Origin of the sequence: Bacillus sp. 22190, from assembly GCF_052045575.1 — a bacterium.
GTDB lineage: Bacteria > Bacillota > Bacilli > Bacillales > Bacillaceae > Bacillus > Bacillus altitudinis.
Genome location: NZ_JBQEPF010000007.1, coordinates 145,126 through 196,811, shown reverse-complemented (window position 1 = coordinate 196,811; position 51,686 = coordinate 145,126). Strand labels below are relative to the sequence as shown.

Annotated in this window: 55 protein-coding genes and 1 riboswitch; of the genes, 43 read left to right on the top strand and 12 right to left on the bottom strand. The window is 38.7% G+C overall.

Annotated elements, in window-relative coordinates; all coding sequences use genetic code 11:
- The coding region (locus ACTJKA_RS12255; protein ID WP_440607782.1) for a transposase at positions 1-793 on the bottom strand (793 nt) is incomplete at its 3' end.
- A gap of 131 nt (positions 794-924) precedes the next feature.
- Positions 925-1,803, bottom strand: coding sequence for a TetR/AcrR family transcriptional regulator (locus ACTJKA_RS12250; protein WP_171465741.1), 879 nt, complete (start codon positions 1,801-1,803; stop codon positions 925-927).
- Between the two features lie 192 nt (positions 1,804-1,995).
- Here ACTJKA_RS12250 and spxO point away from each other — a divergent pair, with 192 nt between their 5' ends.
- Positions 1,996-2,160, top strand: coding sequence for an anti-adapter protein SpxO (gene spxO, locus ACTJKA_RS12245; RefSeq protein WP_096881830.1), 165 nt, complete (start codon positions 1,996-1,998; stop codon positions 2,158-2,160).
- 20 nt (positions 2,161-2,180) lie between these two features.
- On the opposite strand, the gene ACTJKA_RS12240 is transcribed toward spxO, so the two are convergent.
- Both ACTJKA_RS12240 and ACTJKA_RS12235 read right to left on the bottom strand, forming a co-directional pair.
- Entirely contained in the window at positions 2,181-3,512 is a 1,332-nt protein-coding gene (locus ACTJKA_RS12240) for a HAMP domain-containing sensor histidine kinase (protein ID WP_007500323.1), read from the bottom strand.
- A complete protein-coding gene (locus tag ACTJKA_RS12235; protein WP_008347066.1) occupies positions 3,509-4,183 on the bottom strand; it encodes a response regulator transcription factor in 675 nt (224 codons plus the stop codon). Before ACTJKA_RS12235 ends, ACTJKA_RS12240 begins: the two co-directional genes overlap by 4 nt.
- A 337-nt stretch (positions 4,184-4,520) precedes the next feature.
- On the opposite strand from ACTJKA_RS12235, the gene ACTJKA_RS12230 reads away from it, so the two are divergent.
- A complete protein-coding gene (locus ACTJKA_RS12230; RefSeq protein WP_007500327.1) occupies positions 4,521-5,891 on the top strand; it encodes a S1C family serine protease in 1,371 nt (456 codons plus the stop codon).
- Positions 5,892-6,136: 245 nt separating this feature from the next.
- Here ACTJKA_RS12230 and ACTJKA_RS12225 read toward each other — a convergent pair whose 3' ends face one another.
- The gene (locus tag ACTJKA_RS12225; RefSeq protein ID WP_440607781.1) at positions 6,137-6,979 is read right to left on the bottom strand and encodes an oxidoreductase; all 843 of its coding nucleotides are present in this window, start codon (positions 6,977-6,979) and stop codon (positions 6,137-6,139) included.
- A gap of 113 nt (positions 6,980-7,092) precedes the next feature.
- Here ACTJKA_RS12225 and ACTJKA_RS12220 point away from each other — a divergent pair, with 113 nt between their 5' ends.
- From ACTJKA_RS12220 to ACTJKA_RS12210, 3 genes are all read left to right on the top strand, one after another.
- Positions 7,093-7,539: a YusW family protein gene (locus ACTJKA_RS12220; RefSeq protein WP_171465740.1), complete on the top strand. Its 447-nt coding sequence runs from the start codon at positions 7,093-7,095 to the stop codon at positions 7,537-7,539.
- Between the two features lie 145 nt (positions 7,540-7,684).
- Entirely contained in the window at positions 7,685-8,515 is an 831-nt protein-coding gene (locus ACTJKA_RS12215; protein WP_035389352.1) for an ABC transporter ATP-binding protein, read from the top strand.
- A gap of 72 nt (positions 8,516-8,587) precedes the next feature.
- Positions 8,588-8,839, top strand: coding sequence for a YusU family protein (locus tag ACTJKA_RS12210; protein ID WP_008347055.1), 252 nt, complete (start codon positions 8,588-8,590; stop codon positions 8,837-8,839).
- A 232-nt stretch (positions 8,840-9,071) separates the two neighbouring features.
- Here ACTJKA_RS12210 and ACTJKA_RS12205 read toward each other — a convergent pair whose 3' ends face one another.
- From ACTJKA_RS12205 to ACTJKA_RS12195, 3 genes are read right to left on the bottom strand one after another with little or no spacing between them, the layout of a single operon-like run.
- Positions 9,072-9,419, bottom strand: a complete 348-nt coding sequence (locus ACTJKA_RS12205; protein WP_007500333.1) for a spore coat protein — start codon at positions 9,417-9,419, stop codon at positions 9,072-9,074.
- 12 nt (positions 9,420-9,431) lie between these two features.
- Positions 9,432-9,683: a hypothetical protein gene (locus tag ACTJKA_RS12200; protein ID WP_060698253.1), complete on the bottom strand. Its 252-nt coding sequence runs from the start codon at positions 9,681-9,683 to the stop codon at positions 9,432-9,434.
- A gap of 10 nt (positions 9,684-9,693) precedes the next feature.
- On the bottom strand, positions 9,694-9,831 hold the full coding sequence (locus tag ACTJKA_RS12195) for a YuzL family protein (protein ID WP_008347049.1): 138 nt from the start codon (positions 9,829-9,831) through the stop codon (positions 9,694-9,696).
- Between the two features lie 199 nt (positions 9,832-10,030).
- On the opposite strand from ACTJKA_RS12195, the gene ACTJKA_RS12190 reads away from it, so the two are divergent.
- The 19 genes from ACTJKA_RS12190 to sufB all read left to right on the top strand — a co-directional run bounded on the left by ACTJKA_RS12190 (position 10,031) and on the right by sufB (position 26,966).
- Positions 10,031-12,418 (top strand): 3-hydroxyacyl-CoA dehydrogenase NAD-binding domain-containing protein, encoded by a 2,388-nt coding sequence (locus tag ACTJKA_RS12190; RefSeq protein WP_440607780.1) that lies wholly within the window; start codon positions 10,031-10,033, stop codon positions 12,416-12,418.
- Between the two features lie 12 nt (positions 12,419-12,430).
- Positions 12,431-13,606 (top strand): acetyl-CoA C-acetyltransferase, encoded by a 1,176-nt coding sequence (locus ACTJKA_RS12185; protein WP_008347045.1) that lies wholly within the window; start codon positions 12,431-12,433, stop codon positions 13,604-13,606.
- A 15-nt stretch (positions 13,607-13,621) separates the two neighbouring features.
- Entirely contained in the window at positions 13,622-15,403 is a 1,782-nt protein-coding gene (locus ACTJKA_RS12180; RefSeq protein WP_236810064.1) for an acyl-CoA dehydrogenase family protein, read from the top strand.
- Between the two features lie 110 nt (positions 15,404-15,513).
- Positions 15,514-15,870, top strand: a complete 357-nt coding sequence (locus ACTJKA_RS12175; RefSeq protein WP_008356673.1) for an arsenate reductase family protein — start codon at positions 15,514-15,516, stop codon at positions 15,868-15,870.
- Between the two features lie 66 nt (positions 15,871-15,936).
- Positions 15,937-16,320, top strand: a complete 384-nt coding sequence (gene gcvH / locus ACTJKA_RS12170; RefSeq protein ID WP_008347039.1) for a glycine cleavage system protein GcvH — start codon at positions 15,937-15,939, stop codon at positions 16,318-16,320.
- A 44-nt stretch (positions 16,321-16,364) separates the two neighbouring features.
- A complete protein-coding gene (locus tag ACTJKA_RS12165; protein WP_008347037.1) occupies positions 16,365-16,601 on the top strand; it encodes a YusG family protein in 237 nt (78 codons plus the stop codon).
- 131 nt (positions 16,602-16,732) lie between these two features.
- Positions 16,733-17,077 (top strand): toprim domain-containing protein, encoded by a 345-nt coding sequence (locus ACTJKA_RS12160; RefSeq protein WP_008347035.1) that lies wholly within the window; start codon positions 16,733-16,735, stop codon positions 17,075-17,077.
- Between the two features lie 11 nt (positions 17,078-17,088).
- Positions 17,089-17,391 (top strand): thioredoxin family protein, encoded by a 303-nt coding sequence (locus ACTJKA_RS12155; protein WP_007500346.1) that lies wholly within the window; start codon positions 17,089-17,091, stop codon positions 17,389-17,391.
- 120 nt (positions 17,392-17,511) lie between these two features.
- Positions 17,512-17,853 carry an SCP2 sterol-binding domain-containing protein gene (locus ACTJKA_RS12150; protein ID WP_008347033.1) on the top strand — a complete coding sequence of 114 codons (342 nt, stop codon included), beginning with the start codon at positions 17,512-17,514 and terminating at the stop codon, positions 17,851-17,853.
- 102 nt (positions 17,854-17,955) lie between these two features.
- Positions 17,956-18,064: riboswitch (SAM riboswitch) on the top strand.
- 155 nt (positions 18,065-18,219) lie between these two features.
- Entirely contained in the window at positions 18,220-19,245 is a 1,026-nt protein-coding gene (locus ACTJKA_RS12145) for a methionine ABC transporter ATP-binding protein (RefSeq protein WP_017359288.1), read from the top strand.
- Positions 19,238-19,906, top strand: a complete 669-nt coding sequence (locus ACTJKA_RS12140; protein WP_025207943.1) for a methionine ABC transporter permease — start codon at positions 19,238-19,240, stop codon at positions 19,904-19,906. Before ACTJKA_RS12145 ends, ACTJKA_RS12140 begins: the two co-directional genes overlap by 8 nt.
- A gap of 14 nt (positions 19,907-19,920) precedes the next feature.
- Positions 19,921-20,742, top strand: coding sequence for a methionine ABC transporter substrate-binding lipoprotein MetQ (metQ, locus tag ACTJKA_RS12135; protein WP_007500351.1), 822 nt, complete (start codon positions 19,921-19,923; stop codon positions 20,740-20,742).
- A 103-nt stretch (positions 20,743-20,845) separates the two neighbouring features.
- On the top strand, positions 20,846-21,214 hold the full coding sequence (locus ACTJKA_RS12130) for a carboxymuconolactone decarboxylase family protein (protein WP_003212803.1): 369 nt from the start codon (positions 20,846-20,848) through the stop codon (positions 21,212-21,214).
- A gap of 215 nt (positions 21,215-21,429) precedes the next feature.
- On the top strand, positions 21,430-21,567 hold the full coding sequence (locus ACTJKA_RS12125; protein ID WP_008356693.1) for a hypothetical protein: 138 nt from the start codon (positions 21,430-21,432) through the stop codon (positions 21,565-21,567).
- Between the two features lie 210 nt (positions 21,568-21,777).
- The gene (gene sufC / locus ACTJKA_RS12120; protein ID WP_007500355.1) at positions 21,778-22,563 is read left to right on the top strand and encodes a Fe-S cluster assembly ATPase SufC; all 786 of its coding nucleotides are present in this window, start codon (positions 21,778-21,780) and stop codon (positions 22,561-22,563) included.
- 18 nt (positions 22,564-22,581) lie between these two features.
- Entirely contained in the window at positions 22,582-23,895 is a 1,314-nt protein-coding gene (gene sufD / locus ACTJKA_RS12115) for a Fe-S cluster assembly protein SufD (RefSeq protein ID WP_017359290.1), read from the top strand.
- Entirely contained in the window at positions 23,895-25,115 is a 1,221-nt protein-coding gene (locus tag ACTJKA_RS12110; protein WP_007500359.1) for a cysteine desulfurase, read from the top strand. The genes sufD and ACTJKA_RS12110 overlap by 1 nt, the downstream gene beginning before the upstream one ends.
- A complete protein-coding gene (sufU, locus tag ACTJKA_RS12105; protein ID WP_008347017.1) occupies positions 25,105-25,551 on the top strand; it encodes a Fe-S cluster assembly sulfur transfer protein SufU in 447 nt (148 codons plus the stop codon). Before ACTJKA_RS12110 ends, sufU begins: the two co-directional genes overlap by 11 nt.
- Before the next feature lie 17 nt (positions 25,552-25,568).
- Positions 25,569-26,966 (top strand): Fe-S cluster assembly protein SufB, encoded by a 1,398-nt coding sequence (gene sufB, locus ACTJKA_RS12100; protein WP_017368012.1) that lies wholly within the window; start codon positions 25,569-25,571, stop codon positions 26,964-26,966.
- An 88-nt stretch (positions 26,967-27,054) separates the two neighbouring features.
- Here the strand turns inward: sufB and ACTJKA_RS12095 are convergent, their stop codons facing one another.
- Together ACTJKA_RS12095 and ACTJKA_RS12090 are read right to left on the bottom strand one after the other, a co-directional pair.
- Positions 27,055-28,212 (bottom strand): tyrosine-type recombinase/integrase, encoded by a 1,158-nt coding sequence (locus ACTJKA_RS12095; protein ID WP_411231103.1) that lies wholly within the window; start codon positions 28,210-28,212, stop codon positions 27,055-27,057.
- Positions 28,213-28,228: 16 nt separating this feature from the next.
- A complete protein-coding gene (locus ACTJKA_RS12090) occupies positions 28,229-28,612 on the bottom strand; it encodes a helix-turn-helix domain-containing protein (RefSeq protein ID WP_411231105.1) in 384 nt (127 codons plus the stop codon).
- 159 nt (positions 28,613-28,771) lie between these two features.
- Between ACTJKA_RS12090 and ACTJKA_RS12085 the strand changes: the two genes are divergently transcribed.
- From ACTJKA_RS12085 to ACTJKA_RS12015, 15 genes are all read left to right on the top strand, one after another.
- Positions 28,772-29,062 carry a helix-turn-helix domain-containing protein gene (locus ACTJKA_RS12085; RefSeq protein WP_411231107.1) on the top strand — a complete coding sequence of 97 codons (291 nt, stop codon included), beginning with the start codon at positions 28,772-28,774 and terminating at the stop codon, positions 29,060-29,062.
- 30 nt (positions 29,063-29,092) lie between these two features.
- On the top strand, positions 29,093-30,865 hold the full coding sequence (locus ACTJKA_RS12080; RefSeq protein WP_411231109.1) for a DUF5906 domain-containing protein: 1,773 nt from the start codon (positions 29,093-29,095) through the stop codon (positions 30,863-30,865).
- A gap of 508 nt (positions 30,866-31,373) precedes the next feature.
- Positions 31,374-31,640, top strand: a complete 267-nt coding sequence (locus tag ACTJKA_RS12075) for a hypothetical protein (protein WP_411231111.1) — start codon at positions 31,374-31,376, stop codon at positions 31,638-31,640.
- A 20-nt stretch (positions 31,641-31,660) separates the two neighbouring features.
- Positions 31,661-32,308: a head maturation protease, ClpP-related gene (locus ACTJKA_RS12070; protein WP_411231113.1), complete on the top strand. Its 648-nt coding sequence runs from the start codon at positions 31,661-31,663 to the stop codon at positions 32,306-32,308.
- A gap of 2 nt (positions 32,309-32,310) precedes the next feature.
- Positions 32,311-32,874 (top strand): hypothetical protein, encoded by a 564-nt coding sequence (locus ACTJKA_RS12065; protein WP_411231114.1) that lies wholly within the window; start codon positions 32,311-32,313, stop codon positions 32,872-32,874.
- Between the two features lie 361 nt (positions 32,875-33,235).
- Positions 33,236-33,706 carry a hypothetical protein gene (locus tag ACTJKA_RS12060; RefSeq protein ID WP_411231116.1) on the top strand — a complete coding sequence of 157 codons (471 nt, stop codon included), beginning with the start codon at positions 33,236-33,238 and terminating at the stop codon, positions 33,704-33,706.
- Positions 33,706-34,347 carry a hypothetical protein gene (locus ACTJKA_RS12055; protein WP_411231117.1) on the top strand — a complete coding sequence of 214 codons (642 nt, stop codon included), beginning with the start codon at positions 33,706-33,708 and terminating at the stop codon, positions 34,345-34,347. Before ACTJKA_RS12060 ends, ACTJKA_RS12055 begins: the two co-directional genes overlap by 1 nt.
- Positions 34,347-35,282 (top strand): hypothetical protein, encoded by a 936-nt coding sequence (locus ACTJKA_RS12050; RefSeq protein WP_411231118.1) that lies wholly within the window; start codon positions 34,347-34,349, stop codon positions 35,280-35,282. The genes ACTJKA_RS12055 and ACTJKA_RS12050 overlap by 1 nt, the downstream gene beginning before the upstream one ends.
- A gap of 301 nt (positions 35,283-35,583) precedes the next feature.
- A complete protein-coding gene (locus tag ACTJKA_RS12045; protein WP_440607779.1) occupies positions 35,584-38,337 on the top strand; it encodes a type I restriction endonuclease subunit R in 2,754 nt (917 codons plus the stop codon).
- Positions 38,338-38,505: 168 nt separating this feature from the next.
- Positions 38,506-39,096, top strand: a complete 591-nt coding sequence (locus ACTJKA_RS12040; RefSeq protein WP_411231119.1) for a restriction endonuclease subunit S — start codon at positions 38,506-38,508, stop codon at positions 39,094-39,096.
- A 24-nt stretch (positions 39,097-39,120) separates the two neighbouring features.
- Positions 39,121-40,674: a type I restriction-modification system subunit M gene (locus ACTJKA_RS12035; protein ID WP_411231121.1), complete on the top strand. Its 1,554-nt coding sequence runs from the start codon at positions 39,121-39,123 to the stop codon at positions 40,672-40,674.
- Positions 40,675-40,680: 6 nt separating this feature from the next.
- A complete protein-coding gene (locus tag ACTJKA_RS12030; protein ID WP_411231123.1) occupies positions 40,681-41,907 on the top strand; it encodes a restriction endonuclease subunit S in 1,227 nt (408 codons plus the stop codon).
- 697 nt (positions 41,908-42,604) lie between these two features.
- Positions 42,605-43,207, top strand: a complete 603-nt coding sequence (locus tag ACTJKA_RS12025) for a DUF3885 domain-containing protein (RefSeq protein WP_420952006.1) — start codon at positions 42,605-42,607, stop codon at positions 43,205-43,207.
- Positions 43,208-43,353: 146 nt separating this feature from the next.
- Entirely contained in the window at positions 43,354-43,920 is a 567-nt protein-coding gene (locus ACTJKA_RS12020) for a TetR/AcrR family transcriptional regulator (protein ID WP_025207937.1), read from the top strand.
- 58 nt (positions 43,921-43,978) lie between these two features.
- A complete protein-coding gene (locus ACTJKA_RS12015) occupies positions 43,979-45,835 on the top strand; it encodes an alpha/beta fold hydrolase (RefSeq protein ID WP_440607778.1) in 1,857 nt (618 codons plus the stop codon).
- Between the two features lie 77 nt (positions 45,836-45,912).
- On the opposite strand, the gene ACTJKA_RS12010 is transcribed toward ACTJKA_RS12015, so the two are convergent.
- Positions 45,913-46,557 carry an FMN-dependent NADH-azoreductase gene (locus tag ACTJKA_RS12010; RefSeq protein WP_341003880.1) on the bottom strand — a complete coding sequence of 215 codons (645 nt, stop codon included), beginning with the start codon at positions 46,555-46,557 and terminating at the stop codon, positions 45,913-45,915.
- 83 nt (positions 46,558-46,640) lie between these two features.
- Here ACTJKA_RS12010 and ACTJKA_RS12005 point away from each other — a divergent pair, with 83 nt between their 5' ends.
- Positions 46,641-47,579 carry a helix-turn-helix transcriptional regulator gene (locus ACTJKA_RS12005; RefSeq protein ID WP_048002051.1) on the top strand — a complete coding sequence of 313 codons (939 nt, stop codon included), beginning with the start codon at positions 46,641-46,643 and terminating at the stop codon, positions 47,577-47,579.
- Positions 47,580-47,651: 72 nt separating this feature from the next.
- On the opposite strand, the gene ACTJKA_RS12000 is transcribed toward ACTJKA_RS12005, so the two are convergent.
- Positions 47,652-48,857, bottom strand: a complete 1,206-nt coding sequence (locus ACTJKA_RS12000; protein WP_440607777.1) for a DUF418 domain-containing protein — start codon at positions 48,855-48,857, stop codon at positions 47,652-47,654.
- Positions 48,858-49,093: 236 nt separating this feature from the next.
- On the opposite strand from ACTJKA_RS12000, the gene ACTJKA_RS11995 reads away from it, so the two are divergent.
- The 3 genes from ACTJKA_RS11995 to psiE are packed head-to-tail and all read left to right on the top strand — an operon-like array spanning position 49,094 to position 51,550.
- Positions 49,094-49,789: a response regulator transcription factor gene (locus ACTJKA_RS11995; protein ID WP_048003170.1), complete on the top strand. Its 696-nt coding sequence runs from the start codon at positions 49,094-49,096 to the stop codon at positions 49,787-49,789.
- Positions 49,776-51,083 carry a HAMP domain-containing sensor histidine kinase gene (locus tag ACTJKA_RS11990; protein ID WP_224558684.1) on the top strand — a complete coding sequence of 436 codons (1,308 nt, stop codon included), beginning with the start codon at positions 49,776-49,778 and terminating at the stop codon, positions 51,081-51,083. Before ACTJKA_RS11995 ends, ACTJKA_RS11990 begins: the two co-directional genes overlap by 14 nt.
- A 38-nt stretch (positions 51,084-51,121) precedes the next feature.
- Positions 51,122-51,550 carry a phosphate-starvation-inducible protein PsiE gene (gene psiE / locus ACTJKA_RS11985; protein WP_008346998.1) on the top strand — a complete coding sequence of 143 codons (429 nt, stop codon included), beginning with the start codon at positions 51,122-51,124 and terminating at the stop codon, positions 51,548-51,550.
- Positions 51,551-51,686: the final 136 nt, after the last annotated feature.

Below are 51,686 nucleotides of genomic sequence, written 5' to 3'. Positions count from 1 at the left end.
GTGCGATTTGGTGATCCAATCGTTCAAGATACGGAACGGAATCATGGACATTGCCAGGCGTGACATGAGCATCTGTGATGATATTGTACTTCATATCCGTTGTACGGTGGTCTAGGTAGAAAAAGCCTTCTGGTTTGTTTTCACGATAAAGATAGCCACTTTCAGGATCAGTCGTACTTTGACGAATGTCTTTTTCCGTTTTCACCTCCTCTTTTACCTTTAAGGGCTTTTTTCCGTGTGCCACCCGATCTTCTTGGATCGCTTCTTCTAATTCATTTATATAGTTCTGGGTATCTTGTTCAATCGTTTTTCTTGTATATTTATGTTTATTGGCATTGGCTTTAAGATGAGTGGAGTCAGTAAAAAGAACGCGCCCTCCAACCATATCGTGATTGATGGCTTGAAGAACAATTTCATCGAAAATGTCTTGAAAAATGGTTGTATCTTTAAATCGAGTACGACGATTCCAGCTAATGGTCGAGTGATGGGGAACGGGGTCATTGATGTTTAAACCTAAAAACCATCTATACGCCATGTTATAGTAAATTTCTTTTTCAAGTTGTCTTTCAGAACGGATACCGTACAGGTATCCAATAAACATCATTTTAAACAAAATAAGTGGATCAAGTGAGGGACGACCTTTATTCTCACTATAATATGGTTTTACTTTGTCTATGATAAATGAAAAATCAATGTACTGATCAATTTTACGAAGCAGGTGATCCTCTTCGACCAATTGATCTAGCAAAACAAATTCGGCTTCGTGCTGAGAAGAATTTCTAGTGTGGAACATGAGAAAAACACCTTCCTTTAGTATGCTTTTCTCTATTATAAAATGGGATAGTGGAAAATTTAAGGAAAAAAATAAAGCTGTCGAGATTTTCTCGACAGCCTGTTTTTATTGTTAAAAAGATGGTTCCAATTTTACAAATAATTCTCTTTCAAAATACGCAAAAGTGATTCAGTGTGGCTTTGAAGTGGTGCATATAATTTCAACTGATACAGCATGCCTTTTACGATGACTTGTCTAGGTTTTTGTTTGTTTAATTCATTTTTTAAAATGCCGAGTGCTTCAAATAAGTCAGGCTCGTCCTTCACTTCATAGTGTTCTTCAGCCTGCTCTCTTAATTCTTTTAAAAGAGATTCTGTCAGCGGATCGAATGATCTTTCATAAATTGGCCCAAACCAATCGCTCGCTTGAACTACAGAGATGAGCGGAAGATCATGCCGCCTCATCATACCATTCATCAAATCATCGATACGGTGAATCATTGTTGCGGCAAGCTCCTCTGCTTCGAGCTGAAAATCATATAAAATGGCAAGCTCAAAGTAAACGTGACTCATGCCCTCAATCGTTAAACATAGATCAGCCATATAAGGAATGGCTGCATCTCCATACACTTGCTTAATGTTATCAATGTGCAACTGAATCGTCGCAAGTCGAATTTGCTTTGCGAGCTGCTGCGTTTCTTCGTTCAATGGGAGCGCCCTGTCGCTTAGCTGCATTTTAATAAAATCTTTTTGCTGCAAAATATTATCGTAATAGACAGTGAGCTGTTTCCGGTAGGCCTCTTTTGGTGTGCCGCCCTCTGTTTGAACCTCGTGAATCCGGGTAAATACCTTATCGTAATAGTAATGCAAGATCGAAATAAGCAGTGCTTCCTTCGATTTGAAATAAAGGTAAAACGCACCCTTTGACATGTGGCATTCATCTGCAATTTCCTGAACAGACGTTGTATTATAGCCTTTGCTGGCAAATAACTTCATACCAGCCTCAATAATCATTTTTTCTTTCTTTTTCAATATGAATGTCATCCTTTCTTACCGAGAGACAAATGTCTTAGGAAACGTGCGCAAAGAGATGTGACTTATCGGTCATAAACGACAAAACTTTTCAAAAATTAATCAGATTGTAACTTGTTTTTTACAGTGTAATTCTTTATATTATAAAGTAAGGTGACCAACCGGTCAAAAAATGTGAAAGGATGATGTTCCATGAGAGAAATTGATGATATGATTAGACGCTTGAAAACAAAAGGAATTCAAGTAGAAAAAGTCAAAATGCCGAAAGAGACAACCATTGAAAAGAAATGGATGTATCAAGCTGGCAAGAAAATCAAAGCCACATACCGTGATTTCAATGGGTATTCATTCATCTAAAAAAGACTGCGGTGTAAAACCTACAGCCTCTTCTTTGGAACAGTGATCGTATAGCGTACACCTAGTTCATCATTTTCAATTGATATGGACGCTTGATGCATTGAAAGAATTCGTTTGACAATGCTTAATCCAATGCCGAATTCGCCCTTTTTTCCCTTACTAAAAGGTTCGTATAGGCTGGATAGCATGTGTTCTTCAATTGGAGGGCCATCATTACGAATGACGATGCGAATTTGATCCTCTTCCTGCTTCATATGAATATCAATTTTATTTTTTGCGTAGCGAAGTTGATTTTCTAATACATTTTCAAATAATTTGCTCCATTGTTCTGGATCGCCTTCAAGTGCAGCCTCATCATCTAAGTCCACGTTCCACTGCAATTCATTTTTCGACCAGCGTAAACGGTCAACCACTTCCAGCATTGTATTACTCACAAGGAAGGGAGAATGCGCCGGATGTTGTTTTGATAAATAATCAAGCTTTGTTAAATACAGCAAATCTTTGATTTTCTTCTCAAGCTTTTCCGCTTCGCCTTCAATCACTTCCACCGTTTGTTCAAGATCTCCTTTAGGGAAAATTCCATCTTTAATAGACTGCGTATAACCGCGGATGACCATCACAGGTGTTTTTAAGTCGTGTGATATATTTTGCAAAAGCGTTCGTTCTGTTTCATCCTTTTGAATGAGCTTTTGTCTCATTTCTTCAATCGTATGCCCCAGCTTGCCAATTTCATCTTGCCGGTCAACCATCACAGGATCGTCCCAGTCTTCTTGTGCAATGCGCTTGACGTGCTTTTCAAACGCGACGATTGGACGTGATAAGTAGCGGGCGAGCCAAATCGATGGAATCCAGCTTAGTAAAATAACCGTTCCTAAGATGAAAATCAGCTGTTTAAACAGTGTAAAGGACAAGTCATCTCGATAAGAATCGGGTGCATATGACAAGAGAATATATTGTGTATTGCCAGTTGAGACTTTTTTGATCACAAAAAAGATATGCTGGCCATTCACTTCTTCAGAATAGCGTTTTGTTGCGCTTTTTTGTTTTTTAACAAAGGACTGCACTTTTTCAATAAAGGCATGCGGGAAAAACTGAGCCATTTGATTTAATTCATCTGACGGAATCAGAATGTGCTGAACCGAGCGGTTTTCTGGTGTCGACTTTGGTGAGCCGTCTCGATTCAGAGGGTATTCTGTTAACACTTGCTGCTCGTTTTCGATGTTTTTATAAATTTCATTCGTAAAGAAGCTGCGTAATGTATTTGAAAATAAAATGATCAGGACAATCGAGATGGTGAGTAAAATGCCAGAGATGACAACCCAAATTTGAAAAGCGAGTGGTTTGTTCTTCATCCTTTTAGCATCCTATAGCCAAATCCATAAATGGTCTCGACTTTTAAGTCAGGCATTTTTTTTCGCAGCCGTCTGACAAGATCATCGACCACACGATCTGTCCCGAAGTAATCGTGCCCCCAGATCTTGACGAGGATATCTTCCCGGGAAAAGGCATGTCCTTGATGATGGGTAAATAAGAGCAGCAAATCAAATTCCTTAGACGTTAAGTTAATCAGCTGATCTCCTTCATACACCTCTCTTACGTCCTCGTGAATGATATAGGAAGAAACGGGTGTGACGCTTTGCTGCGGTGTGTCACTGTTTTTATATACAAGCTCCAGCAGCTTTTGCACGCGGATGATCAGCTCGCGCGGAAGAAAGGGTTTCGCAATATAATCACTGCTCCCGAGTTCTAAGCCAAGCACACGATCAATATCTGCATCACGTGCCGAAATAAAAATGACCGGTACGTCAGGCGAGGCTGCTTTGATTTCTTTAATGAGTGTGTAGCCGTCCGTATCAGGCAGCATAATATCTAAAATCCATAGATGCGGTGGCTTGTTCATGGCCGCGCGTGCCGCTTCTCCGGTTAAAAAAGAGGACACATTCCAATTTTCACTCTCTAAATATTTGGTTAACAGTTCATTTAAATTCTGCTCATCTTCAACTAAATAAATGGTGTACGACAAAGTCTTCCACATCCTCTCAACGTCATTATAACGGGATACAAAGGCGGCATGTCAACAATCACACGCTTTTTTCACAATTTCACATATTCTTCTCATTATTATCCCATAATGTTTGTTTATGATAAGCTCAAGGGAAAAAAGGGCATAGACAAAAGGCTAATGAATAGGTGCTTTTCACCAATGTGCACACCTTGCTTTTTTTCTATGAATAAGTATTATATAATTTGACATATTGTCATAAAGAATTTTTCAATGATATTGCCATTAAGAGGACATGAGTCCTGTCTAGACATATGAATGAAGCATTTCATGAAAATGATGCAAAGGAGTGCAAGCGATGGATTTCCGAAGAGAAGATGAAGAGAAAAAGATGAATGATCAAGAACACGCACATCAAGAGAATGAGAAACAAATAGAAGAACCAGAAAAAGAGAAAGAACTCGTTTTTCACCATCATGAAAACGAAGCATCTGCCTCTCAGGAGAGGGTGACAAATGGGTCTCCTCAAGTGATTGATGACCGTTCGTCTAAAAAGGAGAAAAAACGAAAGGCTGCATGGCTAAGTCCGATTCTTGGAGGGATTATTGGAGGCGGTCTCGTGCTTGGCATTACACCGCTTTTACCGCAGTCACAAGATACAGCGGCAAACACTCAAACCCAAACAGCATCAAGCGAACCGGCTTCATCTGAAAATTTCTCAACAAAACAAATCACCAATGCGACGAATGTTGCTGATATGGTAGAAGATTTAGAGCCGACGATTGTAGGGGTCTCAAACTATCAATCTACACAAAACTCGTTCGGTCTTAGCGGTGATTCAACTGAAGCAGAAGCTGGAACTGGTTCTGGTGTCATCTTCAAAAAAGATGGCAAAAAAGCATACATTATCACAAATAACCATGTAGTCGAGGGTGCCAATAAATTAAAGGTCACACTATACGATGGGAAAACAAAAGATGCCAAGCTTGTCGGTAGTGACGTAATGACAGATTTAGCTGTCGTGGAAATAAATGCTGACGGCATTGATAAAGTTGCAAGCTTTGGAGATTCTTCTAAGCTTCGTGCTGGAGACAAAGTCATTGCAATCGGGAACCCGCTTGGTGCGCAGTTCTCTGGTACAGTAACAGAAGGGATTATTAGTGGTCTCGATCGTACCGTTGAAGCCAATACATCATCTGGAACCGTTGAGATGAATGTGCTTCAAACAGATGCAGCCATTAACCCTGGAAACAGTGGCGGTCCGCTGATCAATACAGACGGTCAAGTCATCGGCATCAACAGTTTGAAAATTAGCGAAAGCGGAGTAGAATCACTCGGATTTGCGATCCCAAGTAACGATGTAAAACCGATCGTAGATCAGCTGTTGAAAAATGGAAAAGTCGAACGTCCTTACCTTGGCGTACAAATGATTGACCTTGAGCAAGTGCCTGAAACGTATCAGGAAAATACACTTGGCCTATTTGATAAACAAATCGGTAAAGGCATCTATGTAAAAGATGTTTCAAAAGGATCTCCTGCACAAAAAGCAGGCTTGAAGTCTGGAGATGTCATCATCAAGTTCAAAGGAAAAGATGTAGCGAACAGCTCACAGCTGAAAGAAATCCTTTATAAAGAAACAAAAATTGGCGATAAAACGACAATGACTGTCATCCGTGATGGAAAGAACAAAAATCTTGATATTACCCTTGGGCAGTCTGATAACGAATAAAAGAAAACAGGTGGATAATCGATCCACCTGTTAGATTGTTGACAAAGGGCTAAAATGAACTTGATTTTAGCCCTTTGTCTTCTTTTTTTTCAGCGTGATAGAAAACCTTTGAAGTCTAGGAAGGACGAGTACTGGCGCGGAGCGAATTTGACATTCGTGAGCACCAGCACGCAGGACTGACAAAGAATGCGAGGGTTTGTCTACACGCTGACAGGTGGATAAGCGATCCACCTGTTTTTTTGTGCCTATTTTTTTGAGGATAGTGTCCGTAAAATAATGTTTTCCCATACATTCCAAGGCAGGAGCTGCTTTGCTATGAATGAAAGCCGAACACCTTTCCCCACAAGATACCTTAGCTTCTTTAGCCGCTTCTTCTCTGCAAGCGAAACCACAAGCTCTGCAACTTCGCCAGGATCTCCATAGTTGTTTTTTTGCGCCTCTATATAGGACATCATGTTTTGATAAATAGCTGTGTATTTAGAACCTGCTGCTGGCTGTGTCATTTGCTCATTCATGGAGGTGTTCCAAATGTTCGTTTGGAAAGAACCCGGCTCAATCAAAGCGGCCTGAATGCCAAACGCAGCCAGCTCAATTCGCAAACTCTCTGTATAGCCCTCTAGTGCAAACTTTGACGATACATATGGAGAGAGTGCGGGCATTCCCATGAGTCCGCTGATACTGCTCATATTCAATATTTTTGCACCGCTCGTCATCAACGGAAGGACTGCTTGTGTCATTTCCATCACACCAAAGACATTCACTTCGAATTGCTCTCGGTACTGATCAACAGGCACCTCTTCAGCAAAACCAGCATAGGCCGTTCCCGCATTGTTCACAAGCAGGTGAATGGGAGCATAGGCATTAAGCCTTTTTTGAAATGCTTGAATGGACTGTGTATCTGTCACATCTAATGCTTCAATATGTATCGATTCGGATAAAGCGGCGTTCTTTACTTCTTCGGCAAGCTTTTTCGCATTGGTTTCCTGTCTTACGCCAGCAATCACAGTGTACCCTTGCTGAGCAAGACGCAGTGTGATGAGCTTTCCAAAACCGCTGTTGGCACCAGTCACAATGGCTGTTTTATTCATCATCCGGTTCTCCTTTTTGTTTTAATCTACCATAGTCTGCTGTTTTATTGAATAACGAAAAGGGGCTTGGAGAAGAATAAAAAACGATGCTATGAAATAGGAGGAAACACATGATGTGCTGGAAGAAGGCGGGACTGCTAGGAGTGCTGTTCTTTATGCTGTCTGGCTGTCGTTCAATCGAACCAATACAACATCCACATGAAGCAGAAGCTGAAAGTCTGTCAGCTGTTCAAATGAAGGAACTGCCATTTCAGCATTTGCAATTGCACGTACAATATGGACAAAAAAGCGAATTATATGAAGCTACCTATCGTCAAGCTGGTGGAAGAGAAGAAGCACTGATTCGAGATCATATGAATGGTGTCCGCTATGAAGGGGAAGAAGCTTTACGTGAAATGAAAATGAAGCTCAATGATATGTCGATTCCTAGTGCAAAGCTGAATGAAACATATGTCAATGAGTTATTATCTGCTTTTAATTTAGATGATGATTATCAGCGGATACGAGTCGATATCAAGCTCGAAGATGGGACAAAACGTGCATTCGAAAAGAAAAAGTAAACGAGACTTTCTCATTTTTTAATTGAAAATGATTTTCAAGATCACTTAAATCTGATACACTAAATTGAGATAAGTGATCTTTGACGTCTACATAGACGATATTCAATATAAAAAATTTGGATGAGAAAAGGAGCGTTTGAGCGGAATGAGTGCCATTTCTACTGAAGGTTTAAGCTTAGGTTACGGAGAAACAATGATCATAGACGAACTAAATGTGTCAATCCCTAAGGGTGAAATCACAGTATTTATTGGCAGCAATGGATGCGGTAAATCCACGCTACTTCGCTCTTTGGCCCGTCTCATGAAGCCAATGGGTGGTTCTGTCCTTCTTGAAGGTCATTCCATTGCAAAATTACCAACAAAGGAAGTGGCGAAACAGCTCGCCATTCTTCCGCAAGGACCAGAAGCGCCAGAAGGATTAACGGTGCATCAGCTCGTCAAGCAAGGGCGATATCCTTATCAAAATTGGCTGAAGCAATGGTCAAAGCAAGATGAAGAAGCGGTTAATCGCGCACTAAAGTCAACGAAGATGGAAGACCTTGCTGATCGAACGGTTGATTCATTATCAGGTGGACAAAGGCAGCGTGCATGGATTGCGATGACACTGGCTCAGGAGACGGATATTATTCTATTAGATGAGCCAACAACGTATTTAGACATGACGCACCAAATTGAAATCCTGGATCTTCTTTTTGATTTAAATGAAAAAGAGCAGCGCACGATTGTCATGGTTCTGCATGACCTCAATCTCGCTTGCAGATATGCGCATCACCTTGTGGCCATTAAAGACAAGGCGATTTATGCAGAAGGAAGACCGGAAACTGTCATTAACTGTGATCTTGTGAAAAATGTTTTTGATATGAACTGCCAAGTCACAACAGATCCTTTATTCGGAACGCCGTTATGTATTCCGCACGGCAGAGGACGCTGTATTGTCCAACAGGCACAAGCTGAGACATTTCTTGCTGCAAGATAATCGTATGTGAAAAGCCTGACATCTGTTACACGCAGAGTCAGGCTTTTTTCTGAAAAAAGGAGCGGAATACAAATGGGAAATGAATTAGATGAAAAGCTCGAAGGCCTGCTTGATAAATATACAGAGCTACTGCTTGGTGAAACGAATGAGGAACTGAAAAGAGATGTCACGCAGTGGATCATCTATTCTCATATTGCCAAAAGCATGCCGCCTTTAGCCAAGCATTTTAATGACACGTATCCAGAGGCAAAAGAAGACATCAAAGAAACGATTCAGCGGATCAAGCAATTGAATGAAGCTCATCGTGCCAATAAAGACCGTTAAAAAACTGCCAGTACGAGCTGGCAGTTTGAGATTGTTGACAAAGGGCTAAAATAAAGTTCATTTTAGCCCTTTGTCTTCTTTTCAGCATGATAGAAAACCTTTGCAGTCTAGGAAGGACGAGCATCGGTGCGGAGCGAATTTGTCATTCGTGAGTACCAGTGCGCAGGACTGACACCGAATGCGAGGGTTTGTCTACACGCTGAAACTGCCAGTACGAGCTGGCAGTTTTTCTTTATGACATAGGTGATGATCCGTACGGTGATTGATCAGTCAGTGTTTGCTGGAATTTCTGGTGTGCCTGCTGGAGCTTCTGCTGGTCAGCGGCTTCGACAGAGTACCAGCCATATTTGAACATGACATCATATAAATGTCTTTGCGTTTTTTGTGTTTCTAGCGCAATTCGCTGAATATCTTGGTAAAGAGATTCATGGCTGAATTCATTCAGCGCTGTGTTATATCCGCTTGTCATATATTTTTCAGTCGACAAAAGGTCTGTGACAAAGTCGCGATCGTTCATGTTTGTCGTTGTTGGAACCGGCGTTTGTGGATTCCCGATTTTTTGTTGGTTTTGCTGTTCCATGTCTGTTACCTCCTATTGCATAAAGCCAGAAGACTGGCCTTGCCCTGAGCTGCCTAAGTGTTGAAGTATTTGTGTGTAATGCTGATGGTGCATTTGACCCACTTGATTGAGTTCTTGTTTCAATGTTTGATCCTGACAATGCTCGGCCATAAAGTGGGCCTTTTTCATCGCGATCAAATTCCAGTTCAGCATATCCTCTAGGTACAAGGAATCCTTTACTGAAATTACCTGTGGGGGCATATTCATTTGCTGGTTGTTCAAGATGTGTTCCTCCTTACGATTTCTTTTTATATTGCTGATTTTGACTGGTCTTTTTACCGCCTAGGTCTGCTTCTTGTGATGGACCTGCGTTTCCTTTCACACTTGCAGCACTTACGCCTGCTTTTGATGGGTTCTTTTGCAAACGAGACATGTGGACATCACCTCCATTCTTACAATTCCCCCTCGTCTTTAATTCATACGCTGTAAAGAAAGACGCATGAGAATGTGTAAATTTTTGAAATCTGCTATTGAACTGTTTCGGAAAATCTTTTAAGATAAAGAAAGAGGCATTGCTTTTTTTTGGACAAAAAATGAATGACTGTTCATTCAAAATGTTTAGGGGGATATTTATGGGCAAACATATTCGCAAGGCGGCTGTCATTGGTTCAGGTGTCATGGGCTCAGGCATTGCTGCACATCTAGCCAATATCGGGATACCAGTAACATTGCTAGATATTGTGCCACATGAACTGACAAAGGAAGAAACGGCAAAAAAGCTAACGCTTGATCACCCTAGTGTTCGGAATAGATTAAGCCAAGACGCAATGAAAAAATTGTTAAAGCAAAAGCCAGCACCTCTTACTTCAGCCAAAAACCTATCATACATCACACCCGGAAATCTCACAGATCACCTTTCCTTATTACACGATGCTGACTGGATCATTGAAGTCGTCACTGAAAAGCTCAGCATTAAACAACACGTATTCTCTCTCATCGACGAACACCGCAAAGAAGGCAGCATCGTATCCAGCAATACATCCGGTATTTCTGTTGAAAAAATGGCAGAAGGCCGATCAGCTGATTTTAAACACCACTTTTTAGGCACTCACTTTTTTAACCCAGCTCGTTATTTAAAGCTGTTAGAAGTAATTCCTATTCAAGAAACAGATCCAGAAGTACTCTCATATATGAAAACATTTGGTGAAGATGTACTTGGCAAGGGTGTGGTCGAAGCAAAAGATACACCGAACTTTATTGCCAACCGAATTGGCACTTATGGGCTTCTTGTCACAGTGCGTGAAATGCTGGAGAACAAATACACGATCGGAGAGGTCGATTCTGTCACAGGTCCTCTTATTGGCAGACCGAAAAGTGCGACCTTCCGCACACTTGATGTGGTGGGACTCGACACATTTTCTCATGTAGCCCGCAATGTGTATGAACAGGTAGAAGGAAAGGAAAAAGATATTTTTCAGCTGCCTGAGTTTATGGAAAGAATGCTCGAAAAAGGGTGGATCGGCAGCAAAGCAGGGCAAGGATTTTATCAAAAAAACGGAAAGACCATTTTAGAGCTTGATCCTGTCACACTCACATACGGAGAACGGACAAAGCTGAAGGATCCGGGCATTGACATTGCCAAGCAGCAAAAGGGGACAAAAGCGAAATTGAAAGCGCTTATTTATCAAGACGGCCGTGCTGGGCAATTGCTTTGGAATATGACCGCACCTGTTCTTCTTTATTCAGCTCATCTAAAAGGCGACATTGCGGATGATATTCAGTCCATCGATAACGCCATGAAATGGGGATTTGGCTGGCAGCATGGCCCGTTCGAGCTGTGGGATGCGATTGGCGTGAAAAAAGCCGTCAGTCGAATGGAAGCGGAAGGGCACAGCATCCCGACCTGGGTGCGAGATATGCTTTCACAAGGACATGACACATTCTATCAAGAAAATGCCGAAGGAGACCGTGCATTTTATCAGAATGGTGCTTATGAACAGGAAAAGGGAAACGAAAAGAATATTTCGTTAGCTAGATTGAAAAAGAAACACGATGTCATTTTTAAAAATACAGGTGCAAGCTTGATCGATATCGGGGATGATGTTGTCTTGCTTGAATTTCATTCGAAAAGTAATGCCATTGGGCTTGATGTCATTGATATGATCAACCGTGCTGTAGATGAAACGGAAAAGAATTATAAAGGGCTGGTCATCGGTAACCAAGGAAAGAACTTCTGTGTTGGTGCGAATCTCGCCTTAATTTTAATGGAAGCACAGGACGACAACTTCTTTGAAATTGATTTTGTCATTCGCAGGTTCCAGCAGGCGATGATGAAGGTGAAGTATAGTGACCGTCCAGTTGTGGCTGCACCATTTGGTATGACACTTGGCGGAGGGACGGAGCTTTGTCTACCAGCAGCCGCTATCCAAGCGTCCAGTGAAACGTATATGGGGCTTGTCGAAGCGGGGGTCGGACTCATTCCGGGCGGAGGCGGAAACAAAGAACTCTATATTCGCCATCTGCAAGGAGCGGAAAAGCCATCAGCAACTGCGATCCAAGATGCTGCGCTACAAACCTTTGAAGCCATTGCGATGGCAAAGGTATCTACATCAGCAGAGGAAGCGCGTGATATGAAGATGCTCCGAGTGAATGACCGGATCAGCATGAATGGTGATCATTTAATCCATGATGCGAAACAACTCGTTCTTTCTCTTGATGAAGCGGGTTATCGTGCACCGCTGAAGCGAAAGGTGCCCGTGATGGGGGAAACAGGATACGCAGCAATGGTGCTGGCTGCTGAAAACATGAGATTGTCTGGATACATTTCAGACCATGACATGACCATTGCGAAAAAACTAGCACATGTCATTTCTGGCGGCAAATTGCCATTTGGTACAGAGGTGGATGAACAATACTTATTAGAGCTTGAAAGAGAAGCCTTTTTAAGTCTTGTAGGGGAAGTCAAATCTCAGGCACGCATGCAGCACATGCTCGTTAAAGGAAAACCTTTACGTAACTAGGGGGGAGTCAAAATGAGAGAAGCAGTGATTGTAGCTGGCGCAAGAACACCAGTAGGGAAAGCCAAAAAGGGATCATTAAAACATGTCAGACCTGATGATATGGGCGCATTGTGTGTAAAAGAAACGCTAAAGCGTGCCGGTGATTATGATGGAACAATCGATGATTTAATCATCGGATGTGCGACACCAGAAGCAGAGCAAGGGCTGAATGTGGCCCGGAATATTGGGGCGTTAGCAGGTTTGCCATATACAGTACCTGCTATTACCATTAACCGCTATTGCTCTTCTGGTCTGCAGTCAATTGCTTATGCAGGTGAACGAATTATGCTTGGGCAGGCAGAAACCATTTTGGCCGGAGGCGTCGAATCGATGTCGCAAGTCCCAATGATGGGTCATTCCATTCGTCCAAACGCTCTTTTGGCAGAGCAAGCACCTGAATACTATATGAGCATGGGCCACACAGCGGAGCAAGTAGCGCAAAAGTATCAGGTCACACGACAAGATCAAGATGCTTTTGCGGTGAGGAGCCATCAAAAGGCAGCAAAGGCACTTCAAGAAGGGAAATTTTCAGATGAAATTGTTCCCGTTGATGTGACAGAAAGACGGGTAGGAGAGCAGTATCAACTAGAAGAACGCCAATTTACGTTCTCACAAGATGAAGGTGTCAGAGCAGGCACAACAGAGGAGGTTCTCTCAACGTTACGACCTGCCTTCTCAACAAAAGGCACAGTGACTGCAGGAAACTCTTCGCAGACGAGTGATGGAGCGGCATGTGTCATGATGATGGATCGCGAAAAAGCATCTTCTCTTTCTCTTCAGCCGCTCGCCAAGTTCAGGGCGTTTGCAGTTGGTGGTGTACCACCTGAAGTCATGGGGATTGGGCCGGTTGAAGCCATTCCGCGTGCGCTGAAAATCGCTGGTCTAGAGCTGAAGGACATCGGGCTGTTTGAATTAAATGAAGCATTTGCTTCTCAGGCGATTCAAGTCATTCGTCATTTAGGGATCGATGAAGAGAAGGTAAATGTCAACGGCGGCGCCATTGCATTAGGACATCCGCTAGGCTGTACAGGAACGAAACTCACGCTGTCCCTCATTCATGAAATGAAACGGCGAAATGAACAATTTGGTATTGTGACGATGTGTATCGGCGGGGGCATGGGAGCAGCAGGCATTTTTGAATTGATCTAAAGGGGGAAAAACAGGATGAAAGCAATGGAAGAAGTAAAAAAGGGTGGCAGTTTCTTAATAGATGAGACAAATTATGAGCATATCTTTACACCAGAGGATTTTTCTGATGAACATCAAATGATCGGGAAAACAACAGAAGATTACATTTTACAAGATGTCGTTCCGTACATCGATCAAATTGAAAATCACGAATTCGAGCATTCTGTTCGTCTCTTGAAAAAGGCTGGAGAGCTTGGCCTGCTTGGTGCGGATGTTCCTGAGGAATTTGGCGGGCTTGGGCTAGATAAAATCAGCTCAGCCATCATTACTGAAAAATTTGCAAGAGCAGGCAGCTTCTCTCTTTCTTACGGCGCCCATGTCGGGATCGGTTCTTTGCCGATCGTGCTGTTCGGCAATCAAGCGCAAAAGGAAAAGTACCTGCCAGGACTCGCCTCTGGAGAAACAATCGCGGCATATGCCCTAACAGAGCCAGGGTCAGGTTCTGATGCGCTAGGTGCGAAAACAACGGCAGTCCTGAATGAAGCTGGAACACATTATGTCCTCAATGGGGAAAAACAATGGATCACAAACTCCGCATTTGCCGATGTGTTTGTCGTGTATGCGAAGATTGATGGTGAACACTTCTCTGCTTTCATCGTAGAAAAGGATTTTCCTGGAGTCAAAACAGGACCTGAAGAGAAAAAGATGGGCATTAAAGGGTCCTCGACGAGAACGTTAATCCTTGAAGATGCCGAAGTGCCAAAGGAGAATTTGCTTGGTGAAGCAGGCAGAGGTCATGTCATTGCCTTTAACATTTTAAACATTGGACGCTATAAGCTGGCTGTAGGGACAATCGGTGCATCAAAACGAGTCATTCAATTATCGGCAGAGTATGCCAATCAGCGTAAGCAGTTTAAAACACCAATTTCTCAATTTAGCTTAATTGGCGAAAAAGCAGCCAACATGTCGGCAAAGCTCTATGCCATGGAAAGTGCTGTATACCGCACAGTCGGGTTATTTGAACAAAGAATGGGTCTGTTAAGTGACGAGGAGCAAAAGGATGGGAAACAAATTGCGCAATCCATTGCAGAATATGCGATTGAATGCTCTCTTTGTAAAGTGCTTGGCTCTGAAACGCTCGATTACATTGTGGATGAAGGTGTGCAGATTCACGGCGGATATGGTTTCATGCAAGAATACGAAGTCGAAAGAGCTTATCGTGACTCACGAATTAACCGTATTTTCGAAGGAACGAACGAAATTAACCGATTGCTTGTGCCAGGCACATTCTTGAAGAAAGCGATGAAAGGAGAGCTTCCACTTCTTCAAAAAGCGCAAACCCTGCAGGAAGAGCTGATGATGATGATGCCGGAAGAGCCGGGTGATCAGCCGCTTGATCAAGAGAAATACTTACTTGCCCATGCGAAAAAGATCGCCTTAATGGTATCTGGAATGGCGGCGATGAAGTATGGAAAAGCATTAGATAAAGAGCAAGAAATCCTTGTGAATATAGCAGATATCGTCAATGAACTCTTTGCTGCTGAGTCGGCGGTCTTGCGTACGGAAAAAGCAATCGCTGCATCAGGCGCAGAAAAAAATGCACAAAAGCTTGCGTATACACAAATTTTCACACAGGAAGCCTTTTTAAAAATTGAAGCTCATGCGAAAGAATCATTGATTGCCATGGAAGAAGGAGATTCACTCCGTATGAGTCTGTCAGCCCTTCGCAAGCTGACAAGATTCACGCCAATGAATGTCATTGCGAAAAAGCGTGAGGTGGCGAAACGAATCTTTGAAGCAGAGAAATATATCGTATAAGACGGCTTAAAAGGTGCGGATATCATGTCGCACCTTTTTGTAAGCATACATTTAGGTTTTTAACATGTTTTGTGATAAAATGTTGTCACTATTTGCAGGAGGTGAAAATGGTGGCTTTAGATTTTTACGAATACCCATCTTGCGGTACATGCCGAAAAGCAAAGAAATGGCTGGAAGAACACAATAAAGACATCAACAGCATACATATCGTCGAAGAGACGCCTGATAAAGAAACATTAAAAGCCCTTTACGAAAAAAGCGGTTTAGAGCTGAAGAAATTCTTTAATACGAGCGGTCAGAAATACAGAGAGCTGCAGCTGAAAGATAAACTTCCTGCAATGTCAGAGGACGAGCAGCTTGAATTACTTGCGTCTAACGGAATGCTAATCAAGCGTCCAATTACAACAGACGGCAAACGAGTGACAGTTGGATTTAATGAAGATACATTTAAAAGCGTCTGGAAATGATGTAACTTTCATTCAGATTGTGGTATCTTCAATATAGATTGTAAGAAAAGACTGGAGGGGTATGAAATGAGCACACCAAAAGATTTACGTTATTCAGAAGAACATGAATGGGTCAAAGTAGAAGGAGATAAGGTGCGTATCGGTATTACGCATTTTGCTCAATCTGAGCTAGGGGATATCGTGTTCGTTGAGCTTCCTGAAGTAGGAGACAAAATCACAGCGGACGAGCCTTTCGGAAGTGTAGAATCAGTCAAAACAGTTTCTGAACTATACGCACCGATTAACGGCACAATCGTTGAAGTGAACGATGAGCTTGATGACAGTCCAGAGTTCGTCAACGACTCTCCATACGAAAAAGCTTGGATGATCGTAGTAGAGCCAGCGGATGCGTCTGAAATCGAGAACTTAATGACAGCTGAGCAATATGAAGAAATGACAAAAGAAGACTAATTCATGTGAAATTGGACACTCTACCTTTATGGGGGGTGTCCAATTTGTCTTTTCAAAAAGAACAGGTGGATATAACAGAGCATGTCACTGGACGATTCAAAGAGAGCGGCATGGTGCTTTACCATCAAAACGAAGAGATTGGCACGATGATTAGTGAAAATCAATATGAATTAAAATCAGGTTATTCCTATGATCAAAACCGTTTTTATCGTCTGTCAGATACGTTGACCCATGGGACTGAAAAATATGTAGACTGTGACGATGAAAATGGCTGGTGCTAATCACAGATAAGGCTGTAGTGAGTGAATGCTACAGCCTTTTTGTTGATCAAGTGCCCAATCTTTACAACCCGAATGAAAGATTGTAATCTAAGGAAGAAGTGAATCAACGTCAAAAGGGCCAGGTGATCGTGATGAATGTCGAGATAGAAAAGGTCATCATTGTAGAAGGTAAATCAGATAAACAGAAGCTAAAAGAAGTCATAAGTGAACCTGTTACCATCATTTGCACCAATGGCACGATCAGTACATCGAAGCTGGATCAGCTTGTGGACGATTTATTCGGGAAAGACGTTTACATATTAGCAGACAGTGACGATGCTGGCGACAAACTGCGGAAGCAATTCCGAAAAGAATTCCCTGAAGCACTGCATCTTTTTGTCGACAGAACGTACCGCGAAGTGGCCGCTTCACCGTCAGCCCACATTGCATCTATTCTATTAGCTGCAAACATTGATGTTCATTCGAAATATTTATAAGGGTGACGTATATGAAAGAGATTGAAGAGCATGAATTCAAGGAGATAGAGGACGATTTATTTCTTTTGTACTTATATACACCATTTTGCGGAACATGCCAGCTGGCAAAGAAGATGCTGGCAGTGGTTGATGCCATGCAGCCGGAAGTTCCTTTTTATGAAAATAACTTAAATTACTCGCCAAGTTTTGCAAAAGCATTTGAGATCGAAAGTGTCCCTTGCTTTCTCCTGTTTAAAAAGGGTGAAATCGTGCAAAAAGGCTATGCCTTTCACTCCGTTCCATATCTTCACGAAATGATTGAAACCGCTAAATAAAGCGGTTTTTTGTCATATTTCAAGCAATTCATTTGAAAATTTGTCGAGCTATTTATAAAGGACAAGCCGATGTTTGTAGAGAAATGTTATGTATAACCAAATGACAGGGAGGTTATACATGTGGAAAATGTGAAAGCCCATGGAAGTGCAGGGCAGCGATTATTGTTAAAGCCGTTGCTCTCATCATCATCCTTGAAGATTACATTTGAGGCGGAAACGGACTCTTGTACATTGATTGTGGATGAACGTGGTGAAGTGAAGAAACTACCTGCAATTGAGTTATCGGATCTCATCTTTTATGGTGAGCGAAAAGAGATTTTGCAATTATTAGATGGAGACATGTCCTTACAGCAGCTGATCAGCAGAGGACAAGTGAAAGTGAAAGGCTCATTTCGAGCTCTTCTAAGACTAGAAGCGGTACTTTGGCTGACGAACGGTTTTTTTCGAAAAATGATAACGTAGTCGTTTACTTGGAAATTAGCGATTTACAGCGTTGACATATCTCAGATAGCATGATATTCTACGTTAGTAAAAACATGAACATCACATAAAACAACATATTTTCTCTTATTAAGAGAGGTGGAGGGACGTGCCCTATGAAACCCGGCAACCGTCAGCATAGCTGAAATTGGTGCCAATTCACTCAAAGCCGCAACGCTTTGAAAGATGAGAGAAAGGCGTATTTGATATAAAAGGCCTTTCTGCTTGCGTTGCAGTTAGGTCTTTTTTACTGACCTTGCGTCAGGCTAGCGTCATAACAGTCGGAAGAATAATTGAACGTATGTGATGGCAACCTATAGATTCAGCAAGAAAGCAGGTGAACAGACTGTGATCCATTTACAGAATGTATCAAAAACGTATCTTTCAAAAAGCGGAAATGTTGATGCCGTGAAAGACGTCAACTTGGATATCGATAAAGGTGAAATATTCGGAATTATCGGGTATAGCGGCGCTGGGAAAAGCTCCTTGATTCGCCTATTAAACGGTCTGGAGTTGCCAACAGAAGGAATCGTTGAAGTGGCAGGCAACCGGATCAATGAAGTATCGAATGCGAAACTTCGGAAAGCAAGACAAGAAATCAGCATGATTTTCCAGCACTTTAACTTGCTCTGGTCAAGAACAGTGAGACAAAATATTATGTTTCCGCTCGAGATCGCAGGTGTACCAACGTCAAAACGGAGAGCTCGTGCAAACGAACTGATTAAATTGGTCGGTTTAGAAGGAAAAGAAAATGCATATCCGTCTCAGCTCAGCGGCGGGCAAAAGCAGCGTGTAGGGATTGCGAGAGCATTAGCGAATGACCCAAAAGTTCTGCTATGTGACGAAGCCACTTCTGCGCTTGATCCACAAACAACGGATTCCATCCTTGAGCTTTTAGCCGATATTAATAAACGACTAGGACTCACCATTGTATTGATCACACATGAAATGCACGTCATTCGCAAAATTTGTCATCGTGTGGCAGTGATGGAGAATGGCCGTATTGTCGAAGAAGGCGAAGTATTACGTGTCTTCAGACAGCCGAAAGAAGAAATGACGAAGCGATTCGTGAAACAGCTTGCTGAACCAGAAGAAGCAAAAGAAACGATCGAGCACGTCCTAGAGAGAGTAAAAGAAGGTCAGGTCGTCAGGTTGTCCTTTATTGGAGATTCTGCCGAACAGCCGTTGATCACGGAAATCATTCGATCCTTCAAGGTCGATGTGAACATCCTGCAAGGAAAGATTTCTCAAACGCAGGAAGGCGCGTTTGGAACACTCTTTATCCATATTAATGGAGACGAGAACGAAGTTGAAAAAGCCATCGCCTATATCCAAAGCAAACAGGTTGAAATCGAGGTGATGACACATGTTTGAGAAATGGTTTCCGAACGTTGATCTAGAGGTTATTTGGAACGCGACGGGTGAAACGGTGTATATGACACTCATTGCATTAGCGTTTGCTTTTGCTATCGGCATCATCCTTGGGCTGTTGCTCTTTTTGACAAGTAAAGGCGGTTTGTGGGAAAACAAACCAATTAATGCTGTCATCGGCGCAGTAGTCAACATTTTCAGATCGATTCCCTTTATCATATTAATCATTCTATTATTAGGATTTACTAAACTAATTATGGGCACGATATTAGGTCCAAATGCAGCATTACCAGCCCTTGTCATTGGCTCAGCCCCTTTCTACGCACGTCTTGTCGAAATTGCACTGCGTGAAGTAGACAAAGGAGTCATTGAAGCAGCACGATCTATGGGAGCAAAAACGTCGACCATTATTTTCAAAGTATTGCTTCCAGAATCACTGCCAGCCCTTATTTCAGGAATTACTGTAACAGCGATTGCTCTGATTGGCTCTACTGCGATTGCAGGAGCAATTGGAGCAGGCGGACTTGGTGACCTTGCTTATGTAGAAGGATACCAATCTGGTAATACAGATGTCACACTTGTAGCCACTGTGTTTATTCTGATCATCGTCTTTATCATTCAAATAATCGGTGATTTGATTACAAATAAAATTGATAAACGTTAAGGGAGGAATTATTCATGAAGAAATTGATTTTAAGTGCACTATTTCTAGCATTTGCAGGCATTTTAGCTGCTTGCGGTTCATCAAATAACGCAAGCGATAACAAAACCATCACGGTTGCCGCTTCAAAAACACCACATGCCGAGATCCTTGAAGAAGCAAAACCACTTCTAAAAGAAAAAGGCTACGATCTAAAAGTGAAAGTACTGAGCGATTATAAAATGTACAACAAAGCATTAGCTGAAAAAGAAGTGGATGCGAACTTTTTCCAACATATCCCTTACTTAAACGAAGAAAATAAATCAAACAAAGATTACAACCTAGTAAGTGCTGGTGCCGTTCACCTTGAGCCTTTCGGTATCTACTCTAAGAAATACAAATCAGTAAAAGATATTCCAAACGGCGGCACGATCATCATGACAAACAACGTAGCTGAGCAAGGACGTATGCTTGCCCTATTACAAAATGCTGGTGTGATCAAGCTTGATCCAAAAGTAGATACAATCAACGCAACAGTCAAAAACATCAAAGAAAACCCGAAGAACCTAAAATTCAAAAAAATCGCTCCTGAACTAACAGCGAAAGCTTATGAAAACAGTGAAGGCGACGCTGTATTTATTAACGTTAACTATGCGATCCAAAATAAATTGAATCCGAAAAAAGATTCAATCGAACTTGAGCAAACGAAAAACAACCCGTATGCAAACATCGTCGCTGTTCGCAAAGGTGACGAAAAATCAGAGAAGATCAAGGTATTAATGGAAGTTCTTCACTCTGATAAAATCAAAGAATTCATCGACAAAAAGTATGATGGTGCAGTATTGCCTGTATCTGAATAACAACTTGTAAACCTCGCTTCATGAAAGCGAGGTTTTTTTGTGTATTTTTTCAAATCTCGCTCATAATAAAAACGAACAAATGACTTGAAGGGATGGAATGAAGATGAATGAACAACATATGAGCGGATCGATGCAACAATCACTGACGGATTATAAAACGGCAATGGGTGAATTTCAGAAGAAAATGCCGGTGTTTGGCAAGAAATTTAATGAATTTACGGAGCAGTGCTTTCAGAGCGATTCCTTAACACAAAAAGAAAAACAAATGATTGCCCTTGGCATCAGCATTCATGCACAAGATGAATATTGCATGATCTATCATACAAAGGGAGCGCTCGACCAAGGCGCAACAGAAGAGAATTTGCTGGAGGTCGTCAGTGTGGCGGCAGCGTTTGGCGGCGGTGCTGCGCTAAGTCAAGGCATCACAGTTGTTCAGCAATGTATTGATGAATTTGGAGGACAGACGCATTAAGGGAAGGATAAGATGGTATTTTTCCAAATCAGGGAGTTGAGTCGTTCTCAGCCGGTTGTGTGAGAAAATATGCCAGCATAGCGTGTTATATCCCTTTTGAGTGAAGCAGCATGCCTTTGATACAATGAAGCTACACTCAAAGAAGGGAATGGTTTATTATTTGTTCGGACCAGAGTACACTGGGATTGGATTATACCGCCGAGATGGAAAAGGCCATGCATCAATCTCATGGCATGAGTTATGCAGAGTACGAAAGAGACCATGACTTACGAATGAAAGTAGAACTTAAACGAGAGCAGTCCTATCGAGATGAGAAAAGACAGCTCGCAAAAATGAATATACGAGGCTATTGATAGCTAAGGGGCGGGGAGAATAGTTTCCCGTCCTTTCTTTATGAAAACAGTCTTTTCGACATAAATCCTTTTATCTACCTGTATTTTTTGTTAGAATTTTGAGAGCATCCTCTCACGCTTGTCGTGAATGTATTGTATTCACTTTTAATTTGTTATAAAATTAGAATGAGAATAAATTGAGAATAATGATTATTTTGGAGGTATCGATATATGACTGCTTCGACATTAACAATTAAGGACTTGCACGTTGAGATTGAAGGGAAAGAAATCTTAAAAGGTGTAAACCTAGAAATAAAAGGTGGAGAATTCCACGCAGTAATGGGACCAAACGGTACAGGTAAATCTACTTTATCTGCTGCAATCATGGGCCACCCTAAGTATGAAGTGACAAAAGGCAGCATTTTGCTTGATGGCGAAGATGTTCTTGAAATGGAAGTAGATGAGCGCGCTCAAGCGGGTCTTTTCCTTGCAATGCAATATCCATCTGAAATTAGTGGTGTAACAAATGCAGACTTCCTTCGTTCGGCTATTAACGCACGCAGAGAAGAAGGCGATGAAATCTCTCTCATGAAATTCATCCGCAAAATGGACGAAAACATGGAATTCCTTGAAATGGACCCAGATATGGCACAGCGCTACCTAAACGAAGGTTTCTCAGGCGGGGAGAAAAAACGTAACGAAATTCTTCAATTAATGATGATTGAACCAAAAATCGCCATCCTTGACGAAATCGACTCTGGTCTTGATATCGATGCACTGAAAGTTGTTTCTAAAGGGATTAATAAAATGCGAGGCGAAAGCTTCGGCTGCTTAATGATCACTCACTATCAGCGCCTATTGAACTACATCACACCAGATCACGTTCATGTTATGATGCAAGGACGTATTGTGAAATCTGGCGGACCAGAACTCGCGCAGCGTCTAGAAGCAGAAGGTTATGACTGGATTAAAAAAGAGTTAGGAATTGAAGACGAAACTGTTGGTCAAGAAGCGTAAGCGTTAGGAGGATTATTGATGACATTAGAAACGAAATTATCAGTAGATCAAGATTATGTCAAAAGCTTCTCCGAGAAGCATCAGGAACCGGCATGGATGAGTTCCCTTCGCTTACAGGCTCTTGAAAAAGCAGAAGACCTTCCAATGCCAAAGCCTGACAAAACGAATATTTCTAAATGGAATTTAACCAATTTCAAACAGCATACAGTCGAAAGTGCGCCATTTGGATCTTTAGAAGAGCTTCCTGAAGAAGTGAAGTCTCTTATTGATTTAGAGGACACAGATAAGACAGTCTACATTCAGCGTGATCAAACGCCAGCATACTTGTCTCTTTCTAATGAAGCAAAAGACAAAGGCGTGATCTTCACTGATATCCATACTGCGATTCGCGAACATGGAGACCTAGTGAAGAAATATTTCATGACTGATGCAGTGAAAGTGGATGAGCACAAACTAACAGCTCTACATGCTGCTTTAGTGAATGGCGGAGCTTTCCTCTATGTACCGAAAAACGTAGAGCTTGAAGCACCAATTCAAGCCGTTTATCTTCATGAAAATGACGAAACAACGTTGTTCAACCATGTCATCGTTGTAGCAGACGATCATAGTGCTGTGACATATGTCGAAAACTACATCAGTACGGCAACACCAGAAGAAGCGATCTTCAATATCGTGTCTGAAGTCTTCACGGGTGCAAATGCCCGCGTCACTTACGGTGCAGTGGATAACCTTGCAGAAGGTGTGACAGTCTATGTGAATAGACGTGGTATGGCAAATGGTCGTGACAGTAAAATCGAATGGGCGCTTGGTCTGATGAATGATGGAGACGTTGTGTCTGAAAACATCACAAAGCTTATGGGCGACGGTACATTCGGAGATACGAAATCAGTTGTTGTTGGCCGCGGGAATCAAACGGAAAACTTCACAACAAGCATCATCCACTTCGGTAAAAACTCTGAAGGGTATATCTTGAAGCATGGTGTCATGAAGGATCAAGCATCCTCTATCTTTAACGGAATTGGTAAAATCGAGCATGGCGCAACGAAGTCAAATGCAGAGCAAGAATCTCGTGTTCTCATGCTGAGTGAGAAAGCACGCGGTGACGCTAACCCAATTCTTTTAATCGATGAAGATGATGTAACAGCAGGACACGCTGCGTCTGTTGGGCGTGTTGATCCAATTCAACTCTATTACCTCATGAGCCGTGGGATTTCCAAAGAAGATGCAGAAAGACTTGTCATTTATGGCTTCTTAAATCCAGTCGTCAAAGAACTGCCGATTGAAGGAGTTAAAAAGCAGCTCGTTTCTGTGATTGAAAGGAAAGTAAAATAATGAATATCAAAGACGTTCGTGAGCAGTTTCCAATCCTTCATCAGCAAGTGAACGGACATGATTTGGTGTATTTGGACAGTGCAGCGACATCTCAAAAACCACGAGTTGTCATTGATGCAATGAATGAGTATTACCGGTCTTACAACTCGAACGTCCACCGGGGTGTTCATACCCTTGGCACAAAAGCAACGGACGCATACGAGGGTGCAAGAGAAAAAGTTCGAGCATTCATTGGCGCTTCTTCTGTCCAGGAGATTATTTTTACTAGAGGTACAACAACAGCACTGAACACAGTGGCAATCAGCTATGCTAGAGCAAACCTTAAAGAAGGCGATGAGATCGTCATTACGCATATGGAACATCATGCGAATATCATCCCTTGGCAGCAGGCAGCAAAAGCAACTGGCGCCACATTGAAATATATTCCGTTACAGGAAGACGGCACGCTGTCGCTTGAAGATGTGAAGCAAACCATCACACATCAAACGAAAATCGTTGCTGTCACACATGTCTCAAACGTATTAGGAACCATCAACCCAATTAAAGACATCGCAAAGATTGCTCACGATCACGGTGCAATTATCGTCGTCGATGGTGCCCAGAGCACCCCTCACATGCAAATTGATGTTCAGGACTTGGATTGCGACTTTTTCGCCTTCTCTGGGCATAAAATGTGTGGACCGACTGGCATTGGTGTTCTTTACGGGAAGAAGGACCTTTTGAATAATATGGAGCCTGCTGAGTTTGGCGGTGAAATGATCGACTTTGTGGATCTATATGATTCTACATGGAAAGAGCTGCCGTGGAAATTTGAAGCGGGAACACCGATTATTGCAGGAGCAGTTGGACTCGGAAAAGCGATTGATTTCTTAAATGACATCGGTATGGAGGAAGTCAGCCGTTACGAGCATCAGCTTGCGACTTACGCACTTGAGCGCTTTAAGGAGCTTGAAGGTGCCACGGTTTACGGACCGCAGCACCGAGCTGGACTTGTGACGTTTAACTTAGACGACGTCCATCCTCATGATGCCTCAACTGTTCTAGATACGGAAGGTGTCGCCATTCGTGCTGGACATCACTGTGCACAGCCGCTCATGAAATGGCTTGGTGTATCAGCGACTGCAAGAGCAAGCTTCTATCTGTACAACACAGAAGAGGAGATTGACGAGCTCATGGCAGCGCTCCGTAAGACAAAGGAGTATTTTACGAATGTCTTTTAATGTAAACTTAGACACACTGTACAGACAAGTGATTATGGATCATTATAAAAATCCGAGGAACAAAGGTGTGTTAAACGACAGCATTGTCGTCGATATGAACAACCCAACGTGTGGTGACCGCATTCGTCTCACGATGAAAATCGAAGACGAAAAAGTCATCGATGCGAAATTTGAAGGAGAAGGATGCTCGATTTCGATGGCATCTGCCTCTATGATGACGCAGGCGATTAAAGGGAAAGATATTGAAACAGCTTTGAAAATGTCTCAGATTTTCTCCGATATGATGCTAGGAAAAGAATACGACGATTCCATTGATCTTGGTGACATTGAGGCGCTGCAGGGAGTCGCAAAATTCCCAGCGCGCATCAAATGTGCAACATTATCCTGGAAGGCGCTTGAAAAAGGCGCATCTGCCGAAGATAACGGCAAATCATAAGATTGGAGTGAAAATGGATGGCTAAAAAAATGCCAGATGTTGGTGAATATAAATACGGCTTTTCTGATAAAGACGTTTCCATTTTCCGTTCAGAGCGCGGACTGACAAAAGAGATCGTTGAAGAAATTTCTCGTATGAAAGAAGAGCCTCAGTGGATGCTCGACTTCCGTTTGAAATCTCTTGAGCACTTTTACAACATGCCGATGCCACAATGGGGCGGAGATTTAAATGCATTAAACTTTGATGAAATTACGTACTACGTAAAACCATCAGAACGCTCTGAGCGTTCTTGGGATGAAGTACCAGAAGAAATCAAACAAACCTTTGATAAGCTTGGGATCCCTGAAGCAGAGCAAAAGTACTTAGCAGGTGTATCTGCTCAGTATGAATCTGAAGTTGTGTATCACAACATGAAGCAAGATCTTGAAGATTTAGGCATTGTGTTTAAAGATACAGACAGTGCATTAAAAGAGAACGAAGACATCTTCCGTGAGCACTGGGCAAAAGTCATTCCTCCGACTGACAACAAATTTGCTGCGCTTAACTCGGCTGTATGGTCTGGTGGTTCATTCATCTACGTACCAAAAGGCGTAAAAGTAGATACACCACTTCAAGCATACTTCCGAATCAACTCTGAGAACATGGGTCAGTTCGAACGTACACTGATCATCGTTGATGAAGGCGCACACGTGCATTACGTAGAAGGTTGTACAGCTCCAGTTTACACAACAAACTCACTTCACAGTGCGGTTGTTGAAATCATCGTGAAAAAAGGCGGCTACTGTCGTTATACAACGATTCAAAACTGGGCAAACAACGTTTTCAACCTTGTGACAAAACGTACGATTTGTGAAGAGAATGCAACAATGGAATGGATTGATGGAAACATCGGTTCTAAGCTGACAATGAAATACCCAGCGGTCATCTTAAAAGGTGAAGGCGCTCGTGGTATGACATTAAGTATTGCCCTAGCAGGTAAAGGTCAGCACCAAGATGCAGGTGCAAAAATGATTCACCTTGCACCAAACACATCTTCAACGATCGTATCGAAATCGATTTCCAAACAAGGCGGTAAAGTCACATACCGTGGAATCGTTCACTTCGGACGCAAAGCAGAGGGTGCACGCTCAAACATCGAGTGTGACACACTCATCATGGATAACAAATCAACATCTGATACGATTCCTTACAATGAAATCTTAAACGACAACATTTCATTAGAGCACGAAGCGAAGGTATCGAAAGTATCAGAAGAGCAGCTATTCTACTTGATGAGCCGCGGAATTTCTGAAGAAGAAGCAACAGAAATGATCGTCATGGGCTTCATCGAGCCATTCACAAAAGAACTACCAATGGAATACGCCGTTGAAATGAACCGTTTGATTAAGTTTGAAATGGAAGGTTCTATCGGATAATATCCAAAAAACCTTTATATATCGCGGGTTTGAGGGGATTTTATATCGTGCCAACTTGGCTTCGTGCCAAATTCGTGCCAAGTTGAAATTATCTTTTAGTATAGGAGGCGAACTTTTGAAGTTCGTCTTCTTCTATTTTTTCGGTAATATCAAGATAAGTATCTGCTGTTGTTTTGATGGTTTTATGCCCCAATCGATTTGATACATATTTAAGGCTTACACCTGATTCAAGTAGTAGAACTGCATGAGTATGTCTAAAGCCATGGGTGCCTTTATAATCAACACCGGCTTTTTTGCAGTAACCCTGCATGGTATCACGAATCGTAGAAGGTGTTAAATAATGACCGTGACAATTTTGAAAAATGATACCATCTTCATTTTTATGAAATCTTTCATTTCCTAAAATTAATTCATTTTGCTTCAATTTGAACTTCTTTAATTCACGGACTAAATCAGGTTCTATTTTGATCGTGCGATAGGAAGAGGAATTTTTTAATGTTGTCAATTTTACATTGTTATTATCATCACGACTTGTTTGTTTGTCGATGGTGATCTTATCACCATTAATATCTTCCCATCTTAAAGCTAAAGCTTCAGATATCCTTAAACCGGTTTTGCTCAAAAAGTACATAAGCACGTAATAGAGCTGATAATCAGGAAAGCGTTGATGTTTGTATTTTTTCATAAAATCTAATAACTGATTTAATTCTATAAGGCTGAAATATTTCACTTTTTCCTTCTTTATGGCGACAGAATCCTGAACAGGAACTCTTAATTTATCAGCCGGATTTTTTTCAAGAACTTCAAGTTCATGAACGGCATAATGTAAGATGCTTTTCATAACAGAAAGATATTTTAATCTTGAACCAAATGAATATTTTTCTTTTCCGTTTTGGTCTAGTTCACCAAATTTTGCAATCCATCTTTTTATTTCAGGTCTATGAATCGTCATGATTTTTTTATATCCAAAAGTAGGCAAAACGTGATTCCTTATAATTACTTCAATTTGTTTAAATGTCGATTCCTTTACATTAGCTTTTTTATGTTCAAGCCAATCATTCACAACTTCATCAAAAAGCATATTTCGATCATTTATTGTTTGCCCATAATATTTTCTTTCTTCAACTTTTGCTGCTTCAATTTCTGCTTCCTTTTTTGTTCTGAATGTGCCAAGGCTTACTAATTTTCCATCCTTGTGAACCCGTGCCTGCCATTTTCCACTAGCAAGCTTTCTGAAGTTTGCCATGCTGCCTTTTCCCCTTTCAATCCTTTAAAACAATTTCTATAATGCTTTTTATTTTTGCTCTTTCTTCCCTTGTAATAAGCTTTTTTTGAAAAAATAACTTAAGATTGGAATCCAGTAAATAGTAAAGGTCATATCCTGAAGGATTATGTTCCAATTCTTCATATTGCATATCTCCTACTGTTTCAGTTGGTAGATACCCTGCCATCTCTAGCAAATCAGGCAATGGAATATTAAGCCCTGCGGCAATCTTTTCAAGCGTTTCAACTTTTGGAATCCCCCGTTTTCCAGTTTCAACTTGAGAAAGGTAAGAGTGTGCAACTCCTGACAATTCACTAAGTTTTCTAATAGAAAATCCTTTTTCTTTTCTTAATTGCCTTAATTCCTCTCCAAATGCTTTCAATATTTCATCTCCCTCTTTCTTTTTGAATCTATTTTATTTTAATTCATTTGGTTGCAAAAGTAAACCATTTTTCGAGATTGTTTGCAAACGCATAACAAAAAATGTTATTATGCAAACGTGGTTGCAAATAGTAAATAATTTATTGAAAGGAGTTCGCTAATGTTCAACATCAACTTAAATGAGGACGAATTAAAAACGATGTATCTTGAAGAAGTACAAAAACGTTTAGAGGATTGGGAACAACAAACCTTGCTTATGGATATGAAAGAACTATGTAAAATGCTGTCGTTAAGCAGACCAACGGTAGAAAAGCTATTTATATACAATCCCGATTTTCCTTCTATGCGAGTGGGTAAGAAGTGGTTGTTTCCTCGTAAAGAAGTAGAGACATATATCAAGCGCTGGTCAATTGATGTTAGGAAAAAAGGTGGAAGTGTGGATTGCGATTAAATCGGAATGAGATAAAAGGAGAACTTCTAGATGCAAGCAAGAGAAACAGCTGGTGAATATGAAGTAATGGTGGATATATCGGAAGCCGACCTAGATCTTATTGATGATATGATTTATACGTTTAATATTGAAACTGAAATGTGTTGGTTAGACAGTGGTATTCGTATGTGGTTCAAAAAACCTATATTTTATAATCATGAATCAGAAGGGATATGCGCTTTAGGTTTCGAGGTTAAATGGGAGATAGTCAAATGTACTGAAAATGAAATAGTAGAAAAAGAAGATATTGAAAATGAAGGTGTTCGTCAAGAATTACCCGATTTTTTAACTTGCATTCAAGGTGCAGAGTATTTTTATGAAGAGATTAGCGATTATTATCAGGAAACAAAAGAAATAGACAACAGAAAAAATATGTTATTCACTCATAATATCAAAATAAGGCATTTAAATAATCATGAAAGAATTTTAAAGTTTATTAATACCAATTCACCTACCGTTGTATTACAACAAAAAGATTTAGACATTATCATTCAAGATGACACCATCAGGGTTGAAAACAAAAACGAATATGAAGTAGCTAGACAATTGATAGATAAATTAAGAATTGTAAAATTTAATGATTCCTTATTCTTTTATGATCGAAATCATTATTGTAAAGGCGACAATTTTGTTAAAGGTATTGTCGCCCAAGAACTTAAAGGTCAAAAGAGTAGATATACAAACGAAGTCATAAGACAAATAGAAATTTGTGCGCCATTAGTCAAAGTGCCACCGTTTGGTTTGGTTATCAAATTTAAAAATGGGTGTTTGTATAACGGTCAGTGGTTGGATATAGACTATACAGATTTTACTCCTTATTACATTAACCTTTCTTATTATCCCAATGTTGCACCTGTCCCAATTGTGGACAAGTTCCTTAGTACCTTTACGGAAGATGATGAGGCTTACGCTCATTTTATAATGGAAACCATTGCTCATTGTTTAATTACAGACGTTGATGTAAAGCGCTATGAAGATTTTCAGCGGGTTACGTTCTTCAGAGGGGATGGGAAGAACGGAAAAGGCGTATTGCTAAATGTCATACGGGCTTTATTGGGAACTGAGAATGTTTCATCACTTTCGTTAGATCGGATCATTGACGAAAGGTATTTATATACTATGAGGGGGAAATTAGCGAACCTTGGCGATGATATTGAAAACAAGGTAATCGAAGCGAAGAAAATGAAGTTACTCAAGAATTTAGCTGCCTTTGATGTGATAGAGATTAGGAAGTTATACGAACAATCTATAAGTGAAGCCATTACAGCTTCTCAGATTTTTACGACAAATCATAGTTTAAAATCCTTAGAAAAAGGGGAAGCGTGGAAACGAAGGGTGAAAAGTTGTCCAGCGTTTGCTAAACCAAAAGTTAAAGACCCTGATCTTCAGAAAAAACTAACATCACAGGCGGCATTAGAGTATTTGTTGAAACTCGTTATAGATGCATATAAGCGATTATATGAGTTTCGAGAATTTACGGATTCAAAGAAGGTTAAAGAGTATACTGAGCAATACCATGAAGAAAATAATTCTGCTTTAGCTTGGGTTCGTTCAAAAGGAAAAGACTATTTTATTAATAAACGCTCTCCCCAAGTATACAATGACAATAACGGAGACGATTATCTGACTTGGCATAAAGAGAACATCGGTGGAACACCTTTAAACAATAAGCAATTAAAAGAAACTATCTTAGAATTTCATGGCTTAGTTTTCAAAAATACAAGTGTCAAAGGAAAATCGAATTGGTTATTCAAAGAGAAATAAGCTTTATTAAAAACCACAAAAGCCCAATCTTTAACTGGATTGTGGTCGATGTGGTTTTATTGTGGTTGGTCTTAGTTTTACTCTCGCAAGGGATTAACAGAATAAACCACAAAACCACAATATATTTATAAAAAAATAAATAGAATTAATTTTAAGTGAACTTATGTAAGTTCTTTTATTTCAAATATCAGTACCATATTCGGATAGAAAAAAGATAACAAAAATCATCTTGCTCTAAAAAGTAGTAAGAATATTTTTAGAAAAAATTGTGGTTTTGTGGTCGTTTGCTAAAAAATATTGTGGCTGCAAGGTTAAAGCCTGCCACAATTTAACCACGTTTAACCACATAAAGGTAGTTTTCGTTATATTGCACAACGGATGAATAGACATTATAGGTAGAGGTTTATTAAAATGGGTGACACTTTGATAAATTGCATAATGAATAAAATTTTTAAGATTAGGAAAATTAAGATTAAGGATAAATAATAAATTAGGCGAGGTGTGTAAAGTGGATGAATTAATCTTAGAAGGTAAACGGGCTTATCATCGAGAGTATATGAGAAATTATAGAAAGCAAAATCCAGAAAAGATAAAAGAATGGCAGAACAATTGGTATCTTAAAAAAGCACTTGAAGTAAAAAAGAATGAAGGAAAACAGCTAGGAACAGCTAAAGAAAAAGCCTTGTTTGAACTAGAACAATTGAAAAATAAGCAACTTGAACTAGAGGCAAGAGAAGCAATGAAACATGAGCCTTCTGTCCCTACATTTTACTGAGGAAAGAAGAGGACAACCAAATGGCAAAAAAAATCATGATCAAAGGCGCAATAGTCTCAAACAATGATTACTCCGTTTATGAATGGCTTGATATAGAAGCAACAAGTCCCAAAATTGTTCATGATCACCTTGCTGCGGCTAATGGGCAATCGGTAGAGGTGGAAATTAACTCGGGTGGCGGAGATGTGTTCGCTGGTAGTGAAATCTATTCGGCTTTAAGAGCCTACTCCCTCAACGGAGGGCGTGTAACGGTCAATATTGTCGGTCTAGCAGCAAGTATCGCATCGGTTATTGCCATGGCTGGAGATGTGGTGCGAATCACCCCTGTGGGGCAGATAATGATTCACAATGCCTCCATTCATGGGGCTAGCGGTGATTATAGGGACATGAATCATATATCGGGTGTGTTAAAGAACGTGAATCAAACTCTGGCAAATGCCTACAGATTAAAAACAGGCAAAACGGAAGGTGAGCTATTGTCAATGTTTGATGCTGAAACATGGCTAACACCAGAACAGGCTTTACGACATGGCTTTGTTGATGAAATCTTATTTGACGATCAAGAGCAGTCGGGAGCAATTGGTGCTAGGAGAAGTCAGGTAGCTTCTTATCAAACGAAAAAGGTGGCAGCACAATTAAATTTAATGAAACTGAAAGTGGGTATGTGAAGTTGAAGATTACTAAAGAACGACTAGAAACCAAAGAACCTAAAAAAAGCGGTTGGATATGGCATAAGAAAGAGGAACCAACTGAGAAGCCCTATGATGGGAAAGTTAAGGTACGGATAACGGAGCAGGAGTATAATGCGGTTATCTCTGCATGCCATATGAATAGCCAAGGTTATAAAACTTTTGTCCGGACAGCGATTGAAAGCTTTGATAAGACGGATGAATTAATACAACCACAAACAGAGGAAAACCCACAGGATTGGCTTACCTTTTCGTTTGATAAGGAAGCAAAGGAAACATTGGTTCAAGCTGCTAACAAGGCAAGGATGACGCTGGAGGAGTTTGTACGGGCGTTGGTTTGGACAAAGGTAAAGAGAACGTTTAAAGCTAAGAAGGAACAAGATGAACGCTCGATGGAACAAAAGAGAAAGGGAAGCTATCGTGCTGTTACGATTAGGCTAGAGCCAGATTTGATTGAAAGATATGAATCAATGTTTGGAAGGATCAATAGCATAACAGAAATTGAAAAGACATTAAAAGATATGTTGCAAAGAGAGCTTGCCTAGCTCCCCCCCTCTAAAAATAACAGGGCTTCGGTAAGGGTACCGGTGGCGGGAGAAGAATTTTTCTGCGTGATACTTACATGAATTTTTTTGGATTTATAGAAATATGGCAGGATATCAGCAGCTATGTAAAAAGTAGCTGCTGTTTATTGACCGGGAAGATTATGTAGTAGTTACATTTATAGCGTTCTTCGTTATAATGGAAAGAGATATTGACAACAATGAATTATTAAATAGGTGCTTTTTACCTAAAATATTAATATAATTTAAATAGACAGTTTCAACTGTGTAATAAAAAAAGGGTTTTCTGGTAAATAATCGAATAACTTGATGATAACTTATTTTTTAAAATAAGGAGGTAAATATGCTTTTAGCTAAAGTATTTAAAAGACATGCAAATGGAAAATTAAATTTAAAGCTTGAAACCTATGATACTGATCAACAAAAATATACTGATGTTGTCTCTAATATGAAAAAAGAAAAGTATAAACAAGTCATTTTAAATTCCGAAATAATGCTTATGATTATTGAAAAAGTTTTAAAACTAAAAGGTATGTTAATGAAAATAGAATTTGAAGATACAACAGATTCGGAAATTATAGAAGAAATTGATCATATAGTAAAAAAAATTCGTGAGGAAAGTGTTATTTATTATGAGGATTTACTGAAATTATTGCATTGGACAAGTGACAATAATTCTATAGATTTGAGAAAATTAACAGTTTCTCTTGAAGTGAATAAATATGAAATATATTCAAATGGAATTATTGAAGGTGAAAATTTTGATGAATTATTTCAAAAAGTCATAGTACCTGTTTTGGAGAAATATCTATAATGAAATCTCCTAAGATAACTTTTATAGAGGATTTAAAGGGATATTTAAAAAATCTTACCGTAGTACTAGTTACAGTACTATTGCTATCTAATAATATTTCTATATCTGAAGGAATACTTAAAATTACTCCTGGAAGGCTAAGTTGGTTTCTTGATATAGGCATTTATACATTTATAACGTTATTAATAATTAGCCTTCTAAAACTTTTCTACAGCCAAAGGTTATTTAAGATAGAATGTTATTTTTATTTCGATAAAGAGTATAAAAACAATGAAATAAACTTAATACCTAATAAGTCAGAAAAAATATATTTGTTCATATCTGTACGTGGAGATGTAAAATTCTTGCCCACATCTATAAAAATTTCCTATTCTGAAAGCCTTAGTTTGCAGACTAAAAGTCACCCAGCTATTCTAGTTGATGATGAAAACAATACATATACAATTAATTTAGAAAAGTTATTTGCACAACAAGACTACATAGAGGAAGATAATGAAATCTCTTTTGACCTTATTGCAGATGATCAAATAAAAAGAAAAGTTATTAAGCCACAAATTAATAAAAATGAAAAAACGGGAATATACCGGTTAAAAAAAGAAGTGAAAAGTTTCACCATTAATAAAAAGGAGAGTACGAATTAATGGCTTATTCTAAATGGATAAACAATACAGAGGATACGATGGAGCAAATTATCCAGAACATTAGTGATCACCAGAATTGGTATGAACCGAATATTGATGAACTTACAGAAGAACGTTTGGGCTATAATATTGAGTTTATACAGCAAAGTCAAAGTATTCAACTAGGTAATAATACAATCGAATATAGCATTATAAAATATGAGTTTGAAAAGCATAGACCAGGTGAAAGTAGAAATACCGATAGAGCGATGCGTGTAAAGTTAGTTAAAAATTATATATTGATATTTAGGAATGATGATAAGATTCAATACATAATTAATCGTAATGGTTCTGATGCTAAGGCAATTCTAAGAAAACTAAATAACCACACAGGCAGAAACACTATTACGGAGAATAAGTTTGATTTTTCACAGGATTTCTTTAATTGGCTAATATATGTAGTATTGAAAAATAACAATCCTATTATTGATAGTCTTGAGGTAAAAAAAATTATGGGATTTAAGGGAACTGTTGATCAGCAAGAGCAGCGTCTAGCAGAAATTATAGGTTCTGGTAGTGAGATAATGAATGCCTTAAGTACTTTAGCATTCCTCTTTGATAATGATGGTATGTCCTACATTAAACCTGTAATTAATTATAATGAAAATCACACTTCTATAGAAATTGATATGAGGCTAAATGGTACGTTAGATATCAATTCAGAAGTATATATGGGCGATTTTATAAACGATCCGGAAGAAATACGCAAAGCTAAAATTCTTCTATTATTGAATATATTAGTTCTTCCAGATCTAATAACAGCGTTTAACGGTGATGTTGAGAGTGAGAAATGGAATCTGGATATACAGGTAACTATGATTAGGGAAATTGGTGAAATAATTCAAGGAAAAGTTAGAGAAAAAATTCAATCTTTAGTAGAAGATGAAGGCGAATAAAGTTTCTTTTATCATTGTATCGGGCGCTTTTCTTTAATAAGAAGGCGACTTTTGTATATATAAAACACATTACAGGACATGTTCATTACGTCGACCCGATAACACAAGAGGAAACTGTTGTCGGTGAAGGTTTTATTTTTAGGCAGCTATTTATAAAGTGGCTGCTTTTTAATTTGTCGTACAAGGGAAGGGGGAACTCGACTAAAAATGGTTAATTAATACAATATTAAAGATAAAAATGAAACTTAAAACATTAATCTTTAGTATAATAAAAAGGTAATGGTATTAAGGAGGTTCCAGTATGGCATACCAACCTGAAGCAGAACTTGAAAAAAACTTACAAAAACAACTCGTAAATCAAGGCTATAAAGCGGTTAAGATTGCTGATTATGATGCACTATTAGCCAATTTTAAGCAGCAGCTTAACTTATTCAATGAACGAAAACTAAATGGACAACCATTATCAGATATAGAATTTAAGAGAATTCTTACTTTAATCGAAGGTAAAAGCATTTACGATTCTGCCAAAATCCTACGTGATAAATTATTAATCGAACGTGAAGATGGCACTCAATTATATGTTGAATTGCTAAACACAAAAGATTGGTGTAAGAATCTTTTTCAGGTTACAACACAAACCACTGTGACTGGTAAGTACACTAATCGTTATGACGTCACTATTCTAATTAACGGCTTACCACTCGTTCAAATAGAATTAAAAAGACGAGGATTAGATTTTAAAGAAGCGTTTAACCAAATCCAACGCTATCGTCGTCATACATTCCCTGGTTTATATCGTTTTCTACAAATCTTTGTTATAAGTAATGGTGTCGATACAAAATACTTTTCAAACTCTGATTATGACATTCAATTTGGATTTACATTCTTCTGGTCAGATGAAAAAAATGAACTGATTACGAACTTACAAAGTTTTAGTAGTACATTCTTAAATCCATGCCATCTTGCGAAGATGATTAGTCGTTATATGGTCATTAATGATACCGATAAAGCATTAATGGTTATGCGTCCTTATCAAGTTTATGCAGTTGAAGCACTTGTAAAGCGTGCAACCGAAACCAGCAACAACGGCTATATTTGGCATACAACCGGTTCTGGTAAGACATTGACTTCCTTTAAAGCTGGTCAAATTTTATCAGATGAAGAAAGTATCAAAAAGGTGTTCTTCCTTGTCGACCGCCAAGATTTAGACAGCCAAACGATCGCAGAGTTCAACAAGTTCCAAAAGGGAGCGGTTGACCGCACTGACAAAACCGAAATCCTTATTGAACAAATACAAAATCCAATGAAACGGTTTATTGTGACAACGATTCAGAAAATGAACAATGCTATCAAAAATCCAAAGTACGTTAAGATAATGGAACCATACAAACAAGAGAAAGTAGTTTTCATTATTGATGAATGTCATCGTAGCCAATTTGGTGATATGCGAAAAGAAATTGATCATCACTTCCAGAATGCTCAATATTTTGGTTTTACCGGAACACCACGTTTTATCGAGAATAAAAGTCAAGATGGACGTACAACTGCTGACCTATTTGATAAATGCTTGCATTATTACCTTATTAAAGATGCGATCCGTGATGGGAACGTACTAGGTTTTTCAGTAGAATACGTTCGTACTTTTAACGCTAATATTGATGAAACAGATGCTACAAAAGTACAAGCGATTGATACAGATGAAGTGTGGCATGATGAACGACGTTTAAACTTAGTTGCTGACCATATTATTGATAATCATCAACGACGTTCTAAAAGTAAAGGCTATTGTGCTATGTTTGCAGTTGATTCAATTCCTACGTTAATTAAGTATTACGATATTTTTAAATCTAAGAATCATGATTTAAAGATTGCTGGGATTTTTTCATATGGGCAAAACGAGGAAAGCGATGGTACAGGTGAACATTCTCGTGAAGCGTTAGACCGTATGATTTCAGATTATAACCAAATGTACGACACAGACTTCTCGACAGAAACATGGGATCGTTATTTTTCAGATGTATCAAAAAAAGTGAAAAATGCTCAAATAGATATTTTACTTGTCGTAAAGATGTTCTTAACTGGGTTTGATAGCAAGCCACTCAATACTCTCTATGTAGATAAGAACATGGTATATCATGATTTGTTGCAAGCATATAGCCGTACAAATCGTGTAGAGAAATCGACTAAACCATATGGAAATATCGTTTGCTATCGAAATTTAAAAGAAAAAACAGATGAAGCAATTAAGTTATTCTCAAGAACAGACAACGTTGATACCGTTCTAATGGGTAGCTACGATGAATATCTAAAAGCGTTTAAGGAAGCAGTGAAAAATTTAAGGGATGTTGCAGTCATTCCTGAAGAAGTTGACGAGCTAGAAAGAGAAGAAGATAAGCGTCAATTTATTATTGCATTCAAAAATGTAACGAAATTCCTTCAACGTTTACAATCATTTTCTGATTTTGAGTTTGATGAAACAGAGCTAACGATTTCACAGCAATCATATGAAGATTTCAAGAGCAAGTACTTCAAAGTGTACGAAGATTTTAAGCGTAGTGAAGTACCAAAGGAATCTATTTTACATGATATCGACTTTGAATTAGAGCTAATGCATACAGACAAGATTAATGTCAGTTACATTTTAAATCTGGTTGCCAACCTTAACACAGAAAATGAAAAAGAACGTGATAAAGAGATTAGATTTATTAAACAAGAATTAGACCATGCCTCAGATCCAAAGTTACGTCTGAAAATTGAATTGATAAAAGGGTTCTTAGATAAGGTCGCACCAACTTTGGCTGCTAATGAATCTGTAATGGATGCTTACAATCGTTACGAAGAAGAAATGAGTGAGCAAGAACTCTCAACATTTGCGAAACAAGTAAATATTGAAGACAGTGTATTACGTGAACAAGTATCAGCGTATGAGTATTCCAGTCTAATTGAGAAGAATGAGATTATGGATAATTTATCAGGATCGTTTTTGAAAAAGAATAAAGCAATCAAAGCGATTACTTCGTTCATTCGTGACTTTACCGAAAAATACGGTGCTTAGTTACCACATTACCCATTTAATTAAAGAGAGGGTGCTAAATTAGCGCCCTCTCTTGTTATTTTAAAAAATATCAAAAAATAAATGGAAAAACATTGATATTTTAAAAAATATCATATATATTTAATACGTCGGATCTGATATTTTAAAAAATATCAAAGGAGGAGTGTTGTGAAACTTAATCAAATTGCACAATTTACTCAAGGTGCATTTACAAATCGTTTAGAAACATTTTCTTCTAATGTTGAAACGTCAAAAGTCAAACCACTTTCATTAAAAGAATTTAATGAAACACTTGGCTTAGCTTATCGAATTTCAAATGAAAAAAATGCGGAAATTACTGTACCTAAAGAAAAATTGGTACCACAATTGCTAACCGATACATTCAGTCTTATTCTACACACGCATACACAAAAAATCGCTCTGTTACCTGAGAGATATAGTGGGTTATTATTAACAAATAACTTTATAAAAATTGAATTAACAAGTGATGTAGATGCAGCCTTCTTTGAATGGTACTTTAATGAACATCCTTCCATTCAAAAGCAACTGTCTGTTTTAAGTGAAGGAACAGTCACTTCATTATTGAAATTATCTCACTTAAAGGATTTAGAAATTGATTTACCACCTGTCCAAAAGCAAATCATTATTGGAAAAATTGCACAGTTAAAAAAGAGAAAACAATTATTGATGGCTGAAAAACGTGAATTACAACAGTTATATATTCAACAGAAACTAATTCAAAGTATTAACGTAAATTAAAATTATCTAGGGAGGAATTTTATTATGACAACAAGCGAAAAGCAACGTCAACAACAAGCTGAATTACATAAAAAATTATGGGCGATGGCAAATGATTTACGAGGTCAAATGGATGCCAACGAATTCAAGGATTATATTTTAGGGTTAATTTTCTATCGGTATTTATCTGAAAAAGTAGAAGCACGTGCAAAAAAATTGTTAAAAGACGATAACATATCTTATTTGGAAGCATGGGAAAATGAAGAGTACCGTGAGGACTTAGCAGAGTATCTTATTGAAGAGTTGGGTTATGTAGTGGAACCTCAATTTCTGTTCTCACGTTTCCTTGAGGAAATCGAAAAAGGGGCAAATGGCAGCTTTGATGTAGAGATGCTGCAAAACGGAGTAAAAGCAATTGAATCATCTACTTTAGGTACTGAAAGCCAAGAGGATTTCCAAAACCTTTTCGACGATATGGATTTAACTTCTTCACGTTTAGGACGTACAGTGAAGGATCGTACAAGTTTAATCAGTAAAGTAATCGTAAATATTGCAAATATTCCATTTCTACAAGATGATGTAGAAATCGATGTTTTAGGTGACGCATATGAATACATGATTTCGCAATTTGCAGCAAACGCAGGAAAAAAAGCAGGCGAATTCTATACACCACAACAAGTATCTAAAATCTTAGCTAAAATTGTAACTGCAGGCAAATCAGAAATTCGTGATGTATATGACGGAGCCTGTGGTTCAGGTTCGTTGCTACTTCGTGTAGGTAAAGAAGCGAAAGTTCACAAATATTACGGGCAAGAAAAGGTATCAACAACGTACAACTTAGCACGTATGAATATGTTACTACATGATGTTCCATACCAACGATTCGATATTCAAAATGCAGATACATTAGAAGAACCGCAACATATCGACCAACGTTTTGAAGCAATTGTTGTCAATCCTCCATATTCAGCAAAATGGAGCGCAGATGATAAATTTAAAGAAGATGAACGCTTTAGTGCTTATGCAAAACTAGCACCAAAATCAAAAGCAGACTTTGCTTTCATTCAACACTTTATTCATCAATTAGATGATAACGGTACAATGGCAGTTGTACTGCCACACGGAGTACTATTTCGTGGTGCAGCAGAGGAAGCGATTCGTAAGTATTTAATAGAAGAGAAAAATTATTTAGATGCAGTAATCGGATTACCGGCAAACATTTTCTACGGAACAAGCATTCCGACATGTATTCTAGTATTCAAAAAATGTCGTAAGCATGATGACAATGTTTTATTCATTGATGCGTCAAATGAATTTGAAAAAGGTAAAAATCAAAATCATTTATCAGATGAACATGTTGAAAAAATTATCAACACTTTCTTGAATCGAGAAACAATTGATAGGTATTCATATGCAGCAAGACTAGATGAAATCAAAGAGAACGATTATAACTTAAACATTCCTCGTTACGTGGATACTTTTGAAGAAGAAGAGCCGATTGATTTACAAGCTGTAGCTCAACGTCTGAAAGAAATTGATGATGAAATCACAGAAGTTGACCGTGAGTTAGAAAAATATTTTAAAGAGCTGGGGGTGTGAATTAAAATGGATCGAAAACCTCCTTTAAGTTTTAATAGCGAGATTCTTTGGAGACCTTATAAACTTGGTTCACTTATAACAAAAATAGAAACAGGCACAAATGATTTAGGTAAAGAGAATATTACCGACTTTCCCTTACTAAAAATGGGCAATATCCAACTGGGGGCTTTTAATCTTTCAAAACTTGAATATCTGACAAAGGAACAGTTTAATAACTCTAAAAAGTATATTGCAAAAAAGGGCGATTTTTTATTTAATACAAGGAATACATTAGCATTAGTAGGTAAAGCTGCAACCTGGACTATAGATGATAAGAATTATGTCTTCAATAGCAATATTGCTCGTATTAGCCTAGATGATTCAAAAATTTATAGTCATTTTTTAAATTATCTGTACGCTACGCCTTCAATTTGGTCACAAGTTAAAGCAAGAGCTGTTGGTACTACAAGTGTAGCTGCTGTATATCCAAGGGATTTATCGTCAATAAAAATATTAATACCTGATTTAAAAGAACAAAAAAAAATAAGTATGTTTTTTCGTCAATTGGATTTAAGAATCAATCTTCAACAAGAAAAAGTCGATACGTTTAAGGAACAAAAAAAAGGATATATACAGAAGATTTTTAGCCAGAAGTTAAGATTTAAAAATGCTCGTGGAGATTCTTTTCCTAGTTGGGAAGAAAAATATTTGAAGGAAATAAGTGATGTAAGGGATGGTACACATGATTCTCCAAGATACTATCCATCAGGTTATCCCTTAGTTACGTCTAAAAACTTAAATTCTAATGGCACTTTGAATAGTAATGATCTTAATTACATTAGTAAAGAAGATTTTGAAAAAGTTAATAAACGGTCACTTGTCGAAGATAATGATATTCTATTTGGCATGATTGGTACAATCGGAAATCCTGTCAAGGTTTCTAATCCTAATTTTGCTATAAAAAATGTAGCTCTTATAAAAGATAATGCTGGTAAATTTAATAACTATTTAATTCACTTCTTAAATAGTTCTCATATAGAAAAACAATTTAAACTTTTATTAGCTGGTGGTACACAAAAATTTATAGGTTTAAATGATATTAGGCATTTAAAAGTATTAGTTCCTTGTGAAGAAGAGCAGGTACAAATCGCTCAATTTTTATCTCTACTAGATAAAAAAATTTCTTTAGAAGAAAAAATTTTAAATAGTTACGAGCAACAAAAGCGAGCTTTCATGCAACAAATGTTCATATAACAAAACAGCACCCTTCTATATATTATGGAAGAGTGCTTTATTTCTTAAAAAATTACATTTAATTATGATACAGGCTGTAACTATTTATGGTTAGTTAATGTCTTTCTCCTTCTTACATGGTTTTATTATTTGAATTTCCATGCCAACACCGAGCCAAGTTCGTGCCAAGTTGAAATTATAAACCATTTTAAACCATTTGAAGAATGGCTTTATATCAAAGGTTTGAGCGGTTTTATTTTTAATCATTACGTCCCATTTCGAGCAAAGTTAATCAAGTTCGAGATGGAAGGTTCTATTGGTTAATACAGAGGATTGAAAATGATTGATATAAGAGGTTGATGAAGCGTGCCGAATTTGTGCCGGTCAAGAGACCTTTTAGTGTAGGAGACGAACTTTTTAAGTTCGTCTTTTTCTATTTCATTGTTTACATCTAAGTTGACAATGAATAAAAAAACTTTATTGAATGATACTGGGGTTAAGATTTCTCTTTTCACTAAGAAGGTTAAAGGTAACAAGAGTGGAAAGATCCTGCATCTGGTTTGTCCATTTCAAGAGATTTTGGGAAAGGGAATTCTCATGGAGGAGGTTACTACAAATTAATGAATAAATTCGGAGAGCGTATAGCTACACTAAATAAAAGTGGTCGAGTAATTATAAAATAAGAATTGTACATAAAAGAATGAATGGAGAATGGGATATGGTTCACCTAGATTATTTACAAAGTGAATTCAATATTGATTTAATTAATGATTCCTTTGACGAGTTACCTCTAAGCCTTCATATTCAACTCGAAAAAGAAATGTATCAGTTTAATGATCAAGGCAATTTAAATCCTCAATATTTTAATAAGGTTTATAATGTTGCAATAAGTATATTTGATGAACTTTTTGGGGAGAACGATTTATTGTTCGTCGTCACAATTGTTCGAAGCGAGCATTCATTACAGAGGCCGATAGGAGTATATAGTAAGTATTCAAAAAAAATTAATAAATATAGACTCAATGTAAAAAATTCTAAAGATGAGAATGGAAAAGTCATTCAATATTCTTTAGAAACAAAAAAACAGCATATAGAGTACAAGAAAATAATCAAGGCAATATGTAATCAAGATTTTAAAAGTATGGCTCCGAGGTTCAATGACAAATATAGTAGTTATCCTGAAATATTCTTTATAAATAAAGATTTTATTTATCATATTTATGATGACAGAGGGGCATTCTTATTATTTAAGGATGAGAGAAAGTATGAGAAATTTAAAACAAAGTATAGTACTTTAATGGTAGGAGAAGATTATAATTAAAAGAAACTCTCTTATTGATAGTTTCCTCATTTGCGTTTGACTGTTTCGAGAAAACTTTTTCATCAAACTCTTTTCTAAATGATCATAAATACTTGCAACATTTAAATTAGTACTGTATAGTTCTAATTATGACAAAGATAAAATTAATGAATCAAAAACGTGTGCTTGAAGTAGCTGCAACTTTATTTTTAGAAAAAGGGTTTGCTTATACGAGTATGGACGAATTAGTTCGTGTAAGCAAAGTGTCAAAGTCGAATGTGTATTATCACTTTTCTAATAAGGAAGAATTATTAGAAGGGGTCGTTGATTATTGGATTGACATGTATCAATCTGCAATGGAGGACGTACTGTCTCAGACCCAATTTTCAGTTGAAGATCGAATTCAACTGTTTTTAAAGCAATTATCTCAAGGAGTTCAGGCGAGAGAGTATAAGGGCGGCTGTCCATTTATTACTCTTTATATTCAAAGCCCTGTAAAGGCCACACAAATAAAAGAAAAAATAGGTCTTTTTTTCACAGGATTACAAGAGAAAGTTTCTCTATTACTGAAACAAGGGGTAGAGAATGGGGAATTCAGACATACGATTCATATTGATGAGGTGGCATCACTTTTTATGACAAATCTTGAAGGAGCGTTATTTATTTCAGAAACATTGAAAGATGCCACTGTCATCACAAAAACAGCAGATCATTTATTTAACTTGCTTCGATAAAAGAAGCATTTTTTTTACATCAAATTAGTACTATGTAGTACTAAAAAGGAGATTTCACATGAAAACAGTATTTTTAACGGGTGGAACAGGGTTTATCGGAAAGCAATTAGTCGAAGAATTAGCGAAAGAGGATGTGAACATTCTTCTTTTAGTAAGGTCAAAAAGTAAAGCAACACGCATTTTTCAAGAAAGAGGTATTTTAGAAGAGTCAGTGATGCACTTTGTTGAAGGTGATTTGACGAAAGTCGATTTGGGTCTAAGTGCTGAAGATCAGGAGAGGGTATTGAAAACGGATGTGATCATTCACGCAGGAGGACCCATGGATATTCAAGCAACCAGGAAAGAGGCAGCTTCCGTCTTTTTAAATGGCGCCAAATATATTGGTGAATTAGCTAAAAGTATTCATCAATTGAAGGGCTTGCAGCAATTTATTCATGTTGTCGGTTATATGAGCCCCTTTGATGATCAAAATAGCAAGATTGCCATCGACGTGTTTGAAGAAGGGAACGATTACTTGAAAATAAAAAATAATTATGAAAAAACAAAGTTTTTAGCAGATCTTTATATTCGTCAACAGGCATCAGCAGTAGGTTATCCGCTTTCTATCATTAATCCGCCAACTGTCGTTGGAAGTAGTCAAACAGGGAGTACAGAGCAAATTGCAGGATTAGGTTTGCTTGTAAAGAGTATGCGAAGAGGGCTCATGCCGGTGATTCCTGGAGGTAAGGACTATCGGTTACCACTTATTTCAAACGATGAGTTTGCGAAGTGTATTGTACAGGTTTTCAAGTTGGAGCAGCCGGCTATTCAAACATATACACTTGTTGAAGACAAAGAGCACGATCAGAATGTTGCTGAACTATTAAGTATGATGTCAGAAAGCATGAATATGAGGACGCCAAACATCTCTGTCCCAATGCCACTGATGAAAGCTATCATGAAGAGTGGTGTCAGTAAACTCACAAACATTCCTTCTGACGGACTGAATTTTATGACAAAACGAACGTTTTCAAATGTTTCAGCGAAAAAAATAATGGGAGAAGATTGGTTTAAGAAGACGAGTGTCATGACATTTTTCCCTGCTGTAGTAGCTGATCTAGATTATCGAATGATGGCTCAACATGGTGAGCACCAACATTTATTTAAACGAACATTATGCGATAATAACACCCTTTACCAATTACAAGGAGAGGGGAAGCCGTTTATTTTATTACATGGTTTATTGAGTGATGGAGAAGATTTATTTCCTTTAGCACAAGAGCTTCATGAGAAAACAGGTCAACCTGTATGGGTCTTGGATCTTCCTGGTTTGGGGCGTTCTCCATTTAAACGAGAGAAACATCTTCTAGATATCTATATAAATGTAGTGAAAAAAGTAATAGAAAAAGCGACGAATGGTGCACATCTAATCGGCCATTCATTCGGTGCGTATATTCTTTTGGAAGCATTGGGACAAGAATACATCGATAAGAAGTATTCCATCACTTTACTTCAGCCGCCTGTTGCTAAACAAAAGGCAAAATCACTTCATGTTCCTCAATTTCTAAACAAATGGACATTAAGATTGGCAACGACTCATTTGATAGAGCGTTATGTCTTAAGACATGGTTTGTTTGAAAGCACGGAGAGCATCCCTAAACATTATATTGAAAAAATCAGAAACAGCTTTACTTCTCCTAGAATTTTAAATACAACGGTTCAGCTTAACCATTTATTACGGAAAACCGATCAAGGTGACTTTAAAGAAGTTACAAAGGATAACTTACACATGATTTGGGGGGAGTATGACAGAGGCTATTCTGCGCCATCGCATCTTGGGAAGGTTGATGTTGTTCCGTATGGCCATCATTTCCCTCTTAGCCATCCAAGTGAAACGGCAGCATTAGTCATCAATAATATTTGTACTAGTAGATAGGAGTCACCCCAAAACGAAAAATAAGATTGATGACAAGTGAGCAAAATTTTTCGTTCTGGGTCTTGAAAATATAGAGGTTAACGAGGTGCATAAAACGCATCTAAGGTTTTCGTCATATCATCAGATGCAGATTGTAAGATAGTCCTTTGATCTAAAATCGCTGTTCCTTGTGCCCGGACAATATGAAATTGTTGAAAACCCATCAAGTTTTGGAATATTTCCTTTAGATAATAATATGAAAATTCCAGTGGTGTGTACCGATCGTTATTTGTGAAAATTGAGCCACTTGCTTGAAGCAAAAGTACACGATAATCATCAGTCATCAGACCAACTGAACCCTCTTCTGTATACTTAAACGTTTCTCTCGCAATAAAGATATTATCTATATAATCTTTCATTCGTGAAGTCACATTGAAATTATGAACAGGTGATACAATCACAATTCGATGATGTGCTTTGAATTGAGCCAATAGAGCAGATGAAGCAGCGGCGATTTTTTCTTCGGCAGCTGTTAATGATTGTTCAGATGCTTGCTTATCCCAAATTCCTAGCAGCTGGTCTATTTCGATACGAGGAATTTCAGTTCCATATAAATGTAAAATGGTTGGTTCCTCATGAGGAAATCTTTCTTTAAACTGCTTTAAAAATAGTGTTTGCAGTTTGTTTGAATAACTTTCTCGATGAGTGAAATCTGGGTGCGCGTTAATGATTAGTGTTTGCATATACATGCTCCTTTTCTTTTGATAAACTGAGTATAAAATAAAAAGGTGACACAACATGGCACCTTTTTCAGAAGGAAAATCAAATGAAAAAATCAGAACGATTAAACCAAGAGCTTATTTTTTTAAGCGATAAATACTCATTTCAATTAAAAGATTTAGAAGCGGAATTCGGTATTTCTAAACGTACGGCTTTAAGAGATATGGAAGAGCTAGAGTCCATGGGCTTAGCTTTTTATGTTGAAAATGGCAGACATGGAGGATATCGGCTCGTGAATCAATCTCCATTGGTTCCGATCTATTTTCAAATAGATGAAGTTCAAGCCATTTTTTTCGCTCTTAAAGCCCTAGATCTGTTGTCAGCAACACCGTTTAAAAAGTCTTACTCACAGATTCGTCAAAAACTGTTTGCTACAATGTCTGATGAGAGAAAACATCGGATCACGGAGATTTTGGATGTGATTCATTACTATCATGTCGCGCCAGTGAGTGAACAAAATCATTTGGATTTGATATTGCAGGCAATGATGGAAGATCAAATCGTGAAGATGACATACACTCAATATGAACATAAAAGGATCAGGCTACAATTTCTTGAGTTGTTTTATCGAAATGGAATTTGGTTTACCGAAGCATTTGATGTTCAGAATAAAAAGTGGGGCGTCTACAGATGTGATTGTATGACGGACATGATGATCGAAGAAGAAACGAAAGACACTTTTACGAAGGAAGAATTAAAAGCACTGCAGCTCGAGTACGAAAAAACTTATCATGATATCTCTTTTAAATGTCGATTAACGGAACAAGGGAAAGAGAAGTTTTTGAAGAATCATTATCCGAATATGAGATTGGAGATCATTGATGATACGCCTTATATTGTAGGGGGGTACAACCAAGAAGAATTATCGTATATGACTCACTATTTGATCTCATTTGGGAAACATATCAAAATTGAATACCCCGATGAATTAAAAGAGAGTTATTTGACTCAATTGCGAGAAATGATGGATCAATATATAAAATGAACGGATTGTATCTGAAACACAAAAACTCAACACATGAAAAAAGGCGAACTGTCGTAATTCGCCTTTTTTCTATTACTTCGCCGCCTGAAATGTATTTGTTTTCGATTTGTCATTGATCTTTCCATACGTCAGCTGACGCCAGATAAATTCCATCGGTCCAGACTTAAATCGCTTTAACCATAACGTACTGAAAAGGACAAGGAAGGCATACACGCCAATGCCAATGAAGAACGTACCAGCGGGTTGAAGATGATCTGCAAGTCCGGCTCCATATTTCAGAAACAGCACTGTTCCAATGATCGAGTGAAGCAAATAGCAGGTCAGGGACATCCGTCCGACCTTGGTAAAAATCATCAAAGCACCTCGCAGCTGAGAAACATGCAAAAACAGCATCGCAAGTGAACTCATATAGAACATACTGCCAGTCAATCCCCCATTTTGCTCAAGTGCAGAGACAATGTTCATCCATGGCGTATGTTCAAAAGGGGTGACCGCTGTCATAATCGTACTGCCTTGTGTGATAAGAAAAGCGATTGTACAAATCATCCAAATACGATTCCAAATCGCTTTTTTCGTCTCCATGTTTTTGAAAAACGACATTTTCACAAAATACACACCAAGTAAAAACATGAAGAACATGGAATAGACGGTGGAAAATGAGCTCGAAGCCATCGTGAACATATCTGTCCACCGGTCACCTATCGATGCTAAATAAGTCAGACTGTTGTGACTGTTCAATTCAAAATCGGCAAAATCCGGCTTGCCTGATGATCCTGTTCTGATGGTGTTGAGCAGCATTGAGAAAAGAGGCGTGAGCAATTGAATCACAAAGAGTGTGATCAGCCAGTACAGGATGGTTTTGGCTGTGCGTTTGTAAAAGAAAAGCAGTAAGAAGCCCGCGACAGCATAATAGGTTAAAATATCTCCAATCCATACAAACGTGACATGCAGAAGACCAATCCCTAAGAGAATGGTTAATCTGCGAGCAAACAACTTGTTCGGGCTGTCCACCTTTTGAGCGGCTCGATCCATAAATATCATAAAACCAACCCCGAATAGAAAGGAAAATAACGTAATGAATTTCCCTGAGGCGAACCAATTCACCAAGTTGTGAAATACATCATTAGACTCCATCTCAAATCCCTTGACCGAATCCACAATCAAAAAATAGTTGACCAAAATAATCCCCATTAAGGCGAATCCTCGTACGATATCCAAAAAATGCACCCGTTCTTTGAGACTCATTGGTTGTCCGTGTTCTACTTTGCTTACATTCATATTAATGCTCCTTTTCATGTATTGGATCTAAAGATAGATCCTTCAATGAATCAATATACAGGTCAATTCTTAATCATTTATGAAGATCCAATTTTTTGAAAATAAATGTGACAACTTGATGGCAATTGATCATATTCATAAACACTTAAGATTTATGGTGTATCTTTTCACATAGCTAGATGATATATAGTAATAACATATAAGAATGAAGTCATGGAGGATGAGGTGAGAGAGATATGACCCATCGAATATTAGTTGTAGAGGATGATCAGGATATTGGTGACCTGTTGCAGGAATCTCTGACACGTACAGGGTATGAGGTGTTGAGAGCCATGAATGGCAAGCAGGCATTGCATGTTGTAGATGATTCGCTGGATTTGGTGATTTTGGATGTCATGATGCCAGGTATCTCCGGTATAGAAACGTGCCAGCAAATAAGAGCCTCCTCAAACGTTCCCATTTTATTTCTGACAGCCAGATCAAGTACATTGGATAAGACAGAAGGATTACTCGCTGGCGGAGATGATTATATGACAAAACCTTTTTCAGAGGAGGAGCTTCACGCTAGGGTCATGGCGCAATTGCGCAGATATACCATCTATCAGGAAAAAAAAGAACAGGAAGAAACCTATTTAGTTGGCGGTAGCCTGAAGTTGAGTGAAGAATTTAATGAAGTGTGGAAAAGTGGCCAGCAAATCAAGTTATCTGATTTAGAATATCGGATATTAAAACTGCTCATGAACAAGCGAAACAAAATATTTTCTGCTCAAAATATTTATGAAAGCGTGTGGGGGCAGCCTTATTTTTATTGTTCAAACAATACGGTCATGGTGCATATCCGAAAGCTGCGTGCCAAAATTGAGGATGACCCGGCTCATCCCGTGTATATCAAAACAGAATGGGGGAGAGGATACCGGTTTGGCACATCGTAAATATACGCTGACCCAAAAGCTGTCACTACTTATATTAGTCGCTGTCATCGTAAGTGGTATTGTCTTTTTGACATTGCAAAAGATCACCGATCACCTGATCGAAGGATATTTGAGTTCAGATGAGTATAATCAGGCAGAGTCAGCCAGATACATCCAAAAATTCAACCGCTACGTTTCAGAACATGAGCTAACTTCAACGGATCGAAAAGCATTCGGTGAGTGGGTGAAAAAAGAAGATTATATTAATCTCACTGTTTACAAAGATGAAGTACTTCAATATGACTCGATTTACTCTGTCGCTGACCAATCGGCCTATGGGAAAGAAAAGGTGACCGACTACGCAAAGCGTCATTCTTACCCGGTTCAATTTAGCGACGGAGAAGGTAGGGTTATGGTAGACGGGTTTTACTCATCTCGATATCACGATCTCGCCTTTACACTAGAACTGCTTGGTGCAACACTCATTTTTCTCCTGATTGTGCTTGTTGGCATTCGCCGAAGTCTGCGTTACTTGCAAACGATCCGTGAAGAGATTCATATTCTTGAAGGCGGTGAGCTCGATTATGAGATGACAGTGAAGGGGCATGATGAATTGGCCATGATTGCAAAGAGCATTGAGGATTTAAGAACAGCCTTTTTGGACAAGCTTCAGGCTATTGATGATCTGCAGGAAGAGAGCCGCAGCTTGGTGACCGAAATGTCGCATGATATGAGAACCCCGCTGACATCACTGATCATGAATCTGGAATTTGCGAAAAAAGAGGAGGCTCTAGCGGATACACGCAAGGAGCAATATATAGCGAGTGCATATGGAAAAGCACTGCAATTAAAGAACCTGTCTGATCATCTATTTGCCTATTTTCTGCTTGATAAAGAGCACGAGTCAGAGCTTGAAACCGTTGCAGTCAAAGAAGTGATTTATGATCTTCTATCAGATCAGGTCGCTCTGCTGCATCAGGAGAATTTCAAGGTCCATATTTTAGGCGAAATGCCGGATAGCTATATCAATGTGAATGTCGAGGAGCTTGGCAGAGTATTTGATAATGTGATGTCTAACTTACGTAAATACGCAGATCCTGAAAAGGACATTCAGATCACTTTTTTATCCGACCAAGATGTTTTTGAAATCCATGTGAGCAATGCGATAAAAAAGACAGACAACATCCCGGAAAGCAATGGACTCGGGGAACGAAGCATCAAGCGGATGATGTCCCGAATGCATGGACAGTTTGAAAGTGTAGAAAAACACGATACCTACTACATCGTATTGCGATTTTGGAATACCAAAATGTAGAGAGCAAAAACAACATCATGGAATGGGGAAACAATCTGATGAAACGATTCAACAATTTCCAAAAGGTACCTGATCTTCTGCAAGCCCTTCTGAATATCTGCCTGTTCTTTCTAGCGATTGCTCTAAGCGTACTCTTAATTAGTGAAACATGGTACATCGTGCAATTCGTCTATAAAACATTGTTTAACAAAGGAGAAAGCTATTATGGAATGCTTGGCGAGCTGCTGATCTTCTTTATGTATTTTGAATTTATCGCCTTAATTATTAAATACTTTAAATCCAACTTTCATTTTCCGCTGCGCTATTTTATTTATATTGGCATCACAGCTGTCATCCGTTTGATTATCATTGATCATGAACAAGCCGTATCGACATTCTGGTGGGCACTGGCCATTCTTGCGATGACCTGTGCACTCTTTATCGCGAGCAAAAGAGATACTGCTCATGAGCATGAGGAAGTGAAGTGAGGAAGAAGAAGGACGAGTGGTCAACACTCGTCTCAGCATGTAGACAAACCCTCGCATTCGGTGTCAGTCCTGCGCTTCGGTGCTCACGAATGTCAAATTCGCTCCGCGCCGATGCTCGTCCTTCCTAGGGCTGCAA

Coding starts and splice junctions, on each gene's coding strand:
- ACTJKA_RS12230 (WP_007500327.1), top strand. CDS start 4,521: ATGGATTTCCGAAGAGAAGATGAAGAGAAAAAGATGAATGATCAAGAA.
- ACTJKA_RS12060 (WP_411231116.1), top strand. CDS start 33,236: ATGCTTTTAGCTAAAGTATTTAAAAGACATGCAAATGGAAAATTAAAT.
- ACTJKA_RS12180 (WP_236810064.1), top strand. CDS start 13,622: ATGAAAGCAATGGAAGAAGTAAAAAAGGGTGGCAGTTTCTTAATAGAT.
- ACTJKA_RS12000 (WP_440607777.1), bottom strand. CDS start 48,857: ATGAATGTAAGCAAAGTAGAACACGGACAACCAATGAGTCTCAAAGAA.
- ACTJKA_RS12155 (WP_007500346.1), top strand. CDS start 17,089: ATGAAAGAGATTGAAGAGCATGAATTCAAGGAGATAGAGGACGATTTA.
- ACTJKA_RS12005 (WP_048002051.1), top strand. CDS start 46,641: ATGAAAAAATCAGAACGATTAAACCAAGAGCTTATTTTTTTAAGCGAT.
- ACTJKA_RS12220 (WP_171465740.1), top strand. CDS start 7,093: ATGTGCTGGAAGAAGGCGGGACTGCTAGGAGTGCTGTTCTTTATGCTG.
- ACTJKA_RS12140 (WP_025207943.1), top strand. CDS start 19,238: ATGTTTGAGAAATGGTTTCCGAACGTTGATCTAGAGGTTATTTGGAAC.
- ACTJKA_RS12210 (WP_008347055.1), top strand. CDS start 8,588: ATGGGAAATGAATTAGATGAAAAGCTCGAAGGCCTGCTTGATAAATAT.
- ACTJKA_RS12030 (WP_411231123.1), top strand. CDS start 40,681: ATGGATCGAAAACCTCCTTTAAGTTTTAATAGCGAGATTCTTTGGAGA.
- psiE (WP_008346998.1), top strand. CDS start 51,122: ATGAAACGATTCAACAATTTCCAAAAGGTACCTGATCTTCTGCAAGCC.
- ACTJKA_RS12010 (WP_341003880.1), bottom strand. CDS start 46,557: ATGCAAACACTAATCATTAACGCGCACCCAGATTTCACTCATCGAGAA.
- ACTJKA_RS12185 (WP_008347045.1), top strand. CDS start 12,431: ATGAGAGAAGCAGTGATTGTAGCTGGCGCAAGAACACCAGTAGGGAAA.
- ACTJKA_RS12205 (WP_007500333.1), bottom strand. CDS start 9,419: ATGGAACAGCAAAACCAACAAAAAATCGGGAATCCACAAACGCCGGTT.
- ACTJKA_RS12130 (WP_003212803.1), top strand. CDS start 20,846: ATGAATGAACAACATATGAGCGGATCGATGCAACAATCACTGACGGAT.
- ACTJKA_RS12195 (WP_008347049.1), bottom strand. CDS start 9,831: ATGTCTCGTTTGCAAAAGAACCCATCAAAAGCAGGCGTAAGTGCTGCA.
- ACTJKA_RS12160 (WP_008347035.1), top strand. CDS start 16,733: ATGAATGTCGAGATAGAAAAGGTCATCATTGTAGAAGGTAAATCAGAT.
- ACTJKA_RS12095 (WP_411231103.1), bottom strand. CDS start 28,212: ATGGCAAACTTCAGAAAGCTTGCTAGTGGAAAATGGCAGGCACGGGTT.
- ACTJKA_RS12215 (WP_035389352.1), top strand. CDS start 7,685: ATGAGTGCCATTTCTACTGAAGGTTTAAGCTTAGGTTACGGAGAAACA.
- sufU (WP_008347017.1), top strand. CDS start 25,105: ATGTCTTTTAATGTAAACTTAGACACACTGTACAGACAAGTGATTATG.
- ACTJKA_RS12020 (WP_025207937.1), top strand. CDS start 43,354: ATGAATCAAAAACGTGTGCTTGAAGTAGCTGCAACTTTATTTTTAGAA.
- ACTJKA_RS12025 (WP_420952006.1), top strand. CDS start 42,605: ATGGTTCACCTAGATTATTTACAAAGTGAATTCAATATTGATTTAATT.
- sufC (WP_007500355.1), top strand. CDS start 21,778: ATGACTGCTTCGACATTAACAATTAAGGACTTGCACGTTGAGATTGAA.
- gcvH (WP_008347039.1), top strand. CDS start 15,937: ATGAGCACACCAAAAGATTTACGTTATTCAGAAGAACATGAATGGGTC.
- ACTJKA_RS12050 (WP_411231118.1), top strand. CDS start 34,347: ATGGCTTATTCTAAATGGATAAACAATACAGAGGATACGATGGAGCAA.
- ACTJKA_RS12080 (WP_411231109.1), top strand. CDS start 29,093: ATGCAAGCAAGAGAAACAGCTGGTGAATATGAAGTAATGGTGGATATA.
- spxO (WP_096881830.1), top strand. CDS start 1,996: ATGAGAGAAATTGATGATATGATTAGACGCTTGAAAACAAAAGGAATT.
- ACTJKA_RS12055 (WP_411231117.1), top strand. CDS start 33,706: ATGAAATCTCCTAAGATAACTTTTATAGAGGATTTAAAGGGATATTTA.
- metQ (WP_007500351.1), top strand. CDS start 19,921: ATGAAGAAATTGATTTTAAGTGCACTATTTCTAGCATTTGCAGGCATT.
- ACTJKA_RS12190 (WP_440607780.1), top strand. CDS start 10,031: ATGGGCAAACATATTCGCAAGGCGGCTGTCATTGGTTCAGGTGTCATG.
- ACTJKA_RS12110 (WP_007500359.1), top strand. CDS start 23,895: ATGAATATCAAAGACGTTCGTGAGCAGTTTCCAATCCTTCATCAGCAA.
- ACTJKA_RS12070 (WP_411231113.1), top strand. CDS start 31,661: ATGGCAAAAAAAATCATGATCAAAGGCGCAATAGTCTCAAACAATGAT.
- ACTJKA_RS12035 (WP_411231121.1), top strand. CDS start 39,121: ATGACAACAAGCGAAAAGCAACGTCAACAACAAGCTGAATTACATAAA.
- sufD (WP_017359290.1), top strand. CDS start 22,582: ATGACATTAGAAACGAAATTATCAGTAGATCAAGATTATGTCAAAAGC.
- ACTJKA_RS12240 (WP_007500323.1), bottom strand. CDS start 3,512: ATGAAGAACAAACCACTCGCTTTTCAAATTTGGGTTGTCATCTCTGGC.
- ACTJKA_RS11995 (WP_048003170.1), top strand. CDS start 49,094: ATGACCCATCGAATATTAGTTGTAGAGGATGATCAGGATATTGGTGAC.
- ACTJKA_RS12225 (WP_440607781.1), bottom strand. CDS start 6,979: ATGAATAAAACAGCCATTGTGACTGGTGCCAACAGCGGTTTTGGAAAG.
- ACTJKA_RS12125 (WP_008356693.1), top strand. CDS start 21,430: ATGCATCAATCTCATGGCATGAGTTATGCAGAGTACGAAAGAGACCAT.
- ACTJKA_RS12045 (WP_440607779.1), top strand. CDS start 35,584: ATGGCATACCAACCTGAAGCAGAACTTGAAAAAAACTTACAAAAACAA.
- sufB (WP_017368012.1), top strand. CDS start 25,569: ATGGCTAAAAAAATGCCAGATGTTGGTGAATATAAATACGGCTTTTCT.
- ACTJKA_RS12015 (WP_440607778.1), top strand. CDS start 43,979: ATGAAAACAGTATTTTTAACGGGTGGAACAGGGTTTATCGGAAAGCAA.
- ACTJKA_RS12085 (WP_411231107.1), top strand. CDS start 28,772: ATGTTCAACATCAACTTAAATGAGGACGAATTAAAAACGATGTATCTT.